Raw genomic sequence first — 57,671 nt, forward strand, 5'->3', positions numbered from 1 at the left:
GTCGGCTATACTTTTCGATTTTGGCCCTGCCAATGAAGTCAAAGAACGACTTCACTGTCAGGTCCTCCAGCGCTTGTCGGAGTTGGACAGTCGCCTCCGCTTTTCTTTATCCAGCTGCAGCGCCTAGCCCCTCGAGACGTTTCGGTCCGCCCAATGAAGTCAAAGAGCGACTTCACTGGTCGGTCCTCCAACGCTTGTCGGGGCTGATCAAGGCGCTTCCGCTTTTATATCTATAAACATCTTATCATTTTTTTGGACAGGGCTGAATAAGCTTTCTTTAGAGTAGGACAAACAAGGAGGAAGTGTGATGGCCCCATGAAGTTCCATGAGATGAATGAAAATGAAATAGCTAGTGCCTTAAGAACAGATTTTACAGAAGGATTGGAAGAAAAGGAAGTAAAACGCAGACGTGAACAGCATGGATATAATGCATTGGACGAAGGGGAGAAACAATCGGCCCTATTATTGTTCTTCAGCCAGTTCAAGGATTTCATGGTACTGGTGCTCCTTGCAGCAACTTTGATATCAGGCCTTCTCGGTGAAATGGTGGATGCGATCGCCATCATTGCCATTGTTCTTGTAAATGGTATTTTAGGGTTTTTCCAGGAAAGAAAGGCGGAAAAATCACTTGATGCCCTGAAAGAGCTTTCTGCTCCGCAGGTCCATGCTTTGCGTGATGGAGAATGGGCCAAGATTCCATCAAAGGAAGTCGTACCTGGTGACATCCTTAAATTTATAAGCGGGGACAGAATTGGTGCGGATATCCGCTTGATTGAATCCAGAAGTCTTGAAATTGAAGAGTCAGCGCTTACCGGAGAGTCAGTCCCAGTTCAAAAAAACACAAGTCCGTTGAGGATTCCTAACCCTGGACTAGGTGATATGGAGAATATGGCGTTCATGGGTACGATGGTTACAAGGGGAACTGGAACTGGTGTTGTTGTTGCTACAGGAATGAAAACAGCAATGGGCCAGATCGCTGACTTGCTCCAGACGGCCGAAACACAGGAAACACCCCTGCAGCGCAGACTGGAACAGTTGGGCAAAATCCTGATAACAGCAGCTCTTTTCTTAACACTATTGGTAGTAGGGATTGGAGTCCTTCAGGGGCATGATTTATATACGATGTTCCTTGCGGGCGTCAGTTTGGCAGTTGCCGCCATTCCTGAAGGACTTCCTGCAATTGTAACTGTGGCATTGTCACTTGGTGTCCAGAGAATGATCAGGAAGAATGCAATCGTCAGGAAGCTGCCGGCTGTAGAGACACTAGGATGTGCGTCTGTCATTTGTTCTGACAAAACAGGTACGATGACGCAAAACAAGATGACGGTCACTCATCTTTGGAGTGGCAATAAAACCTGGACAGTCGACGGTGTAGGATACTCACCGACAGGGTTGTTCTATCATAATGACAAAAGCGTGGACCCTCAAAATGAAAAATCACTGCAGCAGCTGCTGACATTTGGCATGCTTTGCAACCATGCAGAAATGATTGACAAAGATGGTGAGTACGCAATTGATGGTGACCCAACTGAAGGTGCTCTGCTGGTTGCCGCAATGAAAGCTGGCTACAGAAGAGAGAATTTGCTCAACCAGTTTGAAATTGTAAATGAGTTCCCGTTTGATTCCCGGAGAAAAATGATGAGCATGATTGTGAAAGATCAAACTGGACGTAAATTCGCTGTTGTAAAAGGCGCACCGGATGTCCTGATTGGATTAAGTGATTCAATCCTTTGGGACGAAAGGCAGCAGCGCCTGACAAAAGACTTGACTTCTAAAGTCCAGGGGGCGATTGACGAGCTGGCGGGCAACGCATTAAGAACGATTGCAATTGCCTTCAAACCGATTCCTCAAAACACTGTAGTCCTTCATGAAAATGAAGCCGAAAAAGACCTGGTTTTCATCGGATTGCAAGGTATGATTGATCCGCCGCGGCCTGAAGTGAAGACAGCGGTAAAAGAATGCCGCGATGCCGGCATCAAAACAGTGATGATTACGGGTGATCACGTTATTACAGCAAAAGCGATTGCGAATCAGTTAGGTATTTTAACCAAAGGCAGCAAAGTATTGGATGGAAAAGCGTTATCAGAGATGTCCGTTTCTGAGCTGGAGGATATCGTCGATGATGTCTCCGTTTTTGCGCGAGTTTCGCCAGAACATAAACTAAAGATCGTCAAGGCATTGCAAAACAGAGGACATATCGTCGCTATGACAGGCGATGGCGTAAACGATGCACCAGCAATTAAGGCTGCAGATATTGGTGTGGCTATGGGGATCACAGGTACAGATGTAGCGAAGGAAGCTTCTTCACTCGTGCTTCTCGATGATAACTTTGCCACTATTAAAGCAGCAATAAAAGAAGGCCGTAACATCTATGAAAATATCAGGAAGTTCATCCGCTACCTCCTGGCTTCCAATGTCGGGGAGATATTGGTCATGCTTTTCGCGATGATCATAGGTTTGCCGCTGCCATTAGTGCCGATTCAAATACTCTGGGTGAACCTGGTAACAGATGGCCTGCCTGCGATGGCATTAGGTCTGGACCAGCCTGAGGAAGATGTCATGAAAAGGGCTCCTCGCCATCCTAGGGAAGGGGTATTTGCCCGGGGATTAGGCTGGAAGGTCGTTTCAAGAGGCTTCTTGATTGGCTTAATGACTTTGTTCGCATTTATGATTGTCTATAATAGAAATCCGGATGACCTGGCATATGCACAGACGATTGCGTTTACTACTCTCGTGATGGCGCAGCTGATCCATGTATTCGACTGCCGGAGCGAAAAGTCAATCTTTGCCCGCAACCCGTTTGAGAACAAATATTTAGTTTGGGCCGTCATTTCATCGTTGGCCATGGTCCTAGTGGTTATTTATTCACCTGCCTTGCAGCCAATATTCCATACCGTTCCAATCCTGGCAGTTGACTGGTTATTAATCCTTGGCTTATCGGCAATTCCTACATTTTTGCTTGCAGGAACATTTTTTGCAAGAAAAACAAAGAGAAATATGATATAATCCGTTAGGTAATAGAGAAGGCTCTATTGCCTTTCTTTTTTTTTGTAATACTTTCGTGCACTTACTGTTAAAAGTTTGTGAAAATGAATACATTCCTGGTCTCGAGATTTCCACTCGAGGTGAGGGAGAGAAAAAACAAGTATTAGAGATTACATAAATGAATAAGCCTGTTCCAATGGTATACAAGAAACTCGACTTTTTAGAAAGCTCTTTTCTCATTGGCTATAAAATAGGATTAAGTGACCTATGTTCATTCACAAATTCTAAGATTATTAGGAGAAAAGAGCTTGCACACTTAATACCGAACTGCAAAATGGCTTTTATCACGTTAAAATCGGCTTTAGGATTTTAACAAAAATCTTTACGAAAACAGCCTTTTAGAAAGAATGGATGTGTCTGAAATGGTCGTCAGTATGACTGGGTTTGGAAGGAGCCGGGCTGAATCTGAGAGGTTCAGTGTCACAGTCGAGGTAAAAACGGTCAATCACCGCTTTTGTGAATTCCATATTCGTATGCCCCGGCAGCTCCTGAAAACGGAAGAAAAAATAAAGAAGAAACTTGGCGAACACATTAAAAGAGGGAGAGTCGAAGTGTTTGTAACTTTGGAGGGCGAAGGCATAGTTAGCCGAAGTGTACATATTGACTGGAAAGCCCTGGACGAATTAGTCCATCACATATCAGAAATTAAAAACAGGTACAGCATGACGGGCGATATTGAGCTCCGTGATATTGTCAGCAGAGAAGAAATTATCCATATTGAGGAAATAGAAGCTGAAAATGAAGAACTTGAACTTCTTGTCCTTTCTGCCGTTGAGGATGCAGGCAACCAGCTGGTCCAAATGCGCAGGCTGGAGGGAGCAGCACTTGAAAAAGATGTATTGCAGCATATCGAACTGCTAAAAGAGAACATTTCAAGCGTCAACAAGCTGGCGCCGAATGTTGTGGAGCAATACCGCGAAAGGCTTCATAAGAAAATGGCTGAATTTATGGATAGCCAGGCAGATGAGGACAGAATCCTCACTGAGGTTGCCTTCTTTGCAGATAAAGCTGATATCAGTGAAGAGATTGCCCGGCTTGAAAGCCATGTAAGTCAATTCAAAGATATAGTGAAGGCGAATGAGCCTCTTGGCAGGAAACTTGATTTTCTGCTTCAGGAAATGAATCGCGAGGTCAATACGATCGGTTCCAAGGCGAATGATTCAAGAATTGCCAGGGAAGTTGTCGAAATGAAAAGCCTCCTGGAAAAGGTTAAGGAACAAGTGCAAAATATAGAGTAGCGTTTAGAAAGGGTCTTTAAAGGCCAAAATAAATAACTGATGATTGGGGGACCATCATGGCAATAAAGCTTATAAATATAGGCTTCGGCAATATTGTTTCAGCTAACAGGATCATTTCGATCGTAAGTCCTGAATCAGCTCCAATAAAACGGATCATCCAGGACGCTCGCGACCGGGGATCGTTAATAGATGCTACATACGGAAGAAGGACGAGGGCTGTCATCGTCATGGACAGCGATCATGTCATTCTCTCTGCGGTACAGCCGGAAACGGTAGCTCACCGTCTGAATGACCGTGATGATATTATTGATGAAGGGTAGGACTAATTAATGCAGGAAAAAGGTTTGTTGATTGTTCTTTCAGGACCATCAGGAGTAGGCAAAGGCACAGTCCGGAAAGAATTATTTTCCCAGCACGATACAGCGTTTGAATATTCCGTGTCCGCGACAACGAGGCTGCCGCGTGAAGGTGAGCAAAATGGAGTGGATTATTTCTTCAAGACAAGGGAAGAGTTTGAAGAGATGATCAGGGAGGACCAATTGCTGGAGTATGCGGAGTTTGTTGGCAATTACTATGGGACTCCAGTTGAGTACGTCCGCGAAACGCTTGATGCGGGAAGGGATGTTTTCCTTGAGATTGAAGTTCAGGGAGCAAGCCAGGTAAGGAAGAAATTCCCCGAGGGACTTTTCATTTTCCTTGCTCCGCCCAGCCTTTCAGAGCTTGAAAACCGGATCGTGACACGAGGCACTGAAACGGAAGATATCATCAAAGGCAGGATGAAAGCTGCAAGAGAAGAACTCGAAATGATGGAATTATATGATTATGTGGTTGAAAACGATCATGTTGAAAACGCAGCCGACCGAGTTAAGTCAATCGTTGTGGCGGAACACTGCCGCAGGGAACGCGTTCAACATCGTTATAAAAAAATGCTGGAGGTAGAATAAATGCTTAATCCTTCTATTGACTCTTTAATGACTAAAATTGATTCGAAATATTCATTGGTATCGGTTGCTGCAAAGCGCGCGCGCAGCATGCAGGTGCACATGGATGCTAAGCTAGATAAGTATGTTTCCCACAAATTCGTCGGCAAGGCACTTGAAGAAATCAACGCAGAAAAGCTTCACTTCAAGACAGCAGGAAGCCATGAAGAGTTAAATATCAACGAATAACACCGCGATAACAACCTATTTATTGGGTTGTTATTTTTTTGTTTGGGCCTTTATGGGACATAGAAAATTCTATAAGCCCGAAACGGGGTTTCTGCTGATAAAAGGTCCTATAGAAATATTCTATAAGCTCGAAACGGGGTTTCTTCTGGTAAAAGGTCCTATAGAAACATTCTATAAGCCCAAAACTGGGTTCTTGCTGGTAAAAGGTCCTATAGAAACATTCTATAAGCCCGAAACGGGGTTTCTTCTGGTAAAAGGTCCTATAGAAACATTCTATAAGCCCGAAACGGGGTTTCTGCTGGAAAAAGGTCCTATAGAAATATTCTATAAGCCCGAAACGGGTTTTTTTCTGGTAAAAGGTCTATTGAAACATTCTATAAGCCCGAAACGGGGTTTCTGCTGGAAAAAGGTCTTATAGAAAAGTTCTCAAGTGCCAGCGATATATTATAGTAGCTGCCTTGCCTTTTCCATGCTTAATCTGTGAAAAAATGTTATAGTTCAATCATAATGATAGTTTGTTGTAAAATGGGGGTTCTCTGACATGCTGAACGGTAAAAAAATTCTATTATGCGTGACCGGTGGGATCGCTGTATATAAGGGTGCTGCACTGACGAGCAAGCTTACACAGGCTGGCGCTGAAGTGAAGGTAATCCTGAGTGACTCAGCGTCTAAATTCGTAACTCCGCTCACTTTTCAGGCATTGTCCAGAAGTGAAGTTTATACAGATACATTCGATGAGAAAAATCCTGAAAATATCGCCCATATCCATTTAGCAGATTGGGCTGATTTAATTATAATTGCTCCGGCAACTGCCAACATCATCGGCAAGCTTGCAAATGGGATTGCTGACAATATGATTTCCACTACACTTCTTGCAGCGACTGCACCAGTGTGGGTGGCTCCAGCGATGAATGTACATATGTACCAGCATCCTGCAGTCCAGAAAAACATGGAGACTTTAAGAAGCTTTGGTTATGAATTCATTGAACCTGGAGAAGGATATTTGGCATGTGGATATACAGGTAAGGGCCGTCTTGAGGAACCTGAGACAATCGTAGAACTAGCAGGCCAATTTTTTAATAACCGGGGCAGGGAACTTTCGGGGAAAACTCTTTTGATTACTGCAGGCCCTACAAGGGAAAAAATCGATCCTGTCCGCTTTCTCACCAATCATTCAACGGGCAAAATGGGGTATGCATTAGCAGGAGAAGCTGTGAAAATGGGAGCAAGAGTGATCCTTGTATCTGGTCCAGTCAACCTCGAGCCTCCAGGTGGAGCTGAATTGATCAAAGTTGAAAGTGCTGAGGAAATGTATCAAGCTGCCTTGGAGCATTTTGCGGAAGTCGACGTCCTAATCGGTACTGCGGCAGTTGCAGATTACCGGCCGAAGTATATATATGAAGAGAAAATGAAGAAAAAAGAAGGCGACCAGGCTCTTGAGCTGGAAAGAACGAAGGATATCCTCTTTGAGCTTGGTCAAAGGAAAAAGGACCAGGTGATTGTGGGATTCGCAGCTGAAACAAATGATGTCGAAAACCATGCAAAGGGCAAGCTTGCCAAAAAGCACGCAGACATGATTGTGGCGAATAACGTAAAGCAGGAAGGGGCAGGATTTGGTGCTGATACAAATATCGTCACCATTTACAAAAAGGATGGTGCGAACATCGCCCTGCCTTTGATGCCAAAAGCAGATGTAGCCCGTAATATCCTTACCGAAGTTGTCCAATTGTTAAAAAAGGATGAAAGCTTATGAATATAGCAAGCGTTATTGTCGATGTGCCTGCAAAGCAAACCGACAAAACTTTTGACTATAAAATTCCTGATAAATACAAAGATGTGATTAAGCCTGGGACAAGGGTGATCGTCCCCTTCGGTCCCAGGAAAATCCAGGGCTTTGTCAGGGATCTTAAAGCAGAGTCGAGTTTTTCGAAGCTGCGGGCAATCATCGAACCTCTTGACCTGACACCGGTATTGAATAAGGAGCTTCTACAGCTGGGTGACTGGTTGACTGAGCATACATTAAGCTATAAAATTTCCACTTATCAGGCAATGCTTCCAGCAGCATTAAAGGCTAAATATGAAAAGAAAATTGTCCTGGCAAAAGGAACAGAGTTAACCGACCTGTCTGGGAATTTAATAGAGTTATTCAGAGAAACTAGAGAAATTAAATGGGAGGATGCCGTTTCGAATGGGCTTGTCCAGCAACTTCAAAAGGAAGCGGCGTCTGGCAGGGTAGATGTTGTTTACCAGGTAAAGGACAGGGTACGGAAAAAGCTGCTCAAGCATGTTTCCCCAGCAATCGATACTGAACAGCTGATGGAGACACGGGATAAACTTCCGCCACAGGCGTCAGGGCAACAATCTGTACTCGACTTCTTCCTTGAACATCCGGAGCCTGTGGAACAAAGGCTGATACTCTCCACTCTCGGAATCTCCCAGGCATCAATTCAATCACTTGTTAAAAAAGGTATACTGAAAGTTGAAGAACTTGAAGTATACAGGGATCCATATTCAGAACGGGAATTTGAACGGAAAGTTGCTCTGGAACTGACAGAAGAGCAGGAAAAGGCTATTAGCCCGATTCTTTCTGCAATTGAAAAGGATTTGCATGAAGTCTTCCTATTATATGGTGTTACAGGCAGCGGGAAGACGGAAATCTATTTGCAATCCATCCAGGAAGTCTTGAGGAAAGGCAAGGAAGCGATTGTGCTTGTGCCGGAAATTTCATTAACGCCGCAAATGGTCACGCGTTTCAAAGAGCGGTTTGGTGATTTGGTTGCTGTCATGCACAGCGGCCTGTCGGCTGGGGAGAAGTATGATGAATGGCGGAAAATCCAGCGCAAGGAAGTAAAAGTTGTTGTAGGAGCGAGGTCAGCGATCTTTGCCCCATTTGAGAATATTGGCATCATCATCATCGATGAAGAACATGAAACAAGCTACAAACAAGAGGAAAACCCGAGATACCATGCAAGGGACGTGGCGATTCAGCGTGCTAAAACAAATGCTTGTCCAGTTGTCCTTGGCAGTGCAACACCTTCACTCGAATCATTTGCACGGGCGCAAAAAGGAAGGTATACTCTGTTATCCCTGCCAAAGCGGATGAACAATCAGGCGCTCCCAACAGTTGAAATCGTCGATATGCGAGAGGAATTGCGGACGGGAAACCGGTCTATGTTTTCGGAAAAGCTTTTTGAAAAGATAAAAGACAGGCTTGAGAAAAAAGAACAAACTGTCCTGTTTCTGAATAAACGCGGGCATTCGTCGTTTGTGATGTGCCGTGATTGCGGATATGTCATGAACTGCCCGCATTGCGATATTACGCTGACATACCACCGTTATAATGAGCAGATGAAATGCCATTATTGCGGCTATGAAGACAGGGTGCCGACCATTTGTCCTGAATGCAACAGTGAGCATATCCGCTATTTCGGGACGGGGACTCAAAAGGTTGAGGAAGAATTGTTAAAATTGATTCCTGAAGCGAGAATTATCAGGATGGATGTCGATACAACCGGCAGGAAAGGCTCGCATGAAAAGTTACTGACTGCTTTTCAGGAGGGTCAGGCGGACATTTTACTCGGAACGCAAATGATTGCTAAAGGATTGGATTTTCCAAATATTACTTTAGTAGGTGTTCTTTCAGCTGATACAATGTTGAATCTGCCCGACTTCCGGTCCTCGGAAAAAACATTTCAGCTTTTGACGCAGGTTAGCGGGAGGGCTGGAAGACACAAGCTTCCTGGCGAGGTAGTGATTCAGACTTATACTCCTGAACATTACAGCGTTGAGCTTGCCGGGACACAGGATTACGACCGGTTTTACCAGCAGGAGATGCTGATCCGGAAGGTTCATCAGTACCCGCCATTTTATTACCTTTCCCTGGTAACTGTCAGCCATGAAGAATTGATGAAAGTAGTATCAGTTACGGAAAAGATCGCAAAATTCATCTCCTCAAGGTTGACGAATGAAGCAGTCGTTCTGGGTCCTGTAGCATCACCAATCCCACGGATCAACGATAGATATCGCTATCAATGTCTGATAAAATACAAAAAGGAACCAGAACTTAAAAATGCCTTAAAAACAATACTGGATCATTACCAGCAGGAAACAGGTACTGGAGCATTGCAGATTTCTGTCGACCTGAACCCTTATATTCTGATGTAAGGATATTTTTAAACTTTTGCATTGATTGCTGCTTTCCTAGCAATAAAGTTTACGGAATGAGCCTACAGGAAAGTTTACGAAAAAAGATGATTGAACAAGCTAATACTAATATTTAAATGGATTTATTGGAGGATTTATTTTGGCAGTAAGAAAAATAGTTAATTACCCAGCAGACATTTTGGAACAGGAATGCGACAAGGTCACAGTTTTTGATAAAAAACTGGCAAAGCTGCTGGATGACATGTATGATACAATGATTGAATTTGATGGTGTCGGCCTGGCCGCTCCTCAGATAGATATAAAGAAACAGATTGCAATTGTCGATATCGATGATGAGCATGGAACGATTGAAGTGATCAATCCTGTGATTCTCGAAACTCGCGGTGAGCAGACTGGTCCTGAAGGATGCTTAAGCTTCCCGGGATTATACGGAGAGGTCACTCGCCCCAACTATGTGAAGGTAAAAGCACAGGATCGCAAAGGGAAAAGCTATGAATTAGAGGCAGAGGAGTTTTTGGCAAGAGCGATCCTGCATGAGATTGACCATCTGCACGGTGTGTTATTCACTACTAAGGTGTCAAAATATATCGAAGAAGCTGAGTTAGAGGAGTTGAACCAGGAATGACAAGAATCGTATTTATGGGGACTCCGGACTTTTCTGTACCGGTTTTGAGAAGATTGGTCGACGAGGGCTATGACGTTATAGGAGTTGTTACCCAGCCTGACCGCCCAGTTGGCAGAAAAAGGGTCCTGACACCGCCTCCTGTTAAAGCAGAAGCGTTGAAACATGGCATCCCCGTTTATCAGCCAGAGAAAATCCGCCAGCAGGAAGAGCTGGATAAAATCCTGGCACTTAATCCGGAATTAATTGTCACGGCTGCGTTTGGACAAATCTTGCCAAATCAGCTCCTCGAGGCACCGAAATATGGCTGTATCAATGTCCATGCATCTCTTCTGCCAGAGCTTCGCGGTGGTGCACCCATTCACTATGCCATCATAGAAGGAAAAGAAAAAACAGGAATAACGATCATGTATATGGTTGAAAAGCTGGACGCTGGCGATATCCTGACTCAGGTAGAAGTACCAATTACTGAAACAGATACAGTTGGAACATTGCATGATAAAATGAGCGCAGCTGGTGCAGACCTTTTGTCAGAAACGATTCCAAAGCTGCTAAAAGGGGACATCACTCCTGTTCCACAAAATAATGAAGAAGCTACATTTGCATGGAATATTAAGCGCGAACAGGAAAAAATCGATTGGAACAGAGCTGGCGCCGATATTTATAACCATATTCGCGGTATGAACCCTTGGCCTGTTGCCTACACCACTATGGATGGATCGGCCATGAAGCTATGGGGGGCCGAAAAGGCAAACCATAAAGGAAGCGACCAGCCTGGGACGATTGTGAAAGTTGAAGAAGATGGTTTTGTTGTTGCGACTGGGGATGAAACCGCAATTAAAATCACAGAACTTCAGCCTGCCGGCAAGAAAAAGATGGATGCCAAGAATTTTCTGCTTGGGGCAGGGTCAAACTTAGAGCCAGGTGTTAAGTTAGGAGACATCAATGAGTAAAAAGAAAAATGTAAGAGATACTGCATTGCAGCTCCTGGAAACAATTGAAAAGAATCAGGCCTACAGCAATCTGCTCTTGAACAGCGCGATAGAAAAAAATGAAATCAGTCCAATCGATGTTGGGCTGCTTACAGAATTGGTATATGGCACGCTTCAGCGTAAAATGACCATCGATTTCTACCTAAAGCCTTTCATCGAGAAAAACAAAAAGCTTCAAAGCTGGGTCATCAATCTGCTTCGCATGACGGTTTACCAGATGGTTTACTTGGATAAAATTCCGGAAAGAGCGGCAATTTTTGAAGCGGTGGAGATCGCAAAACGAAGGGGACATAAGGGAATTGCCAGTCTTGTGAATGGAGTGCTCAGGAGCATCCAGAGAAACGGATTACCTTCCCTTGATTCCATTGCGGACCCTGCGGAAAGAATATCCATTGAGACCAGCCATCCATTATGGCTCGTAAAAAGGTGGGTAGACCAATTCGGTGAGGAAAAGACACGGGAAATGTGTGAAGTGAATTTAACTGCACCGCTGCAGACAGGCAGAGTCAATCTGACGAGGATTTCTCGTGATGAGTGCCTCGAGCTTCTGGAGGAAGAAGGTTTTGAGGTAGAGCCGAGTCCGATTCTGCCAGAAGCAGTTAAGTGTCTGAGAGGCAATCTGGCCTCATCTAAAGCTTTCAAATATGGGTTGTTGACCATCCAGGATGAAAGCTCCATGCTGGTTGCAAACGCGCTGGGCATTAAAGAAGAAGAAGTTATTCTTGATGCATGTGCTGCACCTGGTGGGAAAACTACTCATATCGCCGAGAAGCTTGGAAATAGCGGGAAGGTGATTTCACTTGACCTTCATGAGCACAAGGTGAAGCTTATCTCTGAGAATGCTGAGCGTTTGGGTCTAGAAAATATCGAAGCTCAAAAAATGGACAGCCGCCAGGCAGCCACCCATTTTGAAAAAGAGTCAGTTGACAGGGTATTGCTCGATGCTCCCTGCTCTGGTCTTGGAGTAATGAGACGAAAGCCGGATATGAAGTATACTAAGAAAGAACAGGATTTATCACAGCTGCAAACCATTCAGCTGAGCCTGCTACAATCAGTCGCCCCGCTCTTGAAGGCTGGTGGCACACTGGTATATAGCACATGCACGGTTGACCGAGAAGAAAACCAGGAAGTAATCGAAAAATTTTTACGCGAGCATCCGGAATTCGAAGGAGATACAGCATTTGCAGAAAGAATGCCAGAGGCTATCAAACCATTGATCAATGGCTATGATGTGCAAATTCTTCCGCAGGACTTTGGCTCTGATGGGTTTTATATTGCTTGTTTAAGAAAGAAGGTGGAATAACATGGAACAAGAAAAAACAACTAGAAATGAAGCAACCGAAGTTACAGCAAAAAGGTCCATTTATTCACTTCAGCTTGATGAACTGAAGGATTGGCTGAAGGATCAAGGAGAAAAACCGTTCAGGGCAGAACAAATATATGACTGGCTCTACAAAAAAAGAGCAGCTTCTTTTGAAGATATGTCCAATTTGGCTAAACCTTTGAGGGACAAGCTAGAAGAGCATTTTGTCCTGACGACCCTGAGTACAATCATCCAGCAGACATCATCTGACGGGACTATCAAGTTTTTATTTGAATTGCAAGATGGAGTATCAATTGAAACGGTGCTCATGAGGCATGAGTATGGAAACTCTGTCTGTGTTACAACACAGGTTGGCTGCAGGATCGGCTGTACTTTCTGTGCATCCACCCTTGGCGGTTTGAAGAGGAACCTGGAAGCAGGAGAAATCGTTGCCCAAGTCGTAAAAGTACAACAGGCACTAGACGAGACAGACGAGAGAGTAAGTTCAATTGTTATCATGGGAATCGGTGAACCATTCGACAACTATGACCATATGCTTTCTTTCTTGAAAATTATGAACCATGACAAAGGTATGAATATTGGTGCACGCCATATTACGGTATCTACAAGCGGAATCATCCCTAAGATTTATCAGTTTGCGGATGAAAATATGCAAATTAACTTTGCTATTTCCTTACACGCGCCAAATAGTGAATTGCGCAGCAGGCTGATGCCAATCAACCGTGCATATAAGCTTCCTGATTTAATGGACGCTGTCCGTTATTATGTGAACAAGACAGGAAGAAGAATCAGCTTTGAATACGGTCTGTTCGGGGGAGTCAATGATCAGGTTGAGCATGCAGAAGAGCTTGCACAGCTGGTTAAAGGTTTGAAATGCCATATCAATTTAATTCCGGTCAACTATGTACCTGAACGTGATTACGTAAGAACACCAAAGAGCCAGATCTTCAAGTTTGAACGTACTCTTCGCGACCGTGGAGTGAATGTGACAATCAGAAGAGAACAAGGGCATGACATTGAAGCAGCTTGCGGACAACTTCGGGCGAAAGAAAGAAAAGAAGAGACGAGGTGACAAGATGAAAGCTGTTTTCATGACAGACAGGGGAAAGGTCCGCCTGCATAATGAAGACAATGGCGGCATCTTTGTAAATCCTCACGGTCAGCGCCTTGCCATCGTAGCAGATGGCATGGGCGGCCACCGTGCGGGGGATGTTGCCAGTGAAATGACAACCAATCACTTAAAAAACCTTTGGGGAAATTCAGCTCAGATACATACAGCAGAAGAAGCAGAAAAATGGATGCAAGAAGCGGTTTTGCAAGTTAACAAAGAAATTTTCGAGCACTCTATGAAAAATACCGAATGTGAAGGTATGGGCACGACAATCGTGGCAGCCATTTGTACGAATCTGTTCGCTACCATCGTAAACATTGGGGACAGCCGTTGTTACTTATTGAACGAAACTGGATTCAAACAGTTAACTGAAGATCACTCGCTTGTTAACGAACTCGTTCGATCCGGACAAATTTCCAGGGAAGATGCAGAACATCACCCGCGGAAAAATGTCCTCTTAAGGGCGCTCGGAACTGAAGAGTCCGTTGATATGGATGTGAAAACAATCATCTTTGAAGAGGAAGATGCATTGCTGCTTTGTTCAGATGGCCTTTCCAATAAAGTAAGCCAGGAAGAAATGGAAAGTGTCATAACTAACAAAGAAATGTCCCTAGAAGATAAGGCGGAAGAATTTATCAAAAGGGCAAACCAATATGGCGGCGAAGATAATATTACTCTTGCTATCGTCGAATACCAGGAATTCAACGAGGGCAGGTGAAGAATATGATCATCGGAAAAAGAATCAGCGGGCGTTATAAGATCAAGGGTATGATTGGCGGCGGAGGCATGGCGAATGTCTACCTTGCCCATGATATGATTCTCGACAGGGATGTAGCGGTCAAGATGCTGCGTCTTGATTTTGCCAATGATGATGAATTCATCCGAAGGTTCCATAGAGAAGCGCAATCCGCAACAAGCCTTGCTCATCCAAATATCGTCAGTATTTATGATGTCGGAGAAGAGGACGGGCTATACTATATTGTGATGGAATATGTCGATGGACAGACATTGAAGCAGTACATACAGCAACATGCGCCTGTTCCGGTTGAAGAAGCCCTGGACATCATGAAGCAGCTTACTTCGGCGATTTCAAATGCCCACCATAACCATATTGTCCACCGGGATATCAAGCCACACAATATCCTGATCGACAGCAGCGGTACAGTGAAAATTACTGATTTCGGGATTGCGATGGCTTTGAGTGCCACCAGTATTACTCAAACGAATTCAGTGCTGGGTTCTGTTCATTATCTTTCTCCTGAACAAGCAAGAGGCGGCATGGCGAACAAGAAATCGGATATTTATTCGATTGGAATTGTCATGTTTGAATTGCTCACCGGCAGGCTGCCGTTTTCAGGTGAATCTGCCGTTTCCATCGCCCTGAAGCATTTACAGTCCGAGACTCCTTCCTTAAAGAGATGGAATCCGCAAATCCCTCAAAGCGTTGAGAATATTGTCCTTAAGGCGACTGCGAAGGATCCATTCCATCGCTATGATAATGTCGATGAAATGGAAGATGATTTGCGAACTGCGCTTGACTCAAAGCGTTTGAATGAAGGAAAGTTCGTCATACCCGAAGACGATGAAGCAACAAAAGCGATACCACTCATAACGAATGACCGGCCTTATCATAATCTTGATGAAACAATCGTACGGAAAGATGCGCCTGCTTTTCAGGAACCAAATGGAAAGCCTGAGAAAAAGAAGAAAAAGAAATGGCCAATTATCATGACGGTTTTGTTTTTGTTGATCCTGACTGCGGGAATAGTAATGGTGACAATTGGTCCTGACATATTCGGGCCGAAGGAAAAGGAAGTGCCTGACGTAAGTGGCATGGAAGTAGAAGAAGCAGTCGCTGACCTCATGTCCGCTGGGTTTATTATTGGGGATAAGAAGGAAATTAGCGACGATGAAGTCGAAGAAGGAAATGTCATCCGCACTAATCCTAAAGCAGGAAAGATGATCAAAGAAGGCAATAAAATTGACTTGTATATCAGTACTGGTAAAGAAACAGTGGAGTTGTCGGATTATACCGATAGGAATTATGACGATGTGTACAAATTGCTGGAAGGCAAAGGCTTCAAGGATATAAAGAAAAACGAAGTGCATGACGATAGAGAAGCGGGTACTATCCTAGATCAAAATCCTTCTGGTGGTGAATCGGTGATTCCTGAGGAGACAACTTTGGAGTTTACGGTTAGCAAGGGACCTGAATTGGTGACATTGCGAGAGTTGAAAGGATATAACCAGGACAACCTCGATGTATATGAAGAAACAACTGGCCTGGTGATTGAGAGAACTGAGGAGTCGTATCATGATACGATAGAGGCAGGATACGTCATTTCCCAAAACCCTGAAGCCGGCACTCAACTGCCGCCAGGGAGTAAGGTAAGTGTTGTTATTTCCAAGGGACCTGAGCCATTGCCTCCTAAAGAAAAAACAATTGAGATTACCATACTATATCAGCCGGAAGAAGAAGGAGTAGCACAGGAGGTAAAGATCTATATTAGTGACATGAATCGTGATGAATCTGTTCCTGCAGAGGCCTTTAAGATCACTGAGGATACAACCCGTAAACTCACTTTTATGATAGCACCAGGCGAAGAGGCTTATTATCGAGTGACGGTTGACGATGAACCTTATAAAGAGGATGGAGTTCCTTATCCACAAGACTAACAGACAGGGAGTGTTGCTATGCCTGAGGGCAAAATTATCAAGGCGCTGAGCGGTTTTTATTATGTTGCGAATGAGGATGGAGTTGTCCAATGCCGAGGTCGCGGGGTTTTCCGCAAAAACAAGGTAACACCGCTAGTAGGTGACGAGGTTGTTTTCCAGGCTGAAAATGACACGGAAGGCTATATCATGGAAGTCAAAGAGCGGAAGAATGAGTTAGTCCGACCTCCAATCGTAAATGTGGACCAGGCAATCCTTGTTTTTTCAGCTGTGGAACCCGATTTCAGCTCAGCCCTGCTCGACCGGTTTTTAGTTCTTGTTGAATATAACCATATCGAGCCACTCATCTGCATTACAAAAATGGATTTAACCAATAATGAACAAAAGTCTCGACTTGAGGAGTACGCAGAGGATTATCGGAAAGCAGGCTATGAGGTGATTTTCACCTCCTCTGAAACTTCAGAAGGTCTGGAAAAATTAAAACCCCATATTGAGGGGAAGATCTCAGTATTTGCTGGCCAATCAGGTGTTGGAAAGTCATCATTGCTCAATGCGATCCGTCCGGATCTGGAATTGAAGACCGATGATATATCTTCACATTTGGGCCGGGGTAAGCACACGACAAGACATGTCGAGCTGATTACCATCAATAATGGACTAGTTGCGGACACGCCTGGTTTCAGTTCTCTGGAATTCACCGATATTGAGGCTGAAGAGTTGAATTCATGCTTCCCGGACATTTCTGAAATCAGTGAGGATTGCAAATTTAGGGGGTGCCTTCATATGGCTGAACCTAAGTGTGCAGTTAAAGCGGCAGTCGAGTCTGGAACTCTCCCTGAATACAGATATTCGCATTATAAGGACTTTTTGTTAGAAATCAAAGATAGAAAGCCGAGGTACTGAACCATGGTTAAAATTGCACCTTCAATCTTGTCAGCTGACTTTGCCCGTTTAGGCGAAGAAATCATGGATGTCGAGCGCGGTGGAGCGGATTATATTCATGTGGATGTAATGGACGGGCATTTCGTGCCGAATATTACGATTGGCCCGTTGATTGTCGAGGCGATCAGGCCGGTGACGAAACTTCCGCTTGATGTCCATCTGATGATTGAAAATCCTGACCAATATATTGAAGCATTTGCTAAAGCTGGAGCTGATTACATCACGGTCCATGTAGAAGCAAGCAGGCATCTGCACAGGACAATACAGTTAATTAAATCCACTGGTGTTAAGGCAGGAGTTGTCCTGAATCCGGCCACTCCTGTCGACAGCCTTAAGCATATTATCGAGGATATTGATATGGTGCTGCTTATGTCTGTCAATCCAGGATTTGGCGGCCAAAAATTCATTTCCTCCGTACTTCCGAAAATCAGGCAGGTAAAAGAGCTCGCAGACTCAATGAACCCTGAAGTTGAAATCGAAGTTGATGGCGGAGTGAACGAAGAGACAGCCAAACTTTGTGTTGAAGCAGGAGCGAACGTTCTTGTAGCCGGTTCAGCTGTTTTCAATAAGGAAGACAGAGGAGCTGCAATTGCAAGCTTAAGATAATAAATAAAGCCAGCCGTAACAGCGGCTGGCTTTATTTAGCTTACTGATTGATTTAATAAAAACTGATTCTTGATTTGTAAAAAGGAGATTTTCTTCATGAAAATAAACTTAGTAGCAGGAGGGCCGGCAAACCTGATACCGGATTTCCATATGTATGATGGAACCGACGTAATCTGGGTTGGGATTGATAGAGGTGTATTCTATTTATTGAAAGCGGGATTCATTCCAGCGGCAGCTTTCGGAGACTTTGACTCTGTTTCAGAAGCAGAAATGGCTGAAATAGAAAAAGTGGTTACTGACCTGAAAAAATTCAAGCCTGAAAAAGACGAGACAGATATGGAGCTGGCTTTAAATTGGGCTCTTGAACAGGAAGCAGAATCCATAACGATATTTGGCGCAACCGGGGGAAGGCTTGACCATTTAATGGCCAACATCCAGCTTCTGGTCAAACCTCTCCAGCAGGGTTCTGCACTCCATATCGAAATGATTGATGCGAAAAACATTTTATTTGTTAAAAAACCAGGAAGCTACACCGTCAGCAAGCTGGATGAATATAAATATATTTCCTTCCTCCCTGTAACACCAGCAGTCTCTGGGATGACGCTGAAAAATTTCAAATACCCATTAAATGACTGTCATATTCCTATGGGGTCGACACTATGTATTAGTAATGAACTTATTAGAGGTCATGGTACTTTTTCATTTTCTGAAGGCATATTATTAGTTGTAAGGAGCAAGGATTGATGGTCTTCTTGCAGAGCTCTACTCATGAAATTGAATTCACGGATTTACATCTAAGGAGCAATTTTTGCATACCCGGGAATATACTATACGGATGCAAAAAGAAGACTGGTTTGCGAGAGATGGTGAGGAGGGACGGTATGAGATTCTATACAATCAAACTACCTAAGTTTTTAGGTGGCCTCGTACGGGCAATGTTAGGTGCATTTAAAAAGGATTAGAAACGATAAAGATAATTAAAGCAGGAAGGTATATGAAAGCTCTTTGGCACCCTGAAACAGGGGTGCTATTATTTTTGCCGCCAATTGGGAAGAATGATAATGGAGACGGATTAATTAAGTTGCACAAAAATAAAAAAGGCACCCTCATGGATGCCGTGCAGTTTCCTGCCGGCTGCTGGAGCCGGGCAGAACATCTGCGACTTTTTTTAATTAAACGCGCTCAACTTTACCTGATCTTAGAGCTCTTGCAGATACCCAAACACGCTTAGGCTTACCGTCTACAAGAATACGTACTTTTTGAAGGTTAGCACCCCATGTACGCTTGTTAGCGTTCATTGCGTGAGAGCGTGCGTTACCAGAACGAGTTGATTTACCAGTTACTACACATTTACGTGGCATATGATTTCCCTCCTAACTGACAAAAGCTGATACTATTGTTTTGCTGCAATTATTTGCATATCGTCAGAATTGCGAATTAATCAGGATAACCTCTTCTCTGACATACTTTAATAATTTATCATAGAAATTTACCATTTGCAATAGTTCTGGTGAAAGCTATAAAGAAAAAAACCTTGACATATAGTTTAGATTCTTGCTGAATAATAAAGGGAAGGGCAGAATAACTTTAAAAATTGATTGGTTTATAGTAAAATAACTGTAGCATAACGCTATTTTTCCAAAGGGGGAACGAATCATGTCCATCGAGCTAAAAACGAAGTACGGACAAATTGATATATCAAATGATGTCATTGCAACGATCGCAGGCGGCGCAGCAGTTGATTGCTATGGTATTGTCGGGATGGCTTCAAAGAATCAGATCAAGGACGGATTGACAGATATTTTGCGCAGGGAGAATTTCACTCGCGGAGTAATCGTTCGCCAGGAAAATGAAGAAGTACATATCGATATGTATATTATTGTGAGCTATGGGACGAAAATTTCCGAGGTTGCCCACAATGTCCAGTCAAAGGTAAAGTACACTCTTGATAAAACTGTAGGGCTGGCAGTTGACTCGGTCAATATTTACGTTCAGGGTGTTCGTGTAACGAACCCGTAAGAGGAGGAAAGATTTGTGTCTATTAATGTTCTAGACGGAAAACGTTTTGCGGAGATGGTCATCCAGGGCGCCAACCATTTGGCGGCGAATGCCAAGTATGTTGACGCGCTGAACGTCTTCCCTGTTCCTGATGGAGATACGGGAACAAATATGAATTTATCCATGACTTCCGGAGCTAAGGAAGTAAAGAACAATGTACAGGAGCATATTGGGAAGGTGGGTTCCGCGCTTGCTAAGGGCCTGCTTATGGGAGCAAGAGGAAACTCCGGTGTTATCCTTTCCCAGTTATTCCGTGGGTTCGCAAAAGCAATCGAAAGTAAGCCGACTGTGAACTCTGTAGAGTTTGCCGCTGCGTTGAATGCAGGTGTTGAAACAGCTTATAAGGCTGTCATGAAGCCTGTGGAAGGCACGATTTTAACAGTAGCGAAGGATGCTGCCAAGCATGCTGTAGCTGTTGCCAAGAACCATGAAAGCCTTATTGGTTTGATGGAAGAAGTGCTGAAAGAAGCGAAGGCATCATTGAACCGGACGCCAGACTTGCTCCCGGTCCTTAAGGAAGTAGGAGTAGTCGATAGCGGCGGACAGGGTCTTGTATTCGTTTATGAAGGTTTCCTTGCAGAATTGAAGGGCGAAAAGCTTCCTGATTCCCCATCTGCAATGCCGAACATGAATGAGCTTGTCAGCGCTGAGCACCATAAGAGCGTTCAGAGCCACATGAATACTGCGGATATCGAATTCGGCTATTGTACTGAATTCATGGTTAGGCTTGAAGGGAAAGAAGCATTTTCTGAGGAAGATTTTCGCCAGGACTTGAGCAAATATGGAGATTCTCTTCTCGTTATTTCAGATGATGAGGTTGTAAAGGTACATATCCACTCAGAGCAGCCTGGAGAGGTTCTGACTTATGGACAAAGATACGGAAACCTGATCAATATGAAAATTGAAAATATGCGCCAGCAGCATACTGATATTGTCGGAGAATCGACAACCCCTCTTCGAACACAGGCTAGTGAGCCAAAGAAAGAAAAGCGTGAATACGGAATCGTTGCTGTCTCAATGGGTTCCGGAATTGCAGAGCTTTTCCGCAGCATTGGAGCCAATGCGGTAATCGAAGGCGGTCAGACAATGAATCCGAGTACAGAGGATATCATTAGGGCAATCAAAGAAGTAAACGCGCGCAAGATAATCATCCTGCCGAATAATAAAAACATCATCATGGCCGCTGAGCAGGCTGCTGAGGTAGCGGAGGAAGAAGTGGTAGTCATTCCTTCAAAGACTGTTCCTCAGGGAATGACAGCATTGCTATCCTTTAACCCATCAGCTGAAGCTGGTAACAATAAAGAAGCAATGACTGAAGCCATGCAGCATGTGAAAACAGGCCAGCTGACATATGCTGTCCGTGATACAAGTATTGACGGCCTGGAAATTTCAACAGGCGATTTCATGGGTCTGGCCGATGGGAAGATCATCCTGAAGGATCAGGATAAAGTCAAGGCGGCCAAGGATCTGTTGGACCAGATGCTTGATGAAGACTCTGAAATCCTGACGATCCTAAAAGGTGAAGACGCTTCAGATGAAGATGTTAATTCCATCGTCGAGTTTGTTGAAGACAATTACGGCGATGTGGAAGTTGAAGTCCATAATGGAGAACAGCCATTATACGCCTTCATCTTCGCGATTGAATAAATTTTCCGGCAGTGCTGATTCTCATGCTGGACAAATAAAATCGTAAATATGATACTAAGAAATAGAAGGGGATTCCCCTTCTATTTCGTTTTGTATAAAAGGGATTTTTCCCTATTTTTATTAATAGAGAGCACTAATAAATGTGAAAAGTTAAACGTAATATTTGCATTGCCCGAAAATGAGTTGAGCAGGTGAAAAGGGTAGAAGCAGAGGTCCTGCATTGCCCTAAAATGAGTTGAGCAGGTGAAAAGGGTAAAAGCAGAGGTCCTGCATTGCCCGAAAATGAGTTGAGCAGGTGAAAAGGGTAAAAGCAGAGGTCCTGCATTGCCCTAAAATGAGTTGAGCACGTAAAAAGGGTAAAAGCAAAGGTCCTGCATTGCCCGAAAATGAGTTGAGCAGGTGAAAAGGGTAAAAGCAGAAGGTCTGCATTGCCCGAAACTGAGATGAAAAGGTGAAAAGGGTAAAAGCAGAGGTCCTGCATTGCCCGAAAATGAGTTGAGCAGGTGAAAAGGGTAAAAGCAGAGGTCCTGCATTGCCCGAAAATGAGTTGAGCAGGTGAAAAGGGTAAAAGCAGAAGGTCTGCATTGCCCGAAACTGAGCTGAAAAGGTGAAAAGGGTAAAAGCAGAGGTCCTGCATTGCCCGAAACTGAGCCGCACAGTCAAAAAAGGTAAAAGCATGACTCCAGAAACAGCGTGAGGAGGGGAGCGGCAACACCGATTGGCCAGGAGCTGGGGGCCAGGATTTTTCGGTATACCGCGCTTGATATTGTGAATGAACAACTAAAACAACCAGTAACAGCAGTTAAAGGGATTGGCAATGAAATGGCGGAAACTCTGGCAGATATGCAGATCAGGACTGTCGGTGACTTGCTTGAATACTTCCCGTACCGTTACGAGGATTATCGCCTGAAGGATCTGGCGGAAGTCAAGCATGAGGAGAGAGTCACTGTTGAGGGGACCGTACACAGTGAACCGTCAGTTGTATACTATGGTCGCAAAAAGAACCGTTTGACAGTGAGGCTGCTTGTTGGACGTTATTTAATCATTGCTACATTCTTTAACCAGCCGTATCTAAAACAAAAAATAAATGTCGGTGAAACCATCTCGGTTACAGGGAAATGGGATCAGCACAGGCAGACGATCACCGCCACTCAAATGTCGGTAGGTGGGCAAGGAAAGAGCCAGGATTTTGAACCAGTTTATGCTGTAAAAGGAAAAATGACCGTAAAAACGATCAGAAGGCTGATCAAGCAGGCTTTCTCCCAATTCGGACATGAAATAGGAGAAATTTTGCCAGCGGAACTTCTGCAGAAATACAAACTGCTTAATCGCAGGGATTCGCTGAGAATTATGCATCTCCCTTCTGATTCTGAGGAAATGAAGCAGGCGAGAAGAAGATTTGTTTACGAGGAGTTTCTCTTATTCCAGCTTAAAATGCAGACATTGAGGAAGGTGGAGCGTGAACAGAGTCCGGGAATTGCCATTTCATATGAATTGGACAACCTGAAGTCATTCATTACAGGACTGCCTTTTCCATTAACAGGGGCACAAAAACGAGTGGTTAATGAAATCCTTGGTGATATGAAGTCGCCTTATCGAATGAATCGTCTCCTTCAAGGGGATGTGGGTTCAGGTAAAACAGTAGTTGCTGCGATAGCTCTCTATGCAGCAAAGTCCGCTGGTTATCAAGGGGCATTAATGGTCCCTACCGAAATCCTGGCCGAACAGCACTCACAGTCACTGACACAGTTGCTTGAACCATTTGGAATAACTGTTGCTTTGCTGACCAGCTCTGTTAAAGGCAAGCGAAGAAGAGAGTTGCTCGAACTGCTAAAACTTGGTGGAATTGACGTATTGATTGGGACACATGCTTTGATACAGGATGAAGTGGATTTTCAAAATCTTGGTCTCGTCATCACGGACGAACAACACCGTTTTGGCGTTGAACAAAGACGGGTTCTTCGGGAAAAAGGGGAAAACCCTGATGTTCTGTTCATGACTGCGACACCAATACCAAGAACTCTTGCCATTACTGTATTCGGTGAAATGGATGTCTCTGTCATTGATGAAATGCCTGCTGGCCGTAAAACCATCGAAACATATTGGGCCAAACATGAAATGCTTGAGCGAGTCCTTGCCTTCATGGAAAAAGAGCTATCAAAAGGAAGACAAGCCTATGTGATTTGTCCCCTTATTGAGGAGTCTGATAAGCTGGATGTCCAGAATGCTATCGATGTCCATAGCACATTGAGTTTTTATTTTAAAGAGCGTTACAAGGTCGGTCTTATGCATGGACGCCTACATTCAGATGAGAAAGATCAGGTCATGAAGTCTTTTAGTGAAAATGAGGTGCAAGTTCTCGTTTCGACGACAGTTGTCGAGGTAGGAGTCAATGTCCCGAATGCGACAGTCATGCTTATTTATGATGCTGAGAGATTTGGTCTGGCGCAGCTCCATCAATTAAGAGGCAGGGTCGGCCGCGGGAGTGACCAATCGTACTGTATATTGCTTGCAGACCCGAAAAGTGAAGTCGGAAAAGAGCGAATGAAAATAATGTCCGAAACGAATGATGGGTTTGTTCTTAGTGAAAAGGATTTAGAACTGCGGGGTCCAGGCGACTTCTTTGGTAAAAAACAAAGCGGACTGCCGGAATTCAAGGTAGCAGATATGGTCCATGATTACCGTGCGTTAGAAACAGCAAGGAATGACGCAACCTTGCTCGTCCAGTCAGAAGCTTTCTGGCAGGGTGAAAAATATAGATTATTGCGGGAGTATCTAGCGGAAACAGGTGCTCTTGCCAATGAGAAACTGGATTGACCTGACTGAATCTATTTACTCTTACAAGATTCATAGCATGGACGGAAGCAGATTCAGTTGTGAGTCTGCTTTCGTTTATTTGAGGTATATTTTTTTCTTGCAATCTTTTTTTGTAATATATATACTACTATTAGTACCTAGTCTTAATAGCTCGGGCGGTGTTAAATAAATGAAACGCAACAAAAGAGAACGGCAGTCGATGTTGACTGAGACGATAAAAGAAAATCCTTTTATAACGGATGAGGAACTGGCTGAAAAATTTACTGTCAGCATCCAGACAATAAGGCTAGATAGACTAGAATTATCTATTCCCGAACTAAGGGAAAGAATAAAGAACGTGGCAGAAAAACGTTTTGAAGATGAAGTCCGTTCATTGCCGCTTGAAGAAGTAATTGGAGAAATCATTGATATTGAACTTGACCATAGTGCTATATCCATACTTGATATAAAAAGTGAACATGTATTTAAACGAAATAAAATCGCCAGGGGCCACCACTTATTCGCGCAGGCGAATTCATTGGCGGTTGCAGTTATAAATGATGAACTGGCATTGACAGCTAAAGCGAATATACAATTCACAAGGTCGGTAAAAGAAGGTGAACGGGTAATAGCCAAGGCGAGAGTCGAAAAAATCGATGATGACAATGGCCGGACCCATGTAGAAGTGAAGAGTTATGTGAACAATGAGCTTGTTTTTAAAGGTGAATTTGAAATGTACCGTTCTAAAAATGAAAAGTAAGGGATGAAATGCGATGAGGCTAGCAGTAGATGCGATGGGCGGAGACAATGCACCAAAAGAGATCGTCCTCGGAGCAATGAAAGCTATTGGAAAATATAATGACATACATATCGTGCTAATCGGCGACGAGAGTAAAATCAGGGAGCATCTGACGAATGAAGAGAGGATTGAAATTCATCATACAGAAGAAGTAATCCTCGGAACAGATGAACCTGTCAGAGCAGTGCGCCGAAAGAAAACAGCATCAATGGTCCTTGCAGCCCAGCTAGTTGCAGACGGAAAGGCAGATGCCTGCATTTCTGCCGGAAACACAGGAGCATTGATGGCTGCTGGTTTGTTCGTGGTTGGAAGAATAGAAGGGATCGAAAGGCCGGCACTTGCGCCGACTCTCCCTACAATTGGCGGAGAAGGTTTCCTGCTTCTTGATGTAGGAGCTAATGCTGATGCTAAGCCTGAACATCTCGTCCAATATGCGATCATGGGATCGATTTACAGCGAGAAGGCAAGAGGAATCGCAAATCCGCGTGTTGGCCTGTTGAATATTGGCACAGAAGAAAAGAAGGGCAATGAGCTTGTACGTAACACGTATGAATTATTGAAGGATGCAGACATCAACTTCATAGGTAATGTGGAGTCAAGGGACTTGCTGGATGGAGTAGCGGACGTTGTAGTGGCAGATGGCTTTACCGGAAATATGGTCCTGAAGACGATTGAAGGTACTGCAATGTCGGTGTTTAAAATGCTTAAATCGGCTTTGACTTCGAGTCTTAAAAGCAAGCTGGCTGCCGCTGTTCTTAAGCCGGACCTGACAGTGCTCAAAAATAAGATGGATTACACGGAATATGGCGGTGCTGGTCTTTTCGGCCTTAAGGCTCCCGTCATCAAAGCTCATGGATCATCTGACGCAAATGCGGTGTTTAATTCGATCCGCCAGGCGAGAGAAATGGTTGAAAAGGATGTTTCCGGAACAATCAAGGCTGCCGTAGAAAAATGAGAAAGTGAAAAGTAATAGAAGTTGTGAACATAAAATAACGAGTTAAAGGGGAATCTTTCATGGGGAAAATCGCGTTTTTGTTTCCAGGACAGGGATCGCAGACAGTCGGGATGGGACAGGCCCTTGCAGATTCAGAACAATCAGTCTCAGAAACTTTTAAAAAAGCCGACGAGGTTCTGGGTGAAAGCTTAAGCAGCTTGATTTTTGAAGGGCCGCAAGAAAAGCTGACGCTCACAACAAATGCTCAGCCTGCTCTTTTGACGACTAGCATTGCCATCTTGAATTATTTCAGCCAGTTTGGGATCAAGCCGGATTACACTGCCGGCCATAGTCTGGGTGAATATTCTGCATTGGTCGCTTCGGGGGCTATCTCGTTCGAAGATGCAGTGTATGCAGTCCGCAAACGTGGTGAATTCATGGAAGAAGCTGTACCGAATGGAGAAGGAACCATGGCTGCTGTTCTCGGCATGGACCGCCAGAAGCTAGTGGATGTAACTGAAACAGTTTCAGCTGGCGGAAAACCTGTTCAGCTGGCTAACTTGAATAGTCCAGGACAAATCGTGATATCTGGTTCAAAAAGTGGTGTGGAAGAAGCTTCAGTAAAAGCAAAGGAAGCTGGGGCTAAACGGGTTATTCCTCTTGATGTCAGCGGCCCATTCCATTCAGCGTTAATGAAGCCGGCAGCAGAAAGATTTGAAGCTGTATTGGACAAAATTGCAATAAAGGATGCGACTGTCGCGGTGATTGGAAATGTAACTGCTGAACCTATGACAGAAGCTTCCGAGTTCAAAAAAAGACTGGTGGAACAACTTTATTCTCCGGTTCTATGGGAGGATTCAGTGTCGAAAATGCTGGAACTCGGCGTCGATACTTTTATCGAAATCGGCCCAGGTAAGGTTTTATCAGGACTGGTTAAGAAAGTTGACCGCTCGGCAAAGACGTTCGCAATATATGACGCAGAAACTTGTGCAGCAGCTGTTGCTGCTCTGAAGGAGGAGAAGGAATGAGACTAGAAGGTAAGGTGGCGCTGGTAACAGGTGCATCACGCGGGATTGGGCGTGAAATTGCTTTAGAACTTGCCAGGGAAGGCGCGTCTGTTGCTGTCAACTATGCAGGCAGTGAAGCAAAAGCGCTTGAAGTGGTTGATGAGATCAAAGCGATGGGACGAGATGCTTTTGCCATCCAGGCAGATGTCTCCAACTCGGAATCAGTGACGGACATGGCAAAAGAAACGATCGAGCGTTTTGGCAAGATTGACATACTTGTAAACAATGCGGGTATAACAAAAGATAATCTTTTGATGAGGATGAAAGAGTCCGAATGGGATGATGTAATTAATATCAATCTAAAAGGTGTCTTCTTGTGTACGAAAGCAGTTACAAGACAAATGATGAAGCAGAGAAGCGGCAGAATCATCAATATCTCTTCAATTGTAGGCGTTAGTGGAAATCCTGGTCAGGCAAACTATGTTGCTGCAAAGTCCGGAGTAATCGGCCTTACAAAAACAACAGCGAAGGAACTTTCAACAAGAGGTATTACAGTGAATGCAATAGCTCCAGGCTTCATTACGACAGACATGACCGATAAGTTAAACGAAGATGTAAAAACAGAAATGCTGAAGCAAATTCCGTTAGCCCGTTTCGGAGAGCCAAAAGACATTGCAAGAACAGTCATATTCCTGGCATCCGAAGACAGTGCATATATGACAGGCCAAACCCTCCACGTAGACGGCGGCATGGTGATGTAGGATATCAGGAAATAACCAGCGTAAGATTTATTGATAATTTGGACACTCTTTGGGTGAGAGTGTAATAATATTTCTTAGTTAAAAAGTTATTACAGCCATTTATTAATTAAATAAAATCAACTATAATGGCTTGAGGGGAGGTGAACAAGCATGGCAGACGTTTTAGAACGCGTAACAAAAATTATTGTTGACCGTTTGGGAGTAGAAGAATCTCAAGTAACTCTAGAGGCATCTTTTAAAGATGATCTTGGTGCTGATTCCCTTGATGTCGTTGAATTGGTTATGGAATTAGAAGACGAGTTCGACATGGAAATTTCTGATGATGATGCTGAAAAAATCGGTACAGTTGGTGACGCTGTTAACTACATAAATAGCCAAGTGTAATTGTTCGATTTACTAAGAAGCTCCGTTTTTATAAACGGGGCTTTCTTCTGTACATGGTCATCTCATATGAGCTGCCGGATTAGAACGTGTGTATGGCTATGGCGGTCATGGAGAAGAAGCCTGTTTATATCCGGCATATATTTTTATACGAAAAGCGCCCTTCCCCGCAAAAATAGCTTCTCTATAAAAAAACTCCCTGTGTTTTCCTTATAATTAAGTAATCTACTGGAATTAAGCCAAGTTTTTTTGCTTTATATACGTTTTTTTTTGTAAACTGTTATTAGTCTGTATTGTTTTGTAAAATGGATAATCATTTAAAACAGCAATTCATGCAATCACAGCTTTAAACTATGAGCAAGGTGGAGTAAATCATGCGCAACAATGGAAGAGAAAGAGAAAAAAAGAATATCCGCGCTAAGGAGCAGAAATTCAAAGAATTCCAGGACAATATTGGTATTCATTTTGATAGTGATAAGCTTTTAAAACAGGCTTTTACACATTCATCCTATGTGAATGAGCATCGCAGGAAGCCCCATGAAGATAATGAGAGGCTAGAGTTTCTTGGTGACGCTGTTTTGGAACTGACTGTATCCCAATTCTTGTATAAAAAGTATCCAATGATGAGTGAGGGTGAGCTTACAAAGCTGCGCGCAGCTGTAGTTTGTGAGCCGTCGCTGGTGGCCTTTGCCAACGAGCTGAGCTTTGGTGAACTCGTTTTGCTTGGCAAGGGAGAGGAAATGACGGGCGGAAGAACAAGGCCGGCTCTTTTGGCTGATGTCTTCGAGGCTTTCATCGGTGCCTTATACTTGGACAAGGGAATTGAAACAGTCACTACATTCCTAGAAGAAATTGTGTTTCCAAAAATCAATGACGGTGCTTTTTCTCATGTGATGGATTTTAAGAGCCAGCTTCAGGAACTCGTCCAGAGGGATGGTGCAGGCTCGCTTGAATACCGGATTATGAAGGAGATTGGTCCTGCGCACAGCCGTGAATTCGAATCCCGTGTCTTCCTTAATGGGCAAGAATTAGGAACAGGGACAGGACGCTCGAAAAAGGAAGCAGAGCAGCATGCTGCCCAGATGGCACTTGAAAAATTGAAGTCCCATATGGAAGCGAACATGGAAGCGGACGACAAAAAGCAATAAGGTATAGCACTTGAATCAAACATCATAGAAATAGTTTATCTGGAAAGGGAGAGCCATATTGTTTTTAAAACGATTAGATGTGGTCGGCTTTAAATCGTTTGCCGAGAGGATTTCAGTAGAATTCGTTCCAGGTGTGACCGCCATCGTAGGTCCTAATGGAAGCGGGAAAAGCAATATTACTGATTCCATCCGCTGGGTTTTAGGGGAACAATCAGCCAAGTCGCTCCGTGGCGCAAAAATGGAAGATATCATTTTTGCTGGAAGTGATTCGCGGAAGCCGCTGAATTTTGCGGAAGTAACATTAACCCTCGATAACGAAGATCAATCATTGCCGCTCGATTACAATGAAGTGAGCGTAACAAGGCGTGTCTACCGTTCAGGTGACAGTGAATATTTGATCAATAAACAGAACTGCAGACTTAAGGATATTGTTGATTTATTCATGGACTCCGGACTAGGCCGTGAAGCTTTCTCCATCATCAGTCAGGGCAGGGTTGAAGAAATTCTCAACAGCAAGCCGGAGGATCGCAGGACGATATTTGAAGAAGCTGCTGGTGTCCTTAAATATAAATCACGGAAGAAAAAAGCAGAAAGTAAGCTTTTTGAAACGCAAGAGAACTTAAATCGTGTAACAGACATCATACACGAATTAGAAGGACAGGTAGAGCCATTGAAGATTCAGGCTTCGATTGCTAAGGACTATCTACAGCAAAAGGAAGAGCTTGAACAGATTGAAGTTGCGCTTACTGCCTATGAAATTGAAGAGCTGCATGACCGATGGGAAAAGCTGTCCAAGCAGTTTGAACAGCATAAAGAAGATGAAATCAAACAGTCTGCTGTCCTTCAGAAAAAAGAAGCAGAAATTGAAAAAATGAGAGACCAGCTTGCCGCGCTTGATGAATCGGTAAGCGACTTGCAGAATGTGCTCTTGCATGCCAGTGAGGAGCTTGAAAAACTGGAAGGCAGAAGAGAAGTTCTAAAGGAACGAAAAAAGAACGCTTCACAGAACAAGGGTCAGCTTGAAAAGAATATCGAGGAACTTACATCTTCAGTTGCCTTGCTGGAAAAACAGAAGGCTGAGTACCAAGAATCTGTCACTGCATTATCAGCGGAAGCTTCTGCTCTTCAGACAGAACTTCAGGAGAAACAGGAGCAGCTAAAGCTATACAGTGAAGATGTCGAGCTTAAGATTGATTCAATCAAAAGCGACTACATCGAGGTGCTGAACGAACAGGCCGGCGCTAAAAATGAAAAAATCTATATTGAACAGCAGCTGCAGCAGCAAGCAGTAAAAGGGTCAAAGCTGGACAATGAAAATGATCGCTTTGTCTCGATCCGTGATGAAATCAATGAAAAGAAAGCAGAAATAGAGAAAAAGGTCGTTTCTTCTCAGCAGGAATTGGAGGATCAGGCAAGGATCTATTTCGAAGAACAGAAGAAGCTTGAATCTTTAAAAAATAACTATGAAAAGCAAGAGAAAACACTCTATCAGGCATATCAGTACCTACAGCAAGCTAAATCAAAAAAGGAAATGCTTGAAGAAATGGAAGAAGATTATTCAGGCTTTTTTCAGGGTGTAAAAGAAGTGCTGAAAGCCAGGGACACTCGCCTTCAGGGAATTGAAGGAGCGATTGCAGAATTAATCCATGTTCCTAAACAATATGAAACGGCAATTGAAACAGCTCTTGGCGGTGCAATGCAGCATATTGTCGTCCAAAACGAAGAAAATGCAAGAGCTGCAATTCAGTTTCTGAAGCAAAAATCCTTCGGCAGGGCAACCTTCTTACCTCTCAGCATCATCAAAGGCAAATATCTCGCCTCATCACAGCTCGCGCTTCTTTCGGGAAATAGTGCGTATATCGGCACTGCAGCTGATTTGATTCAATTCGATCAAAGATATGCTGAGGTCATAAAGAACCTGCTCGGCAATGTTGTGATTGCCAGGGACTTAAAGGGTGCCAATGAAATTGCCAAAATGCTGCAATATCGCAGCAGAATCGTCACTCTTGAAGGAGATGTTGTCAATCCTGGTGGATCTATGACTGGAGGGGCAGTAAAACAAAAATCAAGTTCATTGCTCAGCCGTAAAGGCGAATTAGAAGAATTAACAAATAAGCTGGCTGATATGGAAGAAAAGACAAATTTGCTTGAATCGAAAGTGAAGTCCTTAAAGTCTGAAACGCAAGCGAGTGAAGCCAGGTTGGAAGAACTGCGAAAAACAGGTGAAGAGCTTCGTTTTACGCAGCAAAGCTTGAAGGGTGACTTGCGGGAAGTGGAGCTGGAACAGAAGAATATCAATGAACGCTTATCGGTATATGATTCTGAAAAGACCCAGCTCGACTCAGACAAGGGGAAGCTGGCATCAAGGCTGGTTGAGCTCGACGGCTTATTAGCTAAGTATCGTCAGGAACTTGTTCAATTCGATAAAGAAATCGAGCGTCTGACTGAACTGAAGAACTCGAATTCTACGTCCAAGGATACTCTTATTACGCAAATTAGTGATCTGAAGATCAGCCTTGCATCCAAGAAAGAGCAGCTTTCCCATGTGAAGGAAAAGCTGGATTCTGCAGTTTTACAGGCAGAAGAGCAGTTCAAAAAATTAGAAATATTTAAAGAGGATTTATCTCTTCTTTCCTCTGAAATGACCGATAGCTCCTCCGGGGAAACGCAACTGGAGGAAGCAGCAAAAAGAAAGCTCCAGGATAAAAATGAAACGCTTAAGCTGATATCTTCAAGAAGAAATGAGCGGCTTGAGCTTCAGAATAAGCTTGAAGATCATGAGCTTGAATCCAAGGAGCTTAGGAGATTGCTTAAGGGCATTAATGAAGTGCTCAAGGACGAAGAAGTTAAGCTGAACAGGCTTGATGTAGAATTGGACAATAAGCTTGCCCATCTTCGCGAAGAATACCTGCTCTCGTTTGAAGGTGCAAAGGAACAGTATCCTTTGACAATTCCTGCTGATGAGGCAAGAAGAAGAGTAAAGCTCATCAAACTGGCGATAGAAGAACTGGGAACGGTAAACCTTGGTGCGATCGAAGAATACGAGCGTGTATCTGAGCGTTATGAATTCCTGTTGGAGCAGAGGAATGATCTTCAGGAAGCAAAGGACACATTATTCCTTGTCATTGAGGAAATGGACCACGAGATGAAAAAACGATTTGAACATACATTCACTGCCATCCGCTCACATTTTGAGTCTGTGTTCCAGGCGTTGTTCGGTGGCGGAAGAGCGGACCTGCGGCTGACACAGCCTGAAGACCTGTTGAACACAGGGGTTGAAATTGTCGCCCAGCCTCCAGGAAAGAAGCTGCAAAATCTCGGGCTATTATCTGGCGGTGAGCGGGCGTTGACTGCGATTGCTTTATTGTTCTCCATCCTGAAAGTCCGTCCGGTGCCATTCTGCATCCTTGATGAGGTTGAGGCTGCATTGGATGAAGCTAATGTATACCGTTTTGCTCAGTACCTGAAGAAATACCGGGAGGAAACACAATTTATCGTCATTACACACCGTAAGGGTACAATGGAAGAAGCTGATGTTCTTTATGGTGTAACCATGCAGGAGTCAGGAGTATCCAAGCTGGTATCCGTCAGGCTTGAAGATTCGAATGAACTTGTGAAAGCGTAAGAAAAGCGAAATCACCTTGTTCTGTCTCGAGGAGCCAAGGGCCGTAACTGGCCCGTTCTTGGAACGGAAAGAGTTAGTTTTGAATTAAAGTAGGAAGGCGATGGAACCATGAGTTTTTTTAAGAAATTAAAAGAAAAATTTACGACACAGACTGAGAGTGTCACAGAGAAATTCCGAGATGGCTTGACGAAAACCAGGGATAATTTCTCAAATAAAGTGAATGATCTCGTATCAAGATACCGGAAAGTGGATGAGGAATTTTTTGAAGAACTTGAAGAAATCCTGATTCAGGCTGATGTAGGCTTTGACACAGTAATGGAACTTGTCGAGGAGCTGAAAAAAGAGGTTAAGCGCCGCAACATCCAGGATACAAAAGACGTTCAGTCTGTTATTTCCGAGAAACTGGTTGATATCTATGAGGCTGGTGCTGATGATGACTCGTTCCAGCTGAACATCCAGGAAGATGAGTTGACTGTCATTTTGTTCGTCGGTGTCAATGGTGTTGGCAAAACCACGACAATCGGTAAGTTGGCCCATAAATTCAAAAGTGAAGGAAAGAAGGTCCTTCTTGCAGCAGGAGATACATTCCGCGCTGGAGCAATCGAACAGCTTGAGGTCTGGGGTGATCGCGTTGGTGTCGACGTCATCAAGCAGGCAGAAGGGTCCGACCCCGCTGCTGTCATGTATGATGCTGTCCAGTCAGCGAAGTCACGAAAGGCAGATATCCTGATTTGCGATACTGCCGGCAGATTGCAAAATAAGGTCAATCTCATGAAGGAGCTTGAGAAGGTAAAGCGTGTCATCGAGCGCGAGGTTCCGGGTGCACCTCATGAAGTCCTGCTTGTGCTTGATGCAACGACTGGCCAGAACGCCCTGGTCCAGGCTAAAACCTTCAAAGAAGCAACTGATGTGAGCGGCATCGTCCTGACTAAGCTCGATGGAACGGCGAAGGGTGGAATTGTCCTCGCAATCCGCAATGAGCTGAACATTCCAGTTAAATTTGTAGGATTAGGCGAAAAAATGGATGATCTTCAGGAATTCGATGCTGAAAGATATGTTTATGGACTGTTCGCTGACCTGGTTGAGGAAGAGGAAGCAGCGGAGGAATCTTGATATACCAACAAATCACTGTAAAGAACTTTTCTTGACAGGGAAGATAATCGTGTGTAAACTCTTAATGTAAAGGTATTTCACTTAACATGGGGGAATTCATATGCTTGAGAAAACGAACCGCATGAATTATCTGTATGACTTTTATCAGGCATTGCTTACTCCAAAACAAAGCAGTTATATGGCTCTATACTATCTTGATGACTATTCGCTCGGGGAAATTGCTGAAGAGTATGATGTTAGCCGGCAGGCTGTATACGACAACATCAAACGGACGGAAGCGATGCTCGAGGAATACGAAGAGAAGCTGTTGTTGTTTGAGAAATTCCAAAAAAGAAGTGAGCTTATTTCGCAAATGAAAGAGCTTATGAGCAATGGAGAAAACAACCGCGATTTAAATGAAATGATAGCCGAGCTTGAGAAATTAGACTAGGGAGGCACATTATATGGCATTTGAAGGATTGGCCGACCGACTGCAAAATACGATGCAAAAAATCCGCGGAAAAGGAAAGGTCTCGGAAGCGGATGTAAAAGAAATGATGCGAGAGGTCCGTCTGGCTCTGCTTGAGGCTGACGTTAACTTTAAAGTCGTAAAAGACTTCGTTAAGAAAGTCACTGAAAGGGCAATTGGCCAGGAAGTTGTAAAAAGCCTGACACCGGGCCAGCAGGTCATCAAGGTTGTTAAAGAGGAACTTACTGAGTTAATGGGTGGCGAGCAAAGCAAGATTGCTGCTGCAAATCGCCCGCCGACAGTCATCATGATGGTCGGACTTCAAGGTGCAGGTAAAACGACCACAACCGGAAAGCTTGCTAATCTCCTGCGTAAAAAATACAACCGTAAGCCATTGCTTGTAGCGGCGGATATCTATCGTCCAGCTGCCATCAAGCAGCTTGAGACGCTCGGCAAGCAATTGAGCATGCCGGTGTTCTCACTGGGAGACCAGGTCAGCCCTGTTGAAATCGCCAAGCAGGCAATTGCCAAAGCGAAGGAAGACCACAATGACTATGTCCTCATCGATACGGCAGGCCGTCTTCATGTTGACGAAAACTTGATGGATGAGCTTAAGCAGATCAAGGAGCTTTCAAAGCCTGATGAGATCTTCCTTGTCGTCGACGCAATGACAGGACAGGATGCCGTCAATGTTGCCCAGAGCTTCAATGAACAGTTAGGCTTGACTGGTGTTGTCCTGACAAAGCTTGACGGTGATACAAGAGGCGGTGCCGCGCTGTCAATCCGCGCTGTTACCAATACTCCGATCAAATTTGTCGGTCTCGGTGAAAAGCTTGATGCTCTAGAGGCTTTCCACCCTGAAAGAATGGCTTCAAGAATTCTTGGTATGGGAGATGTCCTGACGCTAATCGAGAAGGCCCAGGCAAACGTCGATGAAGAAAAAGCAAAAGAGCTCGAGAAGAAAATGCGTACAGCATCATTTACCCTTGATGACTTCCTGGACCAGCTTGGTCAGGTAAGGAAAATGGGACCGTTGGATGAAATCCTGAAAATGATGCCGGGTGCGAATAAAATCAAGGGCATGAACAATCTTCAAATCGATGAAAAACAGATTTCGCATGTCGAGGCCATTATTCAGTCTATGACAGCAAACGAAAAGACTCATCCTGAGATCATCAATGCCAACAGGCGGAAACGGATTGCAAAGGGAAGCGGAACCTCCATACAGGAAGTCAACCGTCTGCTCAAGCAATTTGAAGATATGAAAAAGATGATGAAACAGATGACGAACATGCAGCAAAAAGGCAAGAAAAAAGGCGGTTTCAAGATGCCGTTCAATCCTTTTTAACTTGTAAATTCAGGAATTTTCAGTCTGTAAAGAAAAAAACCTTTACAAGCTGTTTTCAATTTGATATTATTCTATCTTGTGTGAAACTATTCGGAGGTGCTTATTTAAAATGGCAGTAAAAATTCGTTTAAAGCGTATGGGAGCTAAAAAGTCTCCTTTCTATCGTATTGTAGTAGCAGATTCTCGTTCACCACGTGACGGTCGTTACATCGAGTCTATCGGAACTTACAACCCGGTTGCTCAACCAGCAAAGGTTGAACTTAACGAAGAGTTAGTTCTTAAGTGGTTGAACGACGGTGCAAAACCATCTGATACTGTGCGTAACTTGTTCTCCAAGCAAGGTATCATGGAAAAATTCCACAACGCTAAGCTAAGCAAGTAATTGTGGACACGCCCATGAAAGAATTAATTGAGACGATCGTGAAGCCACTTGTTGATTTTCCTGAAGATGTCCATGTAAATGAACATGAAGAGGATCAGCGCGTTACCTATAAGCTTTCCGTCAACAAAAGTGATATGGGCAAAGTAATTGGTAAGCAGGGACGCGTTGCAAAGGCGATTCGAACAGTAGTCTATGCAGCAGGTTCATCACAGCAAAAGAAGATTTTCTTGGAAATCGTCGAATAACAATCAGATGCAATAATACAATATGATTGTTTGAAAAGGGAGGGGTAACCCTCCTTTTTTCTATTTGTGGAAATTAAGGTATAATAGATAATTGATATATATAAATAACCAATAGGTTTAATCTTTATGAGCAGTCCTTGATGAGGGTCTGGGAAAACATGCTGTGATCAGGTTGGCTTTAAGGAGGAAATGCTTTGAAGGTACTGCAAACAATCATTGTCAAACAGGTGCTGACAGAAGAAAGCAAGGAAAGAATCCACCAAAAATATCACTCCAGAAAGCTTCAGCTGCAGAAAGAATGCGATCAATTGAGATTTGAATTGAAGAAGCTGGAAAAATCCAGAAAGTTTCCGCCTGAAACATTGAAGAAGCATTTTGAACAAGAAATTAAAGTCCATAAAGAAAAAATCAAGCTCCTGGATTTTCAAATAGAACAACTACATATTCTTCCGCTTGGGAGTGAAATTAAAGAAACGGAGTTGCAGGGTGTCGTCGATGTAAGTGTAGGTGACCAATGGGATGAGTTTCTTTCGGGAAAGACTATTATTGTGAAAGATGGCATCGTGGCCGAAATTCGCGAGAGGTGATTGAGAAATGGAAAAGTATTTTAATGTCGGAAAAATTGTAAATACACATGGGATACGCGGGGAAGTTAGGGTGATATCAAGGACTGACTTTCCTGAGGAACGGTACAAGATAGGGAATTCTTTACTTTTATTCATGCCTGGTTCAAAGGATCCGGAAGAATTGGTAGTGAAAAGCCATAGGACTCACAAGAATTTCAACCTGCTGACCTTTGAAGGTTTCGAAAATGTCAACGAGGTAGAAAGAATGAAGGGCGGCATCCTTAAGGTTCCAGAAACGCAGCGAGGTAAGCTGGAGGAAGGCGAATTCTATTTCCAGGATATTATCGGCTGTAACATGGTAACAACGGAAGGTGAAGAACTTGGCAAGGTAATCGAAATCCTCACTCCTGGAGCCAATGATGTTTGGGTTGTCAAAGGAGCAAATGGAAAAGAACTCCTGATCCCTTTTATCGAGGACATAGTGAAAAAAGTCGACGTCAAGGAAAAGCATATTGTAATTGACCCGATGGAAGGGCTTCTTTCATGATGAATATCGATGTCCTTTCCATTTTCCCAGAAATGTTCGAAGGCGTATTTGGCCAGTCGATCCTGAAAAAGGCTGCTGAAAAAGGGGCTGCACAATACAATGTCGTCAATTTTCGGGACTTTGCCGATAACAAACATCAGACGGTGGATGACTATCCATATGGCGGCGGTGCTGGCATGGTGTTAAAACCACAGCCGATTTTCGATGCTGTGAGTGATTTGAAGGAGCGTGCAGATAGCACTTCCCCAAGAGTGATTCTCATGTGCCCTCAGGGAGAACGGTATACACAGAAGAAAGCGGAAGAACTGGCAAATGAAGAACATTTAATTTTTATCTGTGGCCATTATGAGGGATATGATGAGCGGATCCGCGAACATGTCATCACCGATGAGATTTCGATCGGAGATTATGTACTGACCGGCGGAGAGCTTGGAGCGATGGTCGTCATTGACAGTGTTGTGCGTCTGCTTCCTGGTGTTCTGGGCAGCGAAGAGTCGCATATCCAGGATTCGTTCAGCACCGGCCTGCTTGAGCATCCCCACTATACAAGACCTGCTGACTTCCGCGGATTAAAGGTTCCTGATGTTTTGGTTTCCGGGAACCATAAACTGATTGATGAGTGGCGGATGAAAGAAAGCCTTAGAAGGACCGTGCAGCGAAGGCCCGATCTTCTCGAAGAAGCAGAGCTGACAGAGCAGCAGAAAAAATGGCTTGATGAACTGATAAAACTTAATGAATAATATTGCAGTCAGGCCCTGTTTATGTTAAGATACTTCTTGTGGCTAAAAGCAAACGTGCTGAATGCCGCTTATAACAATGTTCCGCTGCAATGAAAGTGTGCAAGAGCATTCGTGGGAGGAGTTGAAAACGATGCAACAATTAATCGAAGAAATCACAAAAGCACAACTTCGCACTGATCTTCCATCTTTCCGTCCTGGTGACACAGTACGTGTACACGTTAAGGTTGTCGAAGGAACTCGTGAACGTATCCAGTTGTTTGAAGGTGTAGTGATTAAGCGTCGTGGTGGTGGAATCAGCGAAACTTTTACAGTTCGTAAGATTTCTTACGGAGTAGGCGTTGAGCGTACTTTCCCTGTTAACACACCTAAAATTGCGAAGCTTGAAGTTATCCGTCGCGGTAAAGTACGCCGTGCGAAACTTTACTACCTGCGTAACCTGCGTGGTAAGAAAGCTCGTATTAAAGAAATTCGATAAGAATGAATGTCAAAAAGGAGCTTGCCTAGCCAAGCTCCTTTTTCATTCAAATTCTTTCCATGGCGATATGCAATATTCATAAAAACGGAACTTGATTTAAAGCTAATATTAAATTTATTTTAAAAATCATTGCCCATCGTGTTTATCTTGTCTGACTTATGTAAAATAAAGTTATGTACTCAAACAACATATATTTTGGAATGGTGGGAAAAGAATGGCCGAGAAAAAGAAGAATGAACTATGGGAATGGACGAAGGCACTTCTGATTGCTGTCGTGCTGGCAGCGGTTATTCGATACTTTTTATTTGCACCAATCGTGGTGGATGGTTTATCGATGATGCCTACACTCCACGACCAGGACCGAATGATCGTGAACAAGCTTAGCTATAAAGTTGGAGAGCCCGAAAGATTCGATATCATCGTCTTTCATGCACCCGAAAACAAAGATTACATAAAAAGAGTAATCGGCCTTCCAGGCGATAAAGTAGAATATAAAAATGACACATTATATGTGAATGGGAAAGCATATGAAGAACCATACTTGGAAGAATATAAAAAACAGGTGATTGATGGGCCGCTGACAGATCCTTTCACACTGGAGGAGAAGATCGGCAGGGAGACTGTACCTGAGGGCCATCTATTCGTTATGGGTGATAACCGCCGTTTCAGCAAGGATAGCCGCCACATTGGCACTGTACCTTTTGAAGAGGTGCTGGGAAAAACCAGCATCATCTATTGGCCTATTGAAGATATTCGTACAATAGACTAGGACATGACAAGATCCCAAAAGGCATACGGGAGATTGCTAAACAGATAGGAGGTGGCTGCTTTGACGATCCAATGGTTTCCAGGCCATATGGCTAAGGCTCGCAGAGAGGTCACGGAAAAATTAAAGCTAGTAGATGTCATCTTTGAATTGGTGGACGCGCGGATACCGTATTCGTCCAGGAATCCTATGATTGATGAAATCATCCAGCACAAACCAAGAATTGTTTTACTGAATAAAGCAGATATGGCGGATAAAGCCGTTACAGAACAATGGCTGCGCCACTACCGTCAAAAAGGAATTACCGCACTGGCAATCAACTCACAGGCCGGTACTGGTCTAAAGCAAATTGTCCAGGAGTCCAAGGTCCTTCTAAAAGACAAATTTGACCGCCTGAAATCAAAAGGTGTCAAGCCGAGAGCGATCCGGGCAATGATTGTCGGCATCCCGAATGCTGGTAAATCGACCTTGATCAACAGGCTTGCCGGTAAAAATATCGCTCAGACCGGGAATAGGCCTGGAGTGACGAAATCTCAGCAATGGATCAAAGTTGGTAAAGAACTCGAGCTTCTGGATACTCCGGGCATCCTTTGGCCAAAGTTTGAGGACCAGGAAGTAGGCACAAAGCTTGCAGTTACTGGGGCAATCAAAGATACGATTCTTAATCTGCAGGATCTCACTGTATATGCTTTGAGGTTTTTAGAGAAGCATTATCCAGAACGCCTGCAGGAGAGATATAAGCTTTCCGAGCTCCCTGAGGAGATTGTTGAGCTTTTTGATCAGATTGGCGATTTCCGCGGGTGCAGAATGCCTGGTGGATACGTTGATTATGACAAAGTCGCAGAACTTGTGATCAGGGAAATACGGACAGAAAAATTAGGTCCGCTATCCTTTGAACGACCTGAGGATTTGACCTCTGTGGAAGAAATAGAAAATGACACTCAAAAATAAAGGTCCTGAGTCCAGGGCCTTTATTTTTGATTTAAACTGCCGATACATAATAAAGAAGTATTACTAGGAGATTTTTATGGAGAAATATACAATTGGTGCAATTGAACAACAGCTTTTCGGGAAAAAGGAAGTAAACAAAGAATTTCTGAAATCCTTAAAAAAAGACAGTCGCAAGGGTGTACAAAAACTTATCCAGAAATGGGAAAGGCAGGAAGAGCAAAAGAAACAAGTCCATGAACAATTCGTCAACATGACTTCCTTTGAGAGGAAATATCGATCGGAAGGATTCAAGTATATTGCCGGGATTGATGAGGCCGGACGAGGACCTTTAGCCGGTCCAGTCGTTGCAGGGGCAGTCATCCTGCCGGAGAACTTTTATCTTCCAGGTCTCAATGATTCTAAAAAACTGACAGAATCAAAAAGGGATGAATATTTTGAGGTCATCATGTCTGAAGCCCTGGCTGTCGGAGTAGGTCTGATCAGCGCTGCGGAAATAGATGAAATCAATATCCTCCAGGCCAGCAAGAAAGCGATGCTTTCAGCGGTGAATCAACTAGAGATCACTCCCGATTTTCTTTTGATTGATGCCGTCAAGCTGGACACACCATATCCGTATGAAGCGCTGATAAAGGGTGATTCCAGAAGCATATCCATCGCGGCAGCTTCCATTATTGCAAAAGTAACGAGGGACAAGCTGATGAAAGAACTCAGTATCGAGTTCCCGCACTATGGATTCGGGGCAAATATGGGGTATGGAACCGCTGAACACTTAAGAGCTATCAAGGAGCATGGTGTCACAGATCATCACAGGAAGACATTCGCTCCCGTAAGAGAGTATATTCAGTAGAACTTGGTAAAGCAGGTGGACCATGGAAACAGGAGCGCTGCAAGGCTTATTTAACCAAAAAACAACACAGCAAGTTAAAACAGCTGAATTTCGGCCCGGCCAAATCATTAATGGGAAAATCCTGAAGCTCTATCCTGATCAAGTAGCAGAAGTGCAAGTCGGCAGCCAAAAAATGATCGCAAAATTAGAAACTCCATTATCTGCAAATGAGCGGTACTGGTTCCAGGTTCAGCCTGGTGAAGGAAAAGTTCATTTGAAGGTGATTGGATCAGGTAGTGAGGATAAGGTACAGCAGGGAAGCTTGGCAAAGATTCTCGGGGAATTTGCAATGCAGCCGACAAAGGATAACCTGGAACTTGTCCGTTTTTTTATCAAGGAACAGCTTCCTGTAAACCGAGAACTTCTTAAGCAGGCGGCAGAGTGGCTGAGTATGGCGGATTCCCGCAGTGCTGGTCAAGATGCTATAAAATTGATCCTGACTAGAGGGTTTCCTGTTACACAGGCCTCGTTTGATGCCCTCTACACCACCACCAAAGAACCATCTCTGGTCCAGTTGTTAGATAAACTTGAAAAGACTGTAGACACAGCGTGGAGTTCTGCGGCGAGTACAAGTCTAAAAAAACTTTTGAATGAAATGCTGCCATCCAGTAAAATAATGAATCCTGAAACAGCCGTGAATAATTTAGTGGCAACATGGCTTAAACGGGAAGGCCAGGAAAGTGAAGTGGCTCTGGAACTGCTTAAACAGTTTGGTGCGATTCCTTCGAAAAGCAGTGAAAGCAATCTTTTACAGCAGATGCTGTTCAGGCTGCAAAGCTTAGGCACAGACGGAGATGAACAGCCTGATGGTCTGAAACTCGCCAAAAATATCATAACACTCATAGAAAATGCCGACAGTTCTGCAGCCAGACAGTTGATTTCAAATTTCGCACCTGAAAAAACATTCCCAGCAAATCAGCTGGCAGAATCACTTAAATTGTTATTCTACCGAACTTCTGGAAAAGAAGCGGAGGTACAGCAAGGGCTTCAGGCTTTCAAGCAGTTGATCTCAATGGTGAGTGATGGAGAGTCCCTATCCGCCCTGATGGGAGAAAAGGATACGTGGCGACAAGCTGGAGTTGATTTACTTAAGATTGCGGGACAGCCCCAATCCGGCAATTTAACAGGCCTGCAGGCACAGCTGCTCTCTGAAGCAGTTGCCAAAGCAGAACAGCCTGCTCCGCTGCAAGAAACTGGCACTGCACTGCTCACAGATACAAGGATAAAACAATTCCTTTCCGCCTTGGGTCTCTCTTACGAACAACAGCTTAGCGAAGTTTTAAAAGATGGAGAGATTGGCAAGGCACAAGTATCAGAGACACTTAAATCCCTTGTATTGCGCCTGTTGAACGAAAATCCTCCGCCTGCTGTTAAAGAAGCTGCAGAGCTGGTTTTAAACAAACTCACCGGATTTCAGCTGCTTTCCCAGGAAGCGGGTCCGATCCAGCAGCTTGTTGTGCAAATACCCTTTATGCTGGGTGGAAAAACGAATGAACTTACGATGCAATGGAGCGGGAAAAAGACTGAAGACGGAAAAATAGACGCTGATTTTTGCCGTGTGCTCTTTTACCTGAAACTTAAGCATTTGGATGATGTGATCGTTGATATGCAAGTACAGAATCGAATTATGAGTGTCCAGATTTTTAACGAAAAGCCCACTTTGAGAAAAATGGCAGAAGAATTGACACCGGTATTGAAATTGAAGCTAGCGGAAATTGATTATCACTTGTCTTCTGTTCACTTCCATGTTCCTGGGCAATCCCCGACAGGGAGAACTCAACGTAGCCTGGCAGATTTATATGGGCAAAAAGAATATAGCGGAGTGGATATTAAAATATGAAACCACCTAAGCATACAAGAAAATCAGCTGTAGCCCTGGGGTATAACGCCGGAAATATGGACGCTCCTAAAGTGATGGCAAAGGGTAAGGGTCTCGTTGCTGAACAAATCATTGAAAAAGCGAAGAAGCATGAAATTCCCATCCAGGAAGATCCTTCACTCGTTGAAGTTCTGAGCCAGCTGGAATTAAATGAGCGGATTCCAGAAGAATTATATCAAGCAGTAGCCGAAGTATTTTCCTTTGTCTATCATTTGGATAAACAAGCAGGAAAACAAAAATAATATTTTCACAATGAAAACCAAGAGAATGAATATAGCTTTTTTATCATGGATTTTTATTGCTAAAGCCGGAGAACGCATTGATTCCGGCTTTTTATTTATGTAAACTTTCTCTTGGTTATTTTTTCACAATATTTAAAAAGGCAAAATATTTAAATCATAAAGGTAGACAATCAATAATTCATTATATAAAATGAAAGCGCAGTCTATTTTTATGAAATTTAAATGAATTATATTTTCTACTTAGGAAAATGAATTTACGAATCGGGTCGCTTGGCGATTCTCTATTTTTTGTTCGTTTTTCTAATAGATAGGAGGATGGGAAATGAATGTCCATGAGTATCAAGGAAAAGAAATCCTCAGAAAATATGGGGTAAAAGTACCGAATGGGAAGGTTGCTTTTACAGTCGATGAAGCTGTTGAAGCAGCTAAAGAGCTTGGATCGTCAGTAGTTGTCGTAAAAGCTCAAATCCATGCTGGCGGAAGGGGTAAAGCCGGCGGTGTCAAGGTTGCAAAGAACCTTGATGAAGTACGTACATATGCATCTGAGATTTTAGGAAAGACACTGGTTACTCACCAGACTGGTCCAGAAGGCAAGGAAGTAAAACGCCTATTGATTGAGGAAGGCTGCGACATCAAGAAGGAGTACTATGTAGGCCTTGTGCTTGACCGTGCTACTTCACGTGTTGTCCTTATGGCTTCTGAAGAAGGCGGAACGGAGATCGAAGAGGTAGCTGAAGCGACTCCTGAAAAGATCTTCAAAGAAGAAATCGATCCTGTAGTAGGGCTTATGCCATACCAGGCTCGCCGTATCGCATTCAACATCAACATCCCGAAGGAACTAGTCAACCAGGCTGTAAAGTTCATGATGGGATTATATAACGCTTATGTCGAAAAGGATTGCTCAATCGCTGAAATCAATCCGTTAGTTGTAACTGGTGACGGGCAGGTAATGGCACTGGACGCTAAATTGAACTTTGATTCAAACGCGCTTTACCGCCAGAAGGATATCCTTGAGTACCGTGATTTAGAAGAAGAGGATCCAAAGGAAATCGAAGCATCGAAGTATGACCTCAGCTATATTTCTTTAGATGGAAATATCGGATGTATGGTTAACGGTGCCGGCCTTGCGATGGCAACAATGGACATCGTTAAGCATTATGGCGGAGACCCGGCAAACTTCCTTGATGTTGGGGGCGGCGCTACTGCTGAAAAAGTAACGGAAGCATTCAAAATTATCCTTTCAGATCCTAACGTAAAAGGAATCTTTGTTAATATCTTCGGCGGCATCATGAAGTGTGACGTCATCGCTACGGGTGTAGTAGAGGCTGCCAAGCAGGTTGGGCTTGAGGTTCCTCTTGTCGTTCGTCTTGAAGGTACTAACGTTGATCTTGGAAAACAGATTCTTAATGAGTCTGGCTTAAATATCATTGCTGCTGAATCAATGGCAGACGGCGCTGAAAAAATCGTTTCATTAGTTAAGTAGGATCGAAAGGAGAGAATTTGACGTGAGCGTATTCATTAATAAAGATACAAAAGTCATTGTTCAAGGGATTACGGGTTCAACAGCCCTTTTCCATACAAAACAAATGCTTGAATATGGTACAAAAATTGTTGGAGGAACATCTCCGGGCAAGGGCGGTACAGAAGTAGAAGGCGTTCCTGTATTCAACACAGTACAAGAAGCAGTTGATGCAACAGGCGCAAATGCGACTGTAATCTATGTACCAGCTCCATTTGCTGCAGATGCTATCGTTGAAGCTGTTGATGCAGAGCTTGATTTGGCGATCTGTATCACTGAGCATATCCCAGTATTGGATATGGTCAAGGTTAAGCGCTATATGGAAGGGAAGAAAACTCGCCTAGTTGGACCTAACTGCCCGGGCGTCATCACTCCTGAAGAGTGCAAGATTGGAATTATGCCTGGATATATCCATACAAAAGGACATGTTGGTGTTGTATCACGTTCTGGAACGCTGACATATGAAGCGGTACACCAGTTAACTCAAGAAGGAATCGGCCAGTCTACAGCTGTGGGCATCGGCGGAGACCCGGTTAACGGAACGAACTTCATCGATGTCCTGAAGGCATTCAATGAAGATCCTGAAACATATGCTGTCATCATGATTGGTGAAATCGGCGGCACGGCTGAAGAAGAAGCAGCTGAGTGGGTCAAGGCTAACATGACGAAACCAGTTGTTGGCTTCATCGGCGGAAGAACAGCACCTCCAGGGAAGCGCATGGGCCATGCTGGTGCGATTATTTCTGGCGGAAAGGGTACAGCAGACGAAAAAATCCGCGTAATGAACGAATGCGGCATTCAGGTTGCTGAAACTCCATCCGTAATGGGCGAAACGCTAATCAAGGTTTTGAAGGAACAAGACCTGTACGAGCAGTGTAAAACACACTAAAATATTCAATCAGACAGTCCCTCTTAAAAGAGGGGCTGTTTATTAATCCCAGGGGGAAGCATATGGATGCATTGAAAAAGAAACTAATCCAGCTTGTCCATAGCAAGTATGCTAGCTGGAAAGCGATTTACTCAATCCTCAAAGCAAATTCTGCAATAAGTAATAATGAAGCTGCAAATTATACCTCTATTAATCCTCGAGTAGAACGACTCAGCAAAGACCATCAGTTTATTTCCGCCGACAAACTTATCAATGACTACACCACACAGAATATTCACCTAATCACTATTTTTGACGATGACTACCCAGACAGGCTGAAGACTATCTATCAACCTCCATGGATGCTGTTTGCCAGAGGGGATCTAACTTTGTTAAAGAACAGAGAAAGTCTTGCTGTGGTTGGGTCAAGGAATGCGACAGCATATGGCATTGGAGCCATCGACTATTTATTTCCCTCATTAATAGAAAAAAATGTTCTGATTGTTAGTGGTCTCGCAAGGGGGATTGATGCCCATGCCCATAAAGCAGCCATTAAATTAGGCGGGAAAACAATCGGTGTCATAGCTGGCGGGTTTCAAAATCTGTATCCTAAGGAAAATATTAAATTGGCAGAATATATGATGGAAAAACAACTGGTGTTATCAGAATATCCACCCGCAACAATTCCTGCGAAATGGCAATTTCCAATGCGAAATAGGATTATCAGCGGTCTTTCAGGGGGTACACTTGTTGTTGAAGCCAGGAAAAAGAGCGGTTCACTGATCACGGCCGATTTTGCATTGAGCGAAGGCAGGGATGTATTTGCTGTCCCCGGAAGCATTTTGAGTCCGGATTCTGATGGAGTCCATTATTTAATCCAGCAGGGAGCCAAACTGGTTAAAAGTTCTGAGGATATTTTGGAAGAGCTTGGTATGTAATGCGGAATAATCGTATACAATGCAAAAAAAGCATAATTTATAAGAAGGGATACTTTCCAAAATAGGATAAATTATATGATGAAATGTAAAGAAATAGTGAGGGGAAGATTTCTGAAATATACTTTTTTAGCAAGTTATTTTTATATTTGAATGAAAACTTGCATCAAAAAGGTTGAAATAATTTTCATTCTGTTATACATTTTGCATCAGGTATTTTAAAATTTTTAGGCTCTGTTAAAGCCCAATGTTTTTTTAAACCCTGTTGATTGTAGTGGAAGGCGCGTAGACTCCTGCGGGATAAGCTAGTCATGGGGAGACCCCGCAGGCGCATAAAGCGCCGAGGAGGCTCCCCGACTGCCCGCGGAAAGTGAAGCGCCTGGAACGAAAATCAACAGACTGGTTTAACGGAGCCAATTTAGATGAAACCGTTTGCTTAAATGGTTGATTTGACAATATTATGATATGTTGATAATAATTAATGTAATTTTATACCTCTAAGGAGGACAATTGGATGTCGGATTTTTTAGTCATCGTCGAATCACCTGCAAAGGCAAAGACGATAGAGCGTTATCTTGGAAAAAAATATAAAGTGAAAGCCTCTATGGGGCATTTGATAGATTTGCCTAAGAGCCAAATGGGAATTGATACGAAAAATAATTATACCCCTAAGTACATTACAATCCGGGGTAAGGGACCAGTACTGAAGGAATTGAAATCTGCGGCAAAAAAAGCAAAGAAAGTCTATCTCGCGGCTGACCCCGACAGAGAAGGGGAAGCAATTGCTTGGCATTTGGCCAAAAGTCTTGACGTCGATGTCCATTCTGATTGCAGGGTTGTATTTAATGAGATCACCAAGGATGCCATCAAAGAATCTTTTAAACATCCCCGGGCGATCAATATGGACCTCGTAGATGCCCAGCAGGCACGTCGTGCTCTGGACAGACTGGTAGGATATAATATCAGCCCGCTGCTTTGGAAGAAGGTCAAGAAGGGGCTGAGCGCAGGCCGAGTACAATCAGTTGCCTTAAGGATGATCATTGATCGTGAGAAGGAAATCGCTGCGTTTGTTCCAGAAGAATACTGGACAATCGGTGCGGAATTCCTGAAAGGAAAAAGTGCTTTTGAAGCTTCATTTTATGGAATTGGCAAACAAAAAACTGAGTTGAAGTCAGAAGAGGATGTCAAGAACATCCTTAAACAAGTAAAGGGGAACAAATTTACTGTTGAGTCTGTGACGAAGAAAGAGCGCAAACGTAATCCTGCACCGCCGTTCATTACTTCTTCTTTGCAGCAAGAGGCAGCACGAAAGCTTAACTTCCGTGCGAAAAAGACAATGATGCTTGCGCAACAGCTTTATGAAGGTATCGACCTGGGAAAAGAAGGCACAGTCGGTTTAATTACCTATATGAGAACGGACTCTACCAGGATTTCTGAAGTTGCACAAGGCGAAGCAAGGGAGTATATCACTGGTCAGTATGGAGAAAAGTTCATTCAGACAGAGGCAAGAAAAGAGAAGAAACAGTCCAATGCCCAAGATGCTCACGAAGCGATCCGGCCTACAAGTACAATGAAGGTTCCTGAGACGATAAAGGAATTCCTTTCAAGGGATCAATACAGACTATACAAACTTATTTGGGAACGGTTTGTCGCGAGCCAAATGGCTCCTGCTATTATGGATACGATGAGTGTTGACTTAAAGAATGGCGAAGTTACTTTCCGCGCGACTGGCTCGAAGGTTAAATTCCCAGGTTTCATGAAGGTTTATGTAGAAGGTTCAGATGACCAGGTGGAAGAAAAGGATAAATTCCTTCCTGACCTAAAGCAAGGTGACGAGGTCACGAAAAAAGATATCGAATCGAAGCAGCACTTTACACAGCCGCCTCCAAGATATACAGAAGCAAGGCTCGTCAGGACGCTTGAGGAAATGGGGATCGGACGGCCATCAACATACGCGCCAACCCTGGATACAATCCAAAAGAGAGGCTATGTATCACTTGATAATAAACGATTCGTGCCGACCGAACTTGGTGAAGTAATCCATGAGCTTATGCTGGAATTCTTCCCGGAAATACTTGACCTTGAGTTTACTGCCAAAATGGAACAGAATCTCGATAATGTCGAAGATGGGAAAATCAATTGGGTCAAAGTCATTGACGAATTCTACCGTGATTTTGAAAAGAATCTTGAAGTAGCGGAACAGGAAATGCAAGAAATTGAAATCAAAGATGAACCCGCTGGGGAAGATTGTGATCAGTGCGGTTCACCGATGGTATTCAAAATGGGGCGCTACGGCAAGTTCATGGCCTGCAGCAATTTCCCTGACTGCAGGAACACGAAGGCAATAGTCAAGGAGATAGGGGTCAAATGCCCTAAATGTGAAGAAGGCAATATCATTGAACGGAAGAGCAAGAAGCGCCGGATTTTTTACGGCTGTGACCGCTTCCCTGAATGCGATTTCCTTTCATGGGATAAACCACTTGCAAGGAAATGCCCAAAATGCGAAAATATGCTAGTTGAAAAGAAGCTTAAAAAGGGCGTCCAGGTTCAGTGTACAGAATGCGACTATAAAGAGGAACCACAAAGCTAGAGTGAGCCCTTGGGCTCACTCTTTATATTTGAGAAAGACCTTGTCGGGGCTGACCAAGGCGCTTCCGCTTTTCTTTGTCCAGCTCCAGCGCCTAGCCCATCGAGACGCTTCGGTCCGCCCATTGAAGTCAAAAAGCGACTTCACTGGTCGGCCCTCCAGCGCTTGTCGGGGCTGACCAAGGCGCTTCCGCTTTTCTTTTTTGAAACTTTTTTCTTTCTTTTTCGTAAAGGAAAGTGCAAAATGGTACAGGAATCAGGGTAAAGTAAGTAAAGTTGAGTATATAATAGAAGCTTTATGTCAAGGCAGATGTTATAATGATTCTTTATGTCAAGGCAGTTGCTTAGATTTTGCCTGATAGGCTTCTACATGGCAACTTGGATTATAATAAGCAAACGCGGAATTTTTAATAGCTACTGGAGGAAATAGATATGACTGAAGCTACAGTAAATGTCGTAGGTGCTGGCCTGGCCGGAAGTGAAGCCGCATGGCAGCTTGCCGAAAGAGGCATCAAAGTGAACTTATATGAGATGAGACCGGTTAAACAGACGCCTGCTCACCATACAGATAAATTTGCTGAACTGGTATGCAGTAACTCTTTGCGTGCAAATACATTAACAAATGCAGTTGGTGTTTTAAAAGAAGAGATGAGAAAGCTTGACTCTGTCATCATTGGCGCAGCAGACGCATGTGCTGTACCTGCAGGCGGAGCTTTGGCAGTAGATCGCCATGAGTTTGCGGCACATGTTACTAGGTCTGTTAAGGAACATCCTAATGTAACTGTATTTAATGAAGAAATCACTGAAATTCCACAAGGGCCGACCATCATCGCTACCGGGCCTTTGACAAGCCAGGCGTTGTCCCAACAATTGAAGGAGCTTACAGGGGAAGAATATTTATATTTTTATGACGCGGCAGCTCCTATTATTGAAAAAGACAGCATCGACATGGACAAGGTATATCTGAAGTCCCGATATGACAAAGGGGAAGCTGCATACCTTAACTGTCCAATGACAGAAGAAGAATTCGACCGTTTTTATGAAGCGTTGATCTCTGCTGAAACAGTGCCGCTTAAAGAATTTGAGAAAGAAATCTTTTTTGAAGGTTGTATGCCAATCGAGGTCATGGGCCAAAGAGGAAGGAAGACAATGCTTTTCGGACCGATGAAGCCGGTTGGCCTGGAGGATCCTAGAACTGGAAAGCGGCCTTATGCTGTTGTGCAGCTTCGCCAGGATGATGCTGCTGGAACACTTTATAATATTGTAGGCTTCCAGACTCATCTTAAGTGGGGACCACAAAAGGAGGTCATTCAACTGATTCCTGGGTTGGAAAACGCTGAAATTGTACGGTATGGTGTCATGCATCGTAATACCTTTATCAATTCACCTAAGGTCTTAAAAGCAACATATCAATTCAGGAATAGAGAAGATTTATTCTTTGCAGGGCAAATGACTGGGGTCGAAGGGTATGTGGAATCAGCAGCGAGCGGAATGATTGCTGGAATTAATGCTGCGCGTCTTGTAAAAGGAGAAGAGCCGGTGGAATTCCCGCATGAAACGGCAATGGGAAGCATGGCCAGGTATATTACAACTACGAACGCGAAAAACTTCCAGCCGATGAATGCAAATTTCGGGCTTTTCCCTGATCTTCCAGAGAAAATCAAGGGTAAGCAGGAACGTAATGAGAAGCATGCTTCCAGGGCACTGGAAACAATTCAGAAATTTGTGAAAAATTTGTAATTTATATTGCGAGGGCTATATAAATATGATACTATTTAGTAGCCCTTGTGAGGTGACGAGATGGAAGCAAATGTGAACAATTCTTTAAACTTATTTATTGAATATTTACAAATTGAAAAAAATTACTCACAATATACAATTGAACATTATCAACATGATATTAGGGAATTTTTTTTGTTCATGTCTGAACAAGGCCTGACGAGTCTTGGTGATGTTGAGTATGCTGATACAAGGATTTACCTCACGAAATTATTTGACCAGCAGCTCTCCAGGAAGTCTGTCGCCCGCAGGATTTCATGTATGCGCAGCTTTTACAAGTTTTTGCTTCGTGAAAAGATGGTAGGAGATAATCCTTTTTCCCTGGTATCCATACCGAAACTGGAAAAGCGATTGCCAGATTTTTTTTATGAAGAGGAACTTTCCCAGCTATTTAATGCATGTGAAACCGAGACTGCGATCGGGAAAAGGAACAAAGCCCTTTTGGAACTTCTTTACGCTACAGGAATCCGTGTAGGTGAGTGCTGTAAAATCCAGCTGAAGGATATAGATTTATCTCTTTCCACTGTTTTAGTTCATGGAAAAAGGAAAAAGGATAGATATGTGCCTTTCGGAAGTTTTGCCCAGGATGCGATTGAAGACTACATAAAGAATGGAAGACCAGAGCTTCTGAAGACCAAAGATGATCATGGCCATTTATTTTTGAACTTCCGGGGTGGGCCTCTGACGGACAGAGGAATCAGGGAGATCCTGAATAAGCTGATTGAAAAGTCAGCCCTGACTGGGAAAATCCATCCCCATAAACTGCGCCATTCCTTTGCCACACATATGATGAGCAATGGAGCAGATATGAGAACTGTCCAGGAGCTAATGGGCCATGCGTTCCTGTCTTCAACGCAAGTATATACCCATGTTACGAAAGAGCACTTGCGCAATATTTATATGTCACATCACCCGAGGGCTTAAGCCAGAAGGAGGACGAAGGAATGTCAGAATTCCATGCCACAACGATATTTGCTGTTCAACATAAAGGCCAATGCGCAATGTCAGGCGATGGCCAGGTAACCTTTGGGAATGCTGTAGTGATGAAACACACAGCAAAGAAAGTCCGAAAGTTGTTTAATGGTAAAGTAATTGCAGGATTTGCCGGTTCAGTTGCAGATGCGTTCACGCTGTTTGAGATGTTCGAAGGGAAGCTTGAGGAATACAACGGAAATCTTCAAAGAGCTGCCGTCGAACTTGCAAAGCAATGGAGAAGTGATAAAGTCCTAAGAAAGCTCGAGGCAATGCTGATCGTATTGAATGAGACTGATATGCTGCTTATTTCTGGAACAGGCGAAGTCATTGAACCTGATGACGGCATTCTAGCAATCGGTTCTGGAGGTAATTATGCCTTGTCTGCTGGCCGTGCATTAAAACAATATGCTGGAGAACATTTAACAGCAAAAGAAATCGCGAAGTCTTCATTGGAAATTGCTGCTGACATTTGTGTTTACACAAACCACAATATTATCGTGGAAGAACTGTAACGGAAAAGGAGTGTTGAGTGTGAAGCAAACGACAAATTTAACTCCAAGGCAGATCGTGGAAAAGCTGGACCAGTATATTATTGGTCAAAAGGATGCTAAAAAAGCTGTTGCAGTTGCTCTCAGGAATAGATACCGCCGCGGCTTGCTCGCTGAGAATATCCGGGATGAAATCATCCCTAAGAATATCCTGATGATTGGACCTACTGGTGTAGGTAAAACGGAAATTGCCAGAAGAATGGCTAAGTTAGTTGGCGCTCCTTTCGTCAAGGTGGAAGCGACTAAGTTCACTGAAGTAGGTTATGTTGGCCGTGATGTCGAATCCATGGTTCGGGATCTTGTTGAAACCTCCATCAGGCTTGTAAAAGAGGAAAAAATGGAGCAAGTAAAGGAACCGGCAGAAGAAAATGCAAACCGCCGTCTTGTCGAACTGTTGGTTCCTTCAGCGAAAAAATCAGTGAATTACAAAAATCCACTTGAAATGTTGTTCGGCGGAAGCCAGCAGCAGCCTGATCAAGAGCAAAACCAATCAGAAGATTTAGGGTTATTCGAAAAGCGTAAAACCATCAAGGAAAAGCTCGGAAAAGGTGAACTTGAGGATGAGTTGGTAACCGTCGAGGTTGAGGAGCAAACACCTTCCATGTTTGATATGCTCCAGGGTTCTGGAATGGAACAAATGGGAATGAATATGCAGGATGCTTTGAGTGGCTTGGTGCCAAAGAAACGCAAGAAACGAAAGCTGCCTGTACGTGAGGCCAGGAAGTTATTAATCAATGAAGAAGCCCAAAAGCTGATCGATATGGATGAGGTAACTCAGGAAGCCACTTACCGTGCTGAGCAGGCAGGAATCATTTTCATTGATGAAATTGACAAAATTGCCAGCAAGAATTCCGGTGGCTCCAGTGCAGATGTTTCACGTGAGGGTGTTCAGAGGGATATACTTCCTGTTGTGGAAGGGTCAACTGTCAACACGAAGTACGGTCCTGTAAAAACAGACCATATTTTATTCGTCGCTGCAGGTGCTTTCCACATGGCGAAGCCTTCCGATCTGATACCTGAATTGCAAGGGCGTTTCCCAATCAGGGTAGAGCTTACTAAACTGACAGTTGAGGACTTTTACAGGATTCTTGTTGAGCCTGATAATGCACTTACAAAGCAATATGAAGCTTTATTGGAAACAGAAGGTATACAAATTGAATTTTCTGACGATGCTATTCGTAAGATAGCTGAAGTCGCGTATGATGTGAATCAGAATACGGATAACATCGGTGCGAGAAGACTGCAGACAATTCTTGAGAAGCTTCTTGAAGACCTGAGCTTTGAAGCACCAGATATCAATTTGGAGAAGGTAGCGATCACTCCGCAATATGTAGAAGAAAAACTTGGCGCTATCTCAAGAAACAAAGATTTAAGCCAGTTCATATTATAATGGTTAATCGTTTTAATGCATACTCAATAGGGTAGACAAATAAGGACTGCTTTTTGGGATTAAGTATTGAAACTAGCCAGGATTAAAATAAATGTATTTTTGTTTGAAGCAAATAGGAGGAAGAAACAATGGACTTACTATCAAAAACTAGAAAAATTAACGCACTGCTCCAAAAAGCTGCCGGCAAACCGGTAAACTTCAAAGAAATGTCAGAAACTTTAAGTGAAGTAATCGAGGCCAACATTTTTGTTGTCAGCCGCAGAGGGAAGCTTTTAGGCTTAGGGATCAATCAGCAGATTGAAAACGAGCGTATGGTAAAAATGCTTGAAGACCGCCAATTCCCTGAAGAGTATACGAAGAATCTTTTCAATATCCAGGAGACATCACCGAACCTGGATGTTGAAAGTGAATACACAGCATTCCCTGTTGAAAACAAAGAACTTTTCAAAAACGGCTTAACAACAATCGTGCCGATCATCGGTGGCGGTGAACGCCTTGGAACATTGATCCTTGCCCGTCTTGAAGAACAATTCCACGACGATGACCTTATCCTTGGAGAATATGGCGCAACTGTTGTAGGAATGGAAATCCTTCGTGAAAAGGCAGAAGAGATTGAGGATGAAGCAAGAAGCAAGGCTGTAGTCCAAATGGCAATCAGTTCATTATCCTACAGTGAACTTGAAGCGATTGAGCACATCTTTGAAGAACTAAACGGAAAAGAAGGCCTTCTAGTTGCTTCCAAAATCGCAGACAGAGTCGGGATCACACGTTCAGTAATCGTCAACGCACTGCGCAAACTAGAAAGCGCAGGTGTTATCGAGTCCCGTTCCCTTGGAATGAAGGGAACTTATATCAAGGTATTAAATGATAAATTCCTATTTGAACTTGAAAAGCTTAAAAACAACTAAATAAATAATAAAAAAATCCGCTGAACTTCAGCGGATTTTTTTATGCATTTTTTACATCTATCTAACAGGACCTAAAAAAAACGTCAGAACAACAAGTTTTTTAACAGCTAAATATTACAATTTTGTTTCGGATTTTTTACACGGGTCTAATTTCACTGTCAAAAGTTATGCTTAGATGGTAGAAAAAAATGGAAAAAATGACATTTTATATAGGTTATTTGTCCTAGTAAAAAATAATTAATAAAACAATTTGTGATACTAATTCCTTATATTTTTTAAAAAACTTTACAGAAACATAGGGTTAAATAGTAAAAAAAATTAACGAAGCACACTTATAGGTCTTTTATCCTATTTTTAAAAATGAGCATTATGCATGATAAAAATTAACTGAAAGTACATAGACAGATTATTTCAGATTCTTTACAATTAGGAATATAATGACGAAATTCATCAAGGAATTACAAAATTCAGCAAAATAATCCATTGTGGCAATTGCGAGGTGCAAAAATTGAAGTTGTTTTCAAATACTGTATCAACGCTCGAACATGCGTTGAACTATTCTTCTGCGAAGCAAAAAGTCATTTCGCAGAATATCGCGAATGTTGATACACCGAACTATAAAGCGAAGGATGTCTCCTTTAAGGCTGTATTTCAGGATGTGATGGGACAATCCTTTCAAGCGAATAGATCAGATGCCCGCCATTATGAATTCAGCAGCAAAGCGAGTCGTATGCCTGGAGTCGTTACTAATCCGAATGTGAATTATAACGAGAATGGGAATAGTGTTGATTTGGATAAAGAAATGGCCGATCTGGCTACAAACCAAATTTACTATAATGCGCTGACCGAGAGGATTAATGGAAAGTTCAATTCTCTCCAAACAGTCATTAGGGGAGGTAAATAAGCATGAGCATGTTTCATAGCATGAACACGACAGCCTCTGCGTTGACTGCCCAGCGCCTCAGAATGGATGTCATTTCTTCCAATATGGCGAATGTAGATTCTACAAGAGGTGTAAACGGAGAGCCGTACCGCAGGAAAATGGTCGTCCTGCAGCCTAATGAAGGGAACTTTTCTTCATTCCTAAATAAAGCAATGGGGAAAACAGACGGATCAGGGGCGGGAAATGGAGTTAAAGTATCGAGAATAATAGAGGACAGGGAAAATCCTCTTAAGATGGTATATGATCCTGAACACCCAGATGCAAATCAAGAGGGGTATGTTGCGTATCCTAATGTCGATCCGTTAAGGGAAATGGTGGATTTAATTAGCGCGACACGGTCTTATGAAGCAAATGTCACAGTTTTCAACGCTTCCAAGGGCATGATGATGAAAGCTCTTGAAATTGGAAAATAAGGAGAGAACTAAATGAACGCAGCCGGGATTAATTCTGTTAGCCAAATGGTCAGGCCATTTGATACAAAAGTGTATACTCCCACACCTACACCATACGAAGCACAGAAGAGTTTTTCGTCCGTACTTAAGCAATCTATTGATAATTTAAATAAAACACAGCTTCAATCAGATGCAATGACGGAAAAACTAGCTCGCGGAGAGAACGTTGACCTCCATCAGGTAATGATTGCGAGCCAAAAGGCGAGCATTACACTGCAGGCTACAATGGAAGTCAGAAACAAAGTGGTTGAAGCATATCAGGAAATGATGAGAATGCAAGTTTAATAATATGAGCTAAAAACTAAGATTATATCGGTTATTAGCTATATAAAAAGAAGAGACTTAATAACCGGGGGATTGAAATGAAAGAAACCGTTCAAAAGTATATACATACAATGAAGGATTTCTGGCAAGGGCGCACCAGAAAGCAAAAAATCAGTCTTGTTGCGTCTGTTTTCTTTGTTTTGACAGTAGCCGTCCTTACAGCCTTTTTTACCTCGAGGACATCTCTTGAGCCGCTTTACAGCAATCTTTCTCCTGCCGAGACCGGAAGCATCAAAGAAAGCCTTGATGCAAGAGGCATAAAATCTGAAATTGCAGATGGCGGCAATACTATCCTTGTTCCGAAAGAATCGGTTGATAGCTTGAAAGTTGAGCTGGCAGCTGAAGGAATTCCTAAATCAGGAAGTATCGATTATTCATTTTTTAGCCAGAATGCCGGCCTCGGTATGACAGATAATGAATTCTTTGTTTTAAAACTGGATGCTATGCAAACAGAGCTTGCTGATTTAATGAAAGGGATCGATGGCGTTAATGATGCGAAGGTAATGATTAACCTGCCTGAAAAAGGGATTTTTGTTAGCGATAATGAGCAGCCTGCATCGGCATCCATCGTGCTGAATACAAGTCCAGGTTATCAATTCAAGGAAGATCAAATAAATGCACTTTATCACTTAGTGGCTAAAAGTGTTCCCAACCTTCCTACAGATAATATCGTCATCATGAATCAATATTTTGAGTATTTTGATCTAAAAAATGAAAATAATTCCAGCGGAGCCTCTTTTGCTTCTCAGCATCAGATCAAACAGGAAATTGAGAGGGATGTGCAAAGACAGGTCCAAAATTTGCTTGGCACTCT

Annotated in this window: 58 protein-coding genes (1 of these 58 only partly in view); 55 read left to right on the top strand and 3 right to left on the bottom strand. The window is 43.4% G+C overall.

Annotated features, from left to right (window positions below; all coding sequences use genetic code 11):
• Positions 1-38: 38 nt before the first annotated feature.
• Positions 39-176 (bottom strand): hypothetical protein, encoded by a 138-nt coding sequence (locus tag J7E32_RS00010; RefSeq protein ID WP_214901845.1) that lies wholly within the window; start codon positions 174-176, stop codon positions 39-41.
• A 139-nt stretch (positions 177-315) separates the two neighbouring features.
• On the opposite strand from J7E32_RS00010, the gene J7E32_RS00015 reads away from it, so the two are divergent.
• The 18 genes from J7E32_RS00015 to J7E32_RS00100 all read left to right on the top strand — a co-directional run bounded on the left by J7E32_RS00015 (position 316) and on the right by J7E32_RS00100 (position 19,117).
• On the top strand, positions 316-3,006 hold the full coding sequence (locus J7E32_RS00015; protein WP_214901848.1) for a calcium-translocating P-type ATPase, SERCA-type: 2,691 nt from the start codon (positions 316-318) through the stop codon (positions 3,004-3,006).
• 401 nt (positions 3,007-3,407) lie between these two features.
• Positions 3,408-4,283 (top strand): YicC/YloC family endoribonuclease, encoded by an 876-nt coding sequence (locus tag J7E32_RS00020; RefSeq protein WP_214902568.1) that lies wholly within the window; start codon positions 3,408-3,410, stop codon positions 4,281-4,283.
• Between the two features lie 56 nt (positions 4,284-4,339).
• The gene (gene remA / locus J7E32_RS00025) at positions 4,340-4,603 is read left to right on the top strand and encodes an extracellular matrix/biofilm regulator RemA (protein ID WP_023614949.1); all 264 of its coding nucleotides are present in this window, start codon (positions 4,340-4,342) and stop codon (positions 4,601-4,603) included.
• Positions 4,604-4,612: 9 nt separating this feature from the next.
• Positions 4,613-5,227 (top strand): guanylate kinase, encoded by a 615-nt coding sequence (gmk, locus tag J7E32_RS00030; protein WP_102262146.1) that lies wholly within the window; start codon positions 4,613-4,615, stop codon positions 5,225-5,227.
• Positions 5,228-5,452 (top strand): DNA-directed RNA polymerase subunit omega, encoded by a 225-nt coding sequence (rpoZ, locus tag J7E32_RS00035; RefSeq protein WP_041965989.1) that lies wholly within the window; start codon positions 5,228-5,230, stop codon positions 5,450-5,452. It begins immediately after the preceding gene.
• 541 nt (positions 5,453-5,993) lie between these two features.
• On the top strand, positions 5,994-7,205 hold the full coding sequence (coaBC, locus tag J7E32_RS00040; RefSeq protein WP_214901871.1) for a bifunctional phosphopantothenoylcysteine decarboxylase/phosphopantothenate--cysteine ligase CoaBC: 1,212 nt from the start codon (positions 5,994-5,996) through the stop codon (positions 7,203-7,205).
• Positions 7,202-9,616, top strand: coding sequence for a primosomal protein N' (gene priA / locus J7E32_RS00045; protein WP_214901874.1), 2,415 nt, complete (start codon positions 7,202-7,204; stop codon positions 9,614-9,616). The genes coaBC and priA overlap by 4 nt, the downstream gene beginning before the upstream one ends.
• 139 nt (positions 9,617-9,755) lie before the next feature.
• Positions 9,756-10,241 (top strand): peptide deformylase, encoded by a 486-nt coding sequence (def, locus tag J7E32_RS00050; protein WP_214901877.1) that lies wholly within the window; start codon positions 9,756-9,758, stop codon positions 10,239-10,241.
• Positions 10,238-11,191 (top strand): methionyl-tRNA formyltransferase, encoded by a 954-nt coding sequence (fmt, locus tag J7E32_RS00055; protein ID WP_214901880.1) that lies wholly within the window; start codon positions 10,238-10,240, stop codon positions 11,189-11,191. Before def ends, fmt begins: the two co-directional genes overlap by 4 nt.
• Positions 11,184-12,533 carry a 16S rRNA (cytosine(967)-C(5))-methyltransferase RsmB gene (gene rsmB, locus J7E32_RS00060; RefSeq protein ID WP_214901883.1) on the top strand — a complete coding sequence of 450 codons (1,350 nt, stop codon included), beginning with the start codon at positions 11,184-11,186 and terminating at the stop codon, positions 12,531-12,533. Before fmt ends, rsmB begins: the two co-directional genes overlap by 8 nt.
• A 1-nt stretch (position 12,534) precedes the next feature.
• Positions 12,535-13,626, top strand: coding sequence for a dual-specificity RNA methyltransferase RlmN (rlmN, locus tag J7E32_RS00065; RefSeq protein WP_214901885.1), 1,092 nt, complete (start codon positions 12,535-12,537; stop codon positions 13,624-13,626).
• Between the two features lie 4 nt (positions 13,627-13,630).
• On the top strand, positions 13,631-14,383 hold the full coding sequence (locus J7E32_RS00070) for a Stp1/IreP family PP2C-type Ser/Thr phosphatase (protein ID WP_214902570.1): 753 nt from the start codon (positions 13,631-13,633) through the stop codon (positions 14,381-14,383).
• 5 nt (positions 14,384-14,388) lie between these two features.
• Positions 14,389-16,341, top strand: a complete 1,953-nt coding sequence (gene pknB, locus J7E32_RS00075; protein ID WP_214901888.1) for a Stk1 family PASTA domain-containing Ser/Thr kinase — start codon at positions 14,389-14,391, stop codon at positions 16,339-16,341.
• 18 nt (positions 16,342-16,359) lie between these two features.
• On the top strand, positions 16,360-17,241 hold the full coding sequence (gene rsgA / locus J7E32_RS00080; RefSeq protein WP_214901890.1) for a ribosome small subunit-dependent GTPase A: 882 nt from the start codon (positions 16,360-16,362) through the stop codon (positions 17,239-17,241).
• A gap of 3 nt (positions 17,242-17,244) precedes the next feature.
• Entirely contained in the window at positions 17,245-17,886 is a 642-nt protein-coding gene (rpe, locus tag J7E32_RS00085) for a ribulose-phosphate 3-epimerase (protein WP_214901893.1), read from the top strand.
• Between the two features lie 96 nt (positions 17,887-17,982).
• A complete protein-coding gene (locus J7E32_RS00090; RefSeq protein ID WP_214901896.1) occupies positions 17,983-18,630 on the top strand; it encodes a thiamine diphosphokinase in 648 nt (215 codons plus the stop codon).
• 137 nt (positions 18,631-18,767) lie between these two features.
• The gene (gene spoVM / locus J7E32_RS00095) at positions 18,768-18,848 is read left to right on the top strand and encodes a stage V sporulation protein SpoVM (protein ID WP_023614935.1); all 81 of its coding nucleotides are present in this window, start codon (positions 18,768-18,770) and stop codon (positions 18,846-18,848) included.
• A 32-nt stretch (positions 18,849-18,880) separates the two neighbouring features.
• Complete coding sequence (locus J7E32_RS00100; RefSeq protein WP_214902629.1) at positions 18,881-19,117, top strand: hypothetical protein; 237 nt, start codon at positions 18,881-18,883, stop codon at positions 19,115-19,117.
• Here the strand turns inward: J7E32_RS00100 and rpmB are convergent.
• Complete coding sequence (gene rpmB / locus J7E32_RS00105; RefSeq protein ID WP_023614934.1) at positions 19,059-19,247, bottom strand: 50S ribosomal protein L28; 189 nt, start codon at positions 19,245-19,247, stop codon at positions 19,059-19,061. The two genes, J7E32_RS00100 and rpmB, sit on opposite strands and share 59 nt — an antisense overlap.
• A gap of 295 nt (positions 19,248-19,542) precedes the next feature.
• Between rpmB and J7E32_RS00110 the strand changes: the two genes are divergently transcribed.
• From J7E32_RS00110 to topA, 28 genes are all read left to right on the top strand, one after another.
• Positions 19,543-19,905 (top strand): Asp23/Gls24 family envelope stress response protein, encoded by a 363-nt coding sequence (locus tag J7E32_RS00110; RefSeq protein WP_041965977.1) that lies wholly within the window; start codon positions 19,543-19,545, stop codon positions 19,903-19,905.
• A gap of 15 nt (positions 19,906-19,920) precedes the next feature.
• Positions 19,921-21,591 (top strand): DAK2 domain-containing protein, encoded by a 1,671-nt coding sequence (locus J7E32_RS00115; RefSeq protein ID WP_214901899.1) that lies wholly within the window; start codon positions 19,921-19,923, stop codon positions 21,589-21,591.
• Positions 21,592-22,359: 768 nt separating this feature from the next.
• The gene (gene recG, locus J7E32_RS00120) at positions 22,360-24,408 is read left to right on the top strand and encodes an ATP-dependent DNA helicase RecG (RefSeq protein WP_214902572.1); all 2,049 of its coding nucleotides are present in this window, start codon (positions 22,360-22,362) and stop codon (positions 24,406-24,408) included.
• 169 nt (positions 24,409-24,577) lie between these two features.
• Entirely contained in the window at positions 24,578-25,147 is a 570-nt protein-coding gene (fapR, locus tag J7E32_RS00125) for a transcription factor FapR (RefSeq protein WP_214901902.1), read from the top strand.
• 13 nt (positions 25,148-25,160) lie between these two features.
• Positions 25,161-26,141, top strand: a complete 981-nt coding sequence (plsX, locus tag J7E32_RS00130; RefSeq protein ID WP_214901904.1) for a phosphate acyltransferase PlsX — start codon at positions 25,161-25,163, stop codon at positions 26,139-26,141.
• Positions 26,142-26,200: 59 nt separating this feature from the next.
• The gene (gene fabD / locus J7E32_RS00135) at positions 26,201-27,148 is read left to right on the top strand and encodes an ACP S-malonyltransferase (protein ID WP_214901906.1); all 948 of its coding nucleotides are present in this window, start codon (positions 26,201-26,203) and stop codon (positions 27,146-27,148) included.
• Positions 27,145-27,888 (top strand): 3-oxoacyl-[acyl-carrier-protein] reductase, encoded by a 744-nt coding sequence (fabG, locus tag J7E32_RS00140; RefSeq protein WP_214901907.1) that lies wholly within the window; start codon positions 27,145-27,147, stop codon positions 27,886-27,888. Before fabD ends, fabG begins: the two co-directional genes overlap by 4 nt.
• A 150-nt stretch (positions 27,889-28,038) precedes the next feature.
• A complete protein-coding gene (locus J7E32_RS00145) occupies positions 28,039-28,272 on the top strand; it encodes an acyl carrier protein (RefSeq protein WP_041964501.1) in 234 nt (77 codons plus the stop codon).
• A gap of 371 nt (positions 28,273-28,643) precedes the next feature.
• The gene (rnc, locus tag J7E32_RS00150) at positions 28,644-29,417 is read left to right on the top strand and encodes a ribonuclease III (RefSeq protein WP_214901909.1); all 774 of its coding nucleotides are present in this window, start codon (positions 28,644-28,646) and stop codon (positions 29,415-29,417) included.
• Between the two features lie 58 nt (positions 29,418-29,475).
• The gene (gene smc / locus J7E32_RS00155) at positions 29,476-33,042 is read left to right on the top strand and encodes a chromosome segregation protein SMC (protein WP_214901911.1); all 3,567 of its coding nucleotides are present in this window, start codon (positions 29,476-29,478) and stop codon (positions 33,040-33,042) included.
• Between the two features lie 108 nt (positions 33,043-33,150).
• The gene (gene ftsY, locus J7E32_RS00160) at positions 33,151-34,155 is read left to right on the top strand and encodes a signal recognition particle-docking protein FtsY (protein WP_214901913.1); all 1,005 of its coding nucleotides are present in this window, start codon (positions 33,151-33,153) and stop codon (positions 34,153-34,155) included.
• 100 nt (positions 34,156-34,255) lie between these two features.
• Positions 34,256-34,585 (top strand): putative DNA-binding protein, encoded by a 330-nt coding sequence (locus tag J7E32_RS00165; RefSeq protein ID WP_214901915.1) that lies wholly within the window; start codon positions 34,256-34,258, stop codon positions 34,583-34,585.
• A gap of 13 nt (positions 34,586-34,598) precedes the next feature.
• Positions 34,599-35,951, top strand: a complete 1,353-nt coding sequence (gene ffh, locus J7E32_RS00170) for a signal recognition particle protein (RefSeq protein WP_214901917.1) — start codon at positions 34,599-34,601, stop codon at positions 35,949-35,951.
• A 109-nt stretch (positions 35,952-36,060) separates the two neighbouring features.
• Positions 36,061-36,333 (top strand): 30S ribosomal protein S16, encoded by a 273-nt coding sequence (gene rpsP / locus J7E32_RS00175; RefSeq protein WP_041964495.1) that lies wholly within the window; start codon positions 36,061-36,063, stop codon positions 36,331-36,333.
• 14 nt (positions 36,334-36,347) lie between these two features.
• Positions 36,348-36,578, top strand: a complete 231-nt coding sequence (locus tag J7E32_RS00180) for a KH domain-containing protein (protein ID WP_023614919.1) — start codon at positions 36,348-36,350, stop codon at positions 36,576-36,578.
• 194 nt (positions 36,579-36,772) lie between these two features.
• Complete coding sequence (locus J7E32_RS00185) at positions 36,773-37,165, top strand: YlqD family protein (protein WP_214901919.1); 393 nt, start codon at positions 36,773-36,775, stop codon at positions 37,163-37,165.
• A gap of 7 nt (positions 37,166-37,172) precedes the next feature.
• Positions 37,173-37,691 (top strand): ribosome maturation factor RimM, encoded by a 519-nt coding sequence (gene rimM / locus J7E32_RS00190; protein ID WP_214901922.1) that lies wholly within the window; start codon positions 37,173-37,175, stop codon positions 37,689-37,691.
• The gene (gene trmD / locus J7E32_RS00195) at positions 37,691-38,431 is read left to right on the top strand and encodes a tRNA (guanosine(37)-N1)-methyltransferase TrmD (RefSeq protein ID WP_214902574.1); all 741 of its coding nucleotides are present in this window, start codon (positions 37,691-37,693) and stop codon (positions 38,429-38,431) included. The genes rimM and trmD overlap by 1 nt, the downstream gene beginning before the upstream one ends.
• Before the next feature lie 130 nt (positions 38,432-38,561).
• A complete protein-coding gene (rplS, locus tag J7E32_RS00200; RefSeq protein ID WP_041964491.1) occupies positions 38,562-38,906 on the top strand; it encodes a 50S ribosomal protein L19 in 345 nt (114 codons plus the stop codon).
• A gap of 214 nt (positions 38,907-39,120) precedes the next feature.
• Positions 39,121-39,675 carry a signal peptidase I gene (gene lepB, locus J7E32_RS00205; protein ID WP_102262176.1) on the top strand — a complete coding sequence of 185 codons (555 nt, stop codon included), beginning with the start codon at positions 39,121-39,123 and terminating at the stop codon, positions 39,673-39,675.
• A 60-nt stretch (positions 39,676-39,735) separates the two neighbouring features.
• Entirely contained in the window at positions 39,736-40,623 is an 888-nt protein-coding gene (gene ylqF, locus J7E32_RS00210; protein WP_214901924.1) for a ribosome biogenesis GTPase YlqF, read from the top strand.
• Positions 40,624-40,699: 76 nt separating this feature from the next.
• The gene (locus J7E32_RS00215; RefSeq protein ID WP_214901926.1) at positions 40,700-41,470 is read left to right on the top strand and encodes a ribonuclease HII; all 771 of its coding nucleotides are present in this window, start codon (positions 40,700-40,702) and stop codon (positions 41,468-41,470) included.
• 22 nt (positions 41,471-41,492) lie between these two features.
• Positions 41,493-43,349: a hypothetical protein gene (locus J7E32_RS00220; protein ID WP_214901928.1), complete on the top strand. Its 1,857-nt coding sequence runs from the start codon at positions 41,493-41,495 to the stop codon at positions 43,347-43,349.
• A complete protein-coding gene (locus J7E32_RS00225; protein WP_214901930.1) occupies positions 43,346-43,630 on the top strand; it encodes an EscU/YscU/HrcU family type III secretion system export apparatus switch protein in 285 nt (94 codons plus the stop codon). Before J7E32_RS00220 ends, J7E32_RS00225 begins: the two co-directional genes overlap by 4 nt.
• 322 nt (positions 43,631-43,952) lie before the next feature.
• Entirely contained in the window at positions 43,953-45,113 is a 1,161-nt protein-coding gene (sucC, locus tag J7E32_RS00230; protein ID WP_167831764.1) for an ADP-forming succinate--CoA ligase subunit beta, read from the top strand.
• Between the two features lie 22 nt (positions 45,114-45,135).
• The gene (gene sucD, locus J7E32_RS00235) at positions 45,136-46,038 is read left to right on the top strand and encodes a succinate--CoA ligase subunit alpha (RefSeq protein WP_214901940.1); all 903 of its coding nucleotides are present in this window, start codon (positions 45,136-45,138) and stop codon (positions 46,036-46,038) included.
• 62 nt (positions 46,039-46,100) lie between these two features.
• The gene (dprA, locus tag J7E32_RS00240; protein ID WP_214901943.1) at positions 46,101-46,955 is read left to right on the top strand and encodes a DNA-processing protein DprA; all 855 of its coding nucleotides are present in this window, start codon (positions 46,101-46,103) and stop codon (positions 46,953-46,955) included.
• A gap of 511 nt (positions 46,956-47,466) precedes the next feature.
• Positions 47,467-49,542, top strand: a complete 2,076-nt coding sequence (gene topA / locus J7E32_RS00245) for a type I DNA topoisomerase (RefSeq protein WP_214901946.1) — start codon at positions 47,467-47,469, stop codon at positions 49,540-49,542.
• Between the two features lie 15 nt (positions 49,543-49,557).
• Here the strand turns inward: topA and J7E32_RS22675 are convergent, their stop codons facing one another.
• Complete coding sequence (locus J7E32_RS22675; RefSeq protein ID WP_286182519.1) at positions 49,558-49,686, bottom strand: hypothetical protein; 129 nt, start codon at positions 49,684-49,686, stop codon at positions 49,558-49,560.
• 284 nt (positions 49,687-49,970) lie between these two features.
• Between J7E32_RS22675 and trmFO the strand changes: the two genes are divergently transcribed.
• From trmFO to fliF, 9 genes are all read left to right on the top strand, one after another.
• Positions 49,971-51,278 carry an FADH(2)-oxidizing methylenetetrahydrofolate--tRNA-(uracil(54)-C(5))-methyltransferase TrmFO gene (trmFO, locus tag J7E32_RS00250; protein WP_214901949.1) on the top strand — a complete coding sequence of 436 codons (1,308 nt, stop codon included), beginning with the start codon at positions 49,971-49,973 and terminating at the stop codon, positions 51,276-51,278.
• Between the two features lie 60 nt (positions 51,279-51,338).
• Positions 51,339-52,241: a tyrosine recombinase XerC gene (gene xerC / locus J7E32_RS00255; protein WP_214901958.1), complete on the top strand. Its 903-nt coding sequence runs from the start codon at positions 51,339-51,341 to the stop codon at positions 52,239-52,241.
• A gap of 20 nt (positions 52,242-52,261) precedes the next feature.
• The gene (gene hslV, locus J7E32_RS00260) at positions 52,262-52,804 is read left to right on the top strand and encodes an ATP-dependent protease subunit HslV (RefSeq protein WP_041964480.1); all 543 of its coding nucleotides are present in this window, start codon (positions 52,262-52,264) and stop codon (positions 52,802-52,804) included.
• A gap of 19 nt (positions 52,805-52,823) precedes the next feature.
• Entirely contained in the window at positions 52,824-54,230 is a 1,407-nt protein-coding gene (gene hslU / locus J7E32_RS00265; RefSeq protein WP_214901961.1) for an ATP-dependent protease ATPase subunit HslU, read from the top strand.
• Positions 54,231-54,358: 128 nt separating this feature from the next.
• Positions 54,359-55,138 (top strand): GTP-sensing pleiotropic transcriptional regulator CodY, encoded by a 780-nt coding sequence (codY, locus tag J7E32_RS00270; protein ID WP_214901964.1) that lies wholly within the window; start codon positions 54,359-54,361, stop codon positions 55,136-55,138.
• A 508-nt stretch (positions 55,139-55,646) separates the two neighbouring features.
• A complete protein-coding gene (gene flgB / locus J7E32_RS00275; protein WP_214901967.1) occupies positions 55,647-56,042 on the top strand; it encodes a flagellar basal body rod protein FlgB in 396 nt (131 codons plus the stop codon).
• 2 nt (positions 56,043-56,044) lie between these two features.
• Positions 56,045-56,494 carry a flagellar basal body rod protein FlgC gene (gene flgC, locus J7E32_RS00280; protein WP_214901970.1) on the top strand — a complete coding sequence of 150 codons (450 nt, stop codon included), beginning with the start codon at positions 56,045-56,047 and terminating at the stop codon, positions 56,492-56,494.
• Between the two features lie 45 nt (positions 56,495-56,539).
• Entirely contained in the window at positions 56,540-56,818 is a 279-nt protein-coding gene (gene fliE, locus J7E32_RS00285; RefSeq protein WP_286182564.1) for a flagellar hook-basal body complex protein FliE, read from the top strand.
• A 77-nt stretch (positions 56,819-56,895) separates the two neighbouring features.
• Positions 56,896-57,671, top strand: partial view of a flagellar basal-body MS-ring/collar protein FliF gene (gene fliF / locus J7E32_RS00290; RefSeq protein WP_214901987.1) — the 5' portion only. It continues 826 nt past the right edge of the window; 776 of the gene's 1,602 nt are visible here — the first part of the coding sequence; its start codon is at positions 56,896-56,898; its stop codon lies beyond the right edge, outside the window.

It is taken from the genome of Bacillus sp. ISL-55 (genome assembly GCF_018613155.1).
Classification (GTDB): domain Bacteria; phylum Bacillota; class Bacilli; order Bacillales; family Cytobacillaceae; genus Mesobacillus.

Excerpts from the sequence above, each read along its gene's own strand:
- J7E32_RS00015 (WP_214901848.1), top strand. The coding sequence starts at position 316 with ATGAAGTTCCATGAGATGAATGAAAATGAAATAGCTAGTGCCTTAAGA.
- J7E32_RS00020 (WP_214902568.1), top strand. The coding sequence starts at position 3,408 with ATGGTCGTCAGTATGACTGGGTTTGGAAGGAGCCGGGCTGAATCTGAG.
- remA (WP_023614949.1), top strand. The coding sequence starts at position 4,340 with ATGGCAATAAAGCTTATAAATATAGGCTTCGGCAATATTGTTTCAGCT.
- gmk (WP_102262146.1), top strand. The coding sequence starts at position 4,613 with ATGCAGGAAAAAGGTTTGTTGATTGTTCTTTCAGGACCATCAGGAGTA.
- rpoZ (WP_041965989.1), top strand. The coding sequence starts at position 5,228 with ATGCTTAATCCTTCTATTGACTCTTTAATGACTAAAATTGATTCGAAA.
- coaBC (WP_214901871.1), top strand. The coding sequence starts at position 5,994 with ATGCTGAACGGTAAAAAAATTCTATTATGCGTGACCGGTGGGATCGCT.
- priA (WP_214901874.1), top strand. The coding sequence starts at position 7,202 with ATGAATATAGCAAGCGTTATTGTCGATGTGCCTGCAAAGCAAACCGAC.
- fmt (WP_214901880.1), top strand. The coding sequence starts at position 10,238 with ATGACAAGAATCGTATTTATGGGGACTCCGGACTTTTCTGTACCGGTT.
- rsmB (WP_214901883.1), top strand. The coding sequence starts at position 11,184 with ATGAGTAAAAAGAAAAATGTAAGAGATACTGCATTGCAGCTCCTGGAA.
- rlmN (WP_214901885.1), top strand. The coding sequence starts at position 12,535 with ATGGAACAAGAAAAAACAACTAGAAATGAAGCAACCGAAGTTACAGCA.
- J7E32_RS00070 (WP_214902570.1), top strand. The coding sequence starts at position 13,631 with ATGAAAGCTGTTTTCATGACAGACAGGGGAAAGGTCCGCCTGCATAAT.
- pknB (WP_214901888.1), top strand. The coding sequence starts at position 14,389 with ATGATCATCGGAAAAAGAATCAGCGGGCGTTATAAGATCAAGGGTATG.
- rsgA (WP_214901890.1), top strand. The coding sequence starts at position 16,360 with ATGCCTGAGGGCAAAATTATCAAGGCGCTGAGCGGTTTTTATTATGTT.
- rpe (WP_214901893.1), top strand. The coding sequence starts at position 17,245 with ATGGTTAAAATTGCACCTTCAATCTTGTCAGCTGACTTTGCCCGTTTA.
- J7E32_RS00090 (WP_214901896.1), top strand. The coding sequence starts at position 17,983 with ATGAAAATAAACTTAGTAGCAGGAGGGCCGGCAAACCTGATACCGGAT.
- spoVM (WP_023614935.1), top strand. The coding sequence starts at position 18,768 with ATGAGATTCTATACAATCAAACTACCTAAGTTTTTAGGTGGCCTCGTA.
- J7E32_RS00100 (WP_214902629.1), top strand. The coding sequence starts at position 18,881 with ATGAAAGCTCTTTGGCACCCTGAAACAGGGGTGCTATTATTTTTGCCG.
- rpmB (WP_023614934.1), bottom strand. The coding sequence starts at position 19,247 with ATGCCACGTAAATGTGTAGTAACTGGTAAATCAACTCGTTCTGGTAAC.
- J7E32_RS00110 (WP_041965977.1), top strand. The coding sequence starts at position 19,543 with ATGTCCATCGAGCTAAAAACGAAGTACGGACAAATTGATATATCAAAT.
- fapR (WP_214901902.1), top strand. The coding sequence starts at position 24,578 with ATGAAACGCAACAAAAGAGAACGGCAGTCGATGTTGACTGAGACGATA.
- plsX (WP_214901904.1), top strand. The coding sequence starts at position 25,161 with ATGAGGCTAGCAGTAGATGCGATGGGCGGAGACAATGCACCAAAAGAG.
- fabD (WP_214901906.1), top strand. The coding sequence starts at position 26,201 with ATGGGGAAAATCGCGTTTTTGTTTCCAGGACAGGGATCGCAGACAGTC.
- fabG (WP_214901907.1), top strand. The coding sequence starts at position 27,145 with ATGAGACTAGAAGGTAAGGTGGCGCTGGTAACAGGTGCATCACGCGGG.
- J7E32_RS00145 (WP_041964501.1), top strand. The coding sequence starts at position 28,039 with ATGGCAGACGTTTTAGAACGCGTAACAAAAATTATTGTTGACCGTTTG.
- rnc (WP_214901909.1), top strand. The coding sequence starts at position 28,644 with ATGCGCAACAATGGAAGAGAAAGAGAAAAAAAGAATATCCGCGCTAAG.
- ftsY (WP_214901913.1), top strand. The coding sequence starts at position 33,151 with ATGAGTTTTTTTAAGAAATTAAAAGAAAAATTTACGACACAGACTGAG.
- J7E32_RS00165 (WP_214901915.1), top strand. The coding sequence starts at position 34,256 with ATGCTTGAGAAAACGAACCGCATGAATTATCTGTATGACTTTTATCAG.
- ffh (WP_214901917.1), top strand. The coding sequence starts at position 34,599 with ATGGCATTTGAAGGATTGGCCGACCGACTGCAAAATACGATGCAAAAA.
- rpsP (WP_041964495.1), top strand. The coding sequence starts at position 36,061 with ATGGCAGTAAAAATTCGTTTAAAGCGTATGGGAGCTAAAAAGTCTCCT.
- J7E32_RS00180 (WP_023614919.1), top strand. The coding sequence starts at position 36,348 with ATGAAAGAATTAATTGAGACGATCGTGAAGCCACTTGTTGATTTTCCT.
- rimM (WP_214901922.1), top strand. The coding sequence starts at position 37,173 with ATGGAAAAGTATTTTAATGTCGGAAAAATTGTAAATACACATGGGATA.
- trmD (WP_214902574.1), top strand. The coding sequence starts at position 37,691 with ATGAATATCGATGTCCTTTCCATTTTCCCAGAAATGTTCGAAGGCGTA.
- rplS (WP_041964491.1), top strand. The coding sequence starts at position 38,562 with ATGCAACAATTAATCGAAGAAATCACAAAAGCACAACTTCGCACTGAT.
- lepB (WP_102262176.1), top strand. The coding sequence starts at position 39,121 with ATGGCCGAGAAAAAGAAGAATGAACTATGGGAATGGACGAAGGCACTT.
- J7E32_RS00215 (WP_214901926.1), top strand. The coding sequence starts at position 40,700 with ATGGAGAAATATACAATTGGTGCAATTGAACAACAGCTTTTCGGGAAA.
- J7E32_RS00220 (WP_214901928.1), top strand. The coding sequence starts at position 41,493 with ATGGAAACAGGAGCGCTGCAAGGCTTATTTAACCAAAAAACAACACAG.
- J7E32_RS00225 (WP_214901930.1), top strand. The coding sequence starts at position 43,346 with ATGAAACCACCTAAGCATACAAGAAAATCAGCTGTAGCCCTGGGGTAT.
- sucC (WP_167831764.1), top strand. The coding sequence starts at position 43,953 with ATGAATGTCCATGAGTATCAAGGAAAAGAAATCCTCAGAAAATATGGG.
- dprA (WP_214901943.1), top strand. The coding sequence starts at position 46,101 with ATGGATGCATTGAAAAAGAAACTAATCCAGCTTGTCCATAGCAAGTAT.
- topA (WP_214901946.1), top strand. The coding sequence starts at position 47,467 with ATGTCGGATTTTTTAGTCATCGTCGAATCACCTGCAAAGGCAAAGACG.
- trmFO (WP_214901949.1), top strand. The coding sequence starts at position 49,971 with ATGACTGAAGCTACAGTAAATGTCGTAGGTGCTGGCCTGGCCGGAAGT.
- xerC (WP_214901958.1), top strand. The coding sequence starts at position 51,339 with ATGGAAGCAAATGTGAACAATTCTTTAAACTTATTTATTGAATATTTA.
- hslV (WP_041964480.1), top strand. The coding sequence starts at position 52,262 with ATGTCAGAATTCCATGCCACAACGATATTTGCTGTTCAACATAAAGGC.
- codY (WP_214901964.1), top strand. The coding sequence starts at position 54,359 with ATGGACTTACTATCAAAAACTAGAAAAATTAACGCACTGCTCCAAAAA.
- flgC (WP_214901970.1), top strand. The coding sequence starts at position 56,045 with ATGAGCATGTTTCATAGCATGAACACGACAGCCTCTGCGTTGACTGCC.
- fliE (WP_286182564.1), top strand. The coding sequence starts at position 56,540 with ATGGTCAGGCCATTTGATACAAAAGTGTATACTCCCACACCTACACCA.